The sequence below is a fragment of the Bacillus cereus group sp. Sample62 genome, from assembly GCF_036851315.1.
GTDB lineage: Bacteria > Bacillota > Bacilli > Bacillales > Bacillaceae_G > Bacillus_A > Bacillus_A wiedmannii.
The window spans coordinates 32,501-82,500 of record NZ_JAFLPK010000001.1; the positions used below are offsets into that span (position 1 = coordinate 32,501).

Sequence of the window (50,000 nt, forward strand, 5' to 3'; positions counted from 1 at the left end):
AAGGAGAGGGGTTAGCGTAAGCGAAGCTCTGAACTGAAGCCCCAGTAAACGGCGGCCGTAACTATAACGGTCCTAAGGTAGCGAAATTCCTTGTCGGGTAAGTTCCGACCCGCACGAAAGGTGTAACGATTTGGGCACTGTCTCAACCAGAGACTCGGTGAAATTATAGTACCTGTGAAGATGCAGGTTACCCGCGACAGGACGGAAAGACCCCGTGGAGCTTTACTGTAGCCTGATATTGAATTTTGGTACATTTTGTACAGGATAGGCGGGAGCCATTGAAACCGGAGCGCTAGCTTCGGTGGAGGCGCTGGTGGGATACCGCCCTGAATGTATTGAAATTCTAACCTACGGGTCTTATCGACCCGGGAGACAGTGTCAGGTGGGCAGTTTGACTGGGGCGGTCGCCTCCTAAAGTGTAACGGAGGCGCCCAAAGGTTCCCTCAGAATGGTTGGAAATCATTCGTAGAGTGCAAAGGCATAAGGGAGCTTGACTGCGAGACCTACAAGTCGAGCAGGGACGAAAGTCGGGCTTAGTGATCCGGTGGTTCCGCATGGAAGGGCCATCGCTCAACGGATAAAAGCTACCCCGGGGATAACAGGCTTATCTCCCCCAAGAGTCCACATCGACGGGGAGGTTTGGCACCTCGATGTCGGCTCATCGCATCCTGGGGCTGTAGTCGGTCCCAAGGGTTGGGCTGTTCGCCCATTAAAGCGGTACGCGAGCTGGGTTCAGAACGTCGTGAGACAGTTCGGTCCCTATCCGTCGTGGGCGTAGGAAATTTGAGAGGAGCTGTCCTTAGTACGAGAGGACCGGGATGGACGCACCGCTGGTGTACCAGTTGTTCTGCCAAGGGCATAGCTGGGTAGCTATGTGCGGAAGGGATAAGTGCTGAAAGCATCTAAGCATGAAGCCCCCCTCAAGATGAGATTTCCCATAGCGTAAGCTAGTAAGATCCCTGAAAGATGATCAGGTTGATAGGTTCGAGGTGGAAGCATGGTGACATGTGGAGCTGACGAATACTAATAGATCGAGGACTTAACCATATAATATGTAGCAATGTTATCTAGTTTTGAAGGAATATGCCTTCATAGTTTGGTGATGATGGCAGAGAGGTCACACCCGTTCCCATACCGAACACGGAAGTTAAGCTCTCTAGCGCCGATGGTAGTTGGGACCTTGTCCCTGTGAGAGTAGGACGTCGCCAAGCAATTAAAAACACAAGTCTTTTGACTTGTGTTTTTTTGTGTTTTCAAACAGTACGAAAAAAGAAGTAATGGTAATACAAACACGTTGCCCAAGGGTTAATCATATTATATAAGAGATGGATGTATATTTTTCTGTAAATTGTTAAGGAATAGAAGTATAAAATATGTCCATTTAAATAGGGAGGGAAGGTTATGAAAGTACAAAATGAAGTTTGTATTGTTTGTGAGACAGAAAGAAAAGAAGGGATATATGTTTATAATAATTTAATATGTTATGAATGTGAAAAGGATATGGTGAATACGGAGACAAATGATCCGAAGTATATATATTATTTAAAACAGCTTCGGAAATTAGAAGTATTATATTTTTAAATAGGCATATGCCTATTATTTTTTTTGTTCTGTATAATAGAGGAAGAATGAAATAATAAGGAAGAGATATAGATGAATCAAAATCGCATACCTTTATATGAGGCATTAACAGAGTTTAAAGAAAGAGGGCCGTTATCCTTTCATGTTCCAGGTCATAAAAATGGTTTAAACTTCCCTCAGGAAGCTGTAGGGGAGTTTAAAGATATACTATCTATCGATGTAACTGAGTTGTCAGGGTTAGATGATTTACATAGTCCGTTTGAATGTATAGATGAGGCACAACAGTTATTAGCTGATGTATATGAAGTGAAAAAAAGTTATTTTTTAATTAATGGTTCAACAGTAGGGAACCTAGCAATGATTTTGTCTTGTTGTAGGGAACATGATATTGTTCTTGTACAAAGAAATTGTCATAAATCAATTATTAATGGTTTAAAATTAGCGGGCGCAAATCCAATTTTTTTAGATCCATGGATTGATGAAGCTTATAATGTACCGGTGGGAATTCATGTTGAAATTATTAAGGAAGCAATTGAAAAATATCCAAATGCTAAAGCACTCATTTTAACGCATCCTAATTATTATGGTATGGGGATGGATCTAGAGGCAAGCATTGCTTATGCACATGCACATAAAATCCCCGTTTTAGTAGATGAAGCACATGGAGCCCATTTTTGTTTAGGAGGGGCATTTCCAAAGTCAGCATTAGCATATGGTGCAGATATTGTAGTTCATTCTGCACATAAAACATTACCCGCGATGACAATGGGGTCCTATTTACATATAAATAGTTGCTTAGTGAAAGAAGAGAAAGTTTCTACCTATTTAAGTATGCTACAATCTAGTAGTCCATCGTATCCAATTATGACTTCTCTTGATATTGCACGCTTTACAATAGCACGTATAAAAGAAAATGGACATGATGAAATTGTCGAGTTTTTACGGGGATTTAAAGATGAATTGTGTTCTATTCCGCAAATAGCTATTTTACAGTATCCATTACAAGATGAGTTAAAGGTTACTGTACAGACACGTTGTCAGTTATCAGGATACGAATTACAGTCTGTATTTGAAAAGGTCGGTATATATACAGAAATGGCGGATCCATATAATGTCCTATTTATTTTGCCCTTGCAAGTAAATAAGGAGTATATGAAGGCTATAGAGATGATCCGAGGGGCATTGCAATATTATGAGGTGAAAGACAAGAAGGAATCTATTCGTTATACTTATAAGGGAGAATTCTCTCCTTTACCGTATACATATAAACAACTGGAAGGGTATGAAACAAAAGTAGTATCTGCAGAAGAAGCAGTTGGGATGATAGCGGCAGAAATGGTAATTCCGTACCCACCTGGAATTCCATTGATTATGTATGGGGAAAGAATTACTTCTGAACATAAAGAGCAAATTATGTATTTAGAGCAATCAGGCGCTCGTTTTCAAGGTAGCACGAAATATATGCAAGTGTATGATATAGAAAGTAGGTTTTAGAATGAAGGGATTATTTGTAACAATTGAAGGTCCAGAGGGTTCGGGTAAAACAACGTTAATTAAAAGTTTATTGCCGTACTTTGAACAAAAAGAACAAAAGGTAATGGCGACGAGAGAACCAGGTGGTATTGCAATTTCAGAGGATATTAGAACAATTTTACATAAACAAGAATATACGATGATGGAAGCACGTACAGAGGCGCTTCTGTATGCAGCTGCACGTAGACAACATTTGGTGGAAAAGGTTATGCCGGCACTTAACGAGGACTACCTTGTATTATGTGATCGTTTTATAGATAGCTCTTTAGCGTATCAAGGATATGCAAGAGGGTTAGGTATGGATAAAGTATTTGAAATAAATCGTTTCGCAACAGAGGACTGTATGCCTAGTTTAACGATTTACCTAGACATTGAACCAGAGATTGGTTTAGCTCGCATTGAAAAAGATGCAGGACGTGAAGTGAATCGATTAGATATGGAAGATATCTCTTTCCATAAACGTGTCCGTGAAGGATATTTACAAGTTGTAGAACGTTTCTCAGATCGTATTGTATTGGTAAATGCTGATCAACCAATGGAAAAACTTATAGAAGAAGTTGTTCAGATTATAGAAGATAAATTGTTATAATAGAAGGAAAGAATGAAATAAGTGAGGTATGCATTATGACGAAGACGTGGGAGCAGCTTTCTGCTATACAACCCATCGGTGTAAAAATGTTGATGAATAGCATTGCAAAAGAGCGTATATCCCACGCTTACTTGTTAGAGGGAGGGAAAGGGACTGGAAAGTTTGCAACGGCAATTCAAATGGCAAAGAGTTTCCTCTGTTTTGGGCGGAATGGGGTAGAGCCTTGTCATGTATGTACAAATTGTAAGCGAATTGATTCAGGTAACCACCCTAACTTACATATTGTAAAACCAGACGGATTATCTATTAAGAAGCAGCAAATTCATGATTTACAAGAAGAGTTTTCAAAAACAGGATTAGAAGCAAATAAAAAAGTATATATTATTGAGCACGCAGATCGTATGACAGCAAATGCAGCGAATACACTTTTAAAATTTTTAGAAGAACCAAGTAGTGATACAACAGCTATTCTACTTACTGAACAAAGTCATCAAATTTTAAATACGATTTTATCTCGCTGTCAAGTTGTTACATTTAGACCGTTACCTACGGAATCTTTAATTAGAAGATTACAGGATGAAGGTATTACGGCATCTTTATCGACACTTGCTGCGCAACTCACGAATAGTTTTGATGAAGCTTTAGCTTTATGTAGTGATGAATGGTTTGCACAAGCACGAGCTTTAGTGATAAAATTATGTGAAGCGCTCGAAAAGGATAAATCCTCTATTTTTTTTGTACAAGAAAAATGGGGAAAACACTTTGGAGAGAAAGAACAATTACAGCAAGGTTTAGATATGTTGCTCCTTATTTATAAGGATTTATTATATGTTCAACTTGGAGAAGAAGATCGTCTTGTTTTTCATGAGCAGAAAGAGATGTTTGAATCTTTCTCCTATGCTCAGAAGCGCATTGTATCAGCTCTCTTTAATATATTAGAGGCAAAAAATAGAATCAACGCTAATGTAAATGCGCAGCTTGTGTTCGAACAGTTAGTGTTGCGGTTGCAGGAGGGATGACCGTTTTGTATGATGTAGTAGGTGTTCGCTTTAAGAAGGCCGGAAAGGTGTATTACTTCGATCCGAATCAGTTCGATATCTCTGAAAATGAGTTTGTAATTGTAGAAACAGTAAGAGGTATTGAGTACGGAAAAGTAGTTATTACCAAAAAGCAAGTTGATGAAAACGACGTTGTATTACCGCTAAAAAAGGTTATTCGTATTGCAAATGAAAATGATCGTACCATTGTTGAAGAGAACAAATATGCTGCGAAAGAAGCATATCAAGTTTGTCAGCAAAAGGTAGTAGAGCATAATCTTGATATGAAACTTGTAGATGTAGAGTATACGTTCGATCGCAATAAGATTATTTTCTACTTTACTGCGGATGGTCGGATTGATTTCCGCGAACTAGTGAAGGACTTAGCGGCAATTTTTAGGACAAGAATTGAACTAAGACAAATTGGTGTTCGTGATGAAGCGAAGATGCTTGGTGGTATTGGTCCGTGTGGTCGTATGCTTTGTTGTTCTACTTTTTTAGGAGATTTTGAACCTGTATCCATTAAGATGGCAAAGGATCAAAATTTATCATTAAATCCTGCAAAAATCTCTGGTTTATGTGGTCGCTTAATGTGTTGCTTAAAATATGAGAATGATGAATATGAGGCAGCAAAGGAACAACTTCCTGATTTAGATCAACGTATACAAACCCCGAATGGTACTGGCCGTGTTATCGGATTAAATATTTTAGAAAGATTAATTCAAGTGGAACTAGTAGACAAGGAACGGATAGTAGAATATACGTTAGATGAGTTAGTGAATAAAGGGGTCGTTTCGAGTCAAACCACAGATTAATGAGGTGGGTGCTTGTGGAGAAAAAAGATATTTTTGCATCGGTTTCTAGTATGGAAGAGCAAATTGGACATTTATACAAACAGTTGGGAGAATTAAAACAACATCTTGCAGAGTTGTTGGAAGAGAACCAACATATAAAAATGGAAAATGAAAATTTGCGACACCGCTTTGAAGAAGTGCAGATTAAGGAAAAACAAAAAACTCAAAAACGTAAAGAAGTGAAGCCGAAGACAACTGATATTGGCGAAGGCTATGATAATTTAGCAAGGCTATATCAAGAAGGTTTTCATATTTGTAATCTGCATTATGGAAGTGTACGTAAAGAGGGAGATTGTTTATTCTGCCTGTCATTTTTAAATAAAAAGTGAAATTACCTTTCCAATGATAATTGGAAAGGTAATTTTTTATACATGAGAGTAGAATGAAATATGTTTTTTTATTAGTAGAAGATGAAATAGGGTAGGTTAAGTGTAAGAAAAGGAGTAACATATGAATTTATATGAAGATGAACGTTTAGATTACTTATTAGCGCAAGATATGAAGATTGTACAAAGCCCATCAGTATTCAATTTCTCGTTAGATGCTGTTTTACTTGCAGACTTTGCTTGGGTGCCAATTCAAAAAGGTAATGTACTTGATCTGTGTACAGGTAACGCAGTTGTCCCCCTTTTATTAAGTACAAGAACAAAGGGAAATATTACAGGTGTAGAAATTCAAGAACGTTTATATGATATGGGAATCAGAAGCGTTCAATACAATAAGTTAGAAGAAAGAATTCACTTAATACATGGGGATTTGAAAGATATGCCGGAGAAACTTGGACGTCATCAATATGATGTTGTCACATGTAATCCCCCTTATTTTCAAACACCTGCAACTTCTGAGAAAAATATGAATGAACATTTAGCGATAGCTCGTCATGAAATTATGTGTACATTAGAGGATGTTGTATCTGCAAGTAGTCAGTTAGTAAAGCAAGGTGGGAAAGTAGCATTTGTACATCGTCCAGGTCGTTTACTAGATATTGTTACATTAATGCGTAAATACAAGATTGAACCAAAGCGTGTACGATTTGTTTATCCTAAGGCAGGGAAAGAAGCGAATACATTGTTAATTGAAGGTATTAAGGATGGAAACGCAGATTTGAAAATATTGCCCCCTCTTTTTGTATATGAAGAAAATAATGAATATACAAAGGAGATTCGTTCAATTTTATATGGAGAAGAATAAGCATTGTTTTTATGTAGTAGAGTGCTCTGACGGAAGTTATTATGCTGGATATACAAATCATATAGAGAAGCGGATTCAGACCCATAATAGTGGAAAAGGGGCTAGGTATACGCGTGCTAGACTTCCTGTTGTTTTAAAATACATAGAATTTCATGAAGATAAGCGTACAGCTATGCAAGCAGAGTATTATTTTAAGCAGTTAAATAGAAAACAAAAAGAAGAATACATGCAAAAAGGAGAACGCTATGTGGCAACAAAAAAGCTTTCAACAAAATGAAAAGGGAGTTTTATATTTAGTACCAACTCCTATTGGGAATTTAGAAGATATGACATTTCGTGCAATCCGAATTTTAAAAGAAGCTGATTTAATTGCTGCTGAAGATACGAGACAAACGAAAAAACTTTGTAATTACTTCGAAATTGAAACACCTGTTATGAGTTACCATGAGCATAATAAGGAAGTAAGCGGGAAGAAAATATTAGGGAAGTTAGACGAAGGAAAGACAGTAGCACTTGTTAGTGATGCTGGTATGCCGTGTATTTCCGATCCAGGTTACGATATTGTTGTAGAGGCTGTAGCGGAACAGTATCATGTTATCCCGCTTCCTGGGGCAAATGCGGCCCTTACAGCATTAATTGCATCAGGCCTTGAAACAAAACAGTTTTATTTCTACGGATTTTTACAAAGAAATAAAAAAGAAAGAAAAATGGAGTTAGAGAAGCTTCGTTATGTACAAACTACAATGATGTTTTATGAAGCGCCTCATCGTTTAGATGATACTTTAATCTCAATGCAAGAAGTGTTGGGAAATAGAGAAATTGTATTATGTCGAGAGTTAACGAAAAAATTCGAGGAATTTATTCGAGGAACAATCGAAGAAGCAATTGAGTGGACGAAACAAAATGAAGTTCGTGGCGAGTTTTGTATTTTAGTAGCTGGTTCAACGGAAGAACCTGCCCCAGAAGAACAATGGTGGGAATCTATTTCAGTATATAATCATATTGAACATTATATAAACGAAAAAGGTATGAATTCAAAAGAAGCTATAAAAACAGTCGCTAAAGATCGAGATTTGTCGAAACGCGATGTATATCAAATCTATCATGTCGATAAAAAATAAGCTTCTCATAATTGAGAAGCTTATTTTGCTGTTTCGATATAATTTTGAAGTTCGTTTAAGACTTGCTCAGCGCCTTCTTTACTTAAGATAATTTTACCTTCAGCTAAAGATAGGTTACCATCAGATACTTCACCAGTTACTTGACAAGTCATGTTTGGCTTATATTTTTTTAAGATGATTTTCTCGTCATCAACGTAGATTTCAAGAGCATCCTTTTCTGCAATACCTAAAGTACGGCGTAATTCGATTGGAATTACTACACGACCTAATTCATCAACTTTACGAACGATACCAGTAGATTTCATAATTCTTTTCCTCCTAAAGAAATAGTTTATAAGTTTCGAGTCTATTTTCTAGATTCGTCATTTTTCGACAAAATACCCTATGGACATATGATACCAATCATTTACATTTCCGTCAATTCTTTAATTCTATATTTTTTAAAAAGATTTATAGATTTCTTACTTCTTATATATAATAGAATGAGAGTAATTTCTACTATTATTTCACTTTATTTTCAGAAAAATTTATATATTGTAAGTAAGGATTGTATATTTTCTTGAAATATGAGTAATAGATGATAAAGATACCAGGCATTAATTCGTTTTTTATCCTGCGTTAACAAGCAGTAAGATTCCCACTTCAAAATTTGGCTGGAGCAAAGAAGTTAAGTGGGCGTTGGGCTACTCGTAAAAGCCCGATTGGTGCGGGCTAATAATCCGCGGGAGTGAACAAAACCCTCACAGATTAAAGTTTCACTTTATATATAAGTTTTTGATATACTGTTTATAAATACATATGAGGTTATCCGGGAGGTCCAAAACAATGACAAAGGAAAATAAGTCCTTTTATATTACTACCCCAATTTATTATCCAAGTGGAAAATTACACATTGGACATGCTTATACAACCGTAGCAGGAGATGCGATGGCACGATATAAGCGTATGCAAGGATACAATGTTCATTATTTAACAGGAACTGATGAGCATGGACAGAAGATCCAAAAGAAAGCAGAAGAATTAAATGTTACACCACAAGCATATGTGGATAACATTGTTGCAGGAATTAAAGAGCTTTGGGAGAAGATGGATATCTCTTATGATGATTTTATTCGTACAACTGAAGATCGTCATAAAGATGTCGTTGAAAAAATCTTCAAGCAACTAGTAGATCAAGGTGATATTTATCTTGATGAATATGAAGGTTGGTATTCTGTACAAGATGAGACATTCTATACAGAGCATCAATTAGTAGATCCAATTATGGAAGGCGACAAAGTAGTTGGAGGAAAAAGCCCAGATAGTGGTCATGATGTAGAACTTGTTCGTGAAGAATCGTATTTCTTTAGAATGGGTAAATATGTCGACAGACTATTAAAATTCTATGAAGATAATCCACATTTCATTCAACCAGAGTCTCGTAAGAATGAGATGATTAATAACTTCATTAAACCAGGCTTAGAAGATTTAGCTGTTTCTCGTACTTCATTTGACTGGGGAGTTCGTGTTCCAGGTAACCCGAAACACGTTATTTACGTATGGGTTGACGCATTATCTAACTACATTACAGCATTAGGTTATGGAACAGAAAATGAAGAGATGTATAAAAAATTCTGGCCAGCTGATGTGCATTTAGTTGGAAAAGAAATCGTTCGTTTCCATACAATTTATTGGCCAATCATTTTAATGGCATTAGATTTACCTCTTCCGAAAAAAATCTTTGCTCATGGTTGGATTTTAATGAAGGATGGAAAGATGAGTAAGTCAAAAGGAAACGTAGTAGATCCAGTTACATTAATCGATCGTTACGGATTAGATGCATTACGTTATTACCTACTTCGTGAAGTTCCATTCGGATCTGATGGCGTATTCACACCAGAAGGATTTGTGGAGCGCATTAATTTTGATTTAGCAAATGACTTAGGTAACTTGTTAAATCGTACAGTAGCTATGATTGATAAGTACTTTAACGGAGAAATCCCTGCATTTAAAGCGAATGTAACGGAATTTGATGAAACGTTAGTAACGTTTGCAAAAGATACATTGAAAAAAGTAGAAGAAGCAATGGAGAATATGGAATTCTCTGTAGCGCTAAGCTCAATTTGGCAATTGGTTAGCCGTGCAAATAAATATATTGATGAAACACAACCGTGGGTATTAGCGAAAGATGAGAATGATCGTGAAAAATTAGCTTCTGTAATGGCGCACTTAGCAGAAGTACTTCGTCAAACAGGTATTATGCTTATGCCGTTCCTAACAGTAGCACCAAATAAGATGTTTGCTCAGCTTGGACTTACTGAAGAGGCACATAAATCTTGGGAAAGCCTATCTACAATTGGCTGTATTCCAGCTGGAACAAAAGTAGAAAAAGGAAACCCGATTTTCCCTCGTTTAGAGATGGAAGTAGAAGTAGGGTACATTAAAGAACAAATGAAAAGTTCTGCTCCTAAAGTAGAAGAGAAAAAAGAAGAAGAGCCGAAAGCAGAAGAAATTACAATTGATGATTTCTTTAAAGTAGAATTACGCGTAGCTGAAGTACTATCAGCTGAACCTGTGAAAAAAGCAGATAAGTTGTTAAAAATTCAGCTGGATTTAGGTACAGAAAAGCGTCAAGTTGTTTCAGGAATTGCAAAATTCTATTCGCCGGAAGACCTAAAAGGTAAAAAGGTTATTTGCGTAACAAACTTAAAACCTGTAAAATTACGCGGTGAATTATCACAAGGTATGATTTTAGCGGGTGAAGAGAACGGCGTGTTGTCATTAGCATCAATCGACCAAAATCTACCAAACGGTACGAAAATCAAGTAATTAAGACAAGAAAAGAGATGTTTCACGTGTAACATGTGTGAAGTGTCTTTTTTCTTTTTACATTCTCTATTTTTGCATTAAAATTATAGTATTGTTATCGTTAAGTTATTAAAGAGCTTATTTTTTAGAATAAACTTGATTTCAATATAAAAGGAGTTATGTATTATGTTGTTTGATACACATTCACATTTGAATGCAGAGCAATTTGAAGAAGATTTGCAAGAGGTTATTGCACGAATGAAAGAAGCGGGAGTTACCTATACAGTTGTTGTTGGTTTTGATGAAGTAACGATAAAAAAGGCGATTGAATTAGCTGAAACTTATGATTTTATTTACGCTGCGGTTGGATGGCATCCAGTTGATGCAATCGACATGACAGAAGAACATTTAGCTTGGTTAGAAGAACTTGCTTCTCATCCTAAAGTCGTTGCACTTGGAGAGATGGGATTAGATTATCATTGGGATAAGTCTCCAAAAGAAATACAGAAGGAAGTATTCCGTAAACAAATTGCATTAGCCAAAAAGGTGAAATTGCCGATTATTATACATAACCGCGATGCAACTCAAGATATTGTTGATATTCTAGAAGAAGAGAATGCAGCTGAAGTGGGAGGCATTATGCATTGTTTTAGTGGCAGCGTAGAAGTAGCAGAGCGATGTGTTGATATGAACTTTTTAATTTCGTTAGGCGGCCCAGTTACATTTAAAAATGCTAAGAAACCGAAAGAAGTTGCCACGGAGATTCCATTAGAGAAATTGTTAATAGAGACGGATTGTCCATATTTAACACCACATCCATTTCGAGGAAAACGAAATGAACCGAGTTATGTAAAACTTGTAGCAGAAGAAATTGCGAATTTAAAAGGAATTTCTTATGAGGAAGTAGCAGAAATAACAACAAAAAATGCAAAAGCTTTATTTGGTGTTGAATAAAAAGGAGTGGGAGAACCCATTCTTTTTTATTTTTGTGAAAAAATAAGGGCGAATGAGGAAGTGTTACAATAAGAAGAGAGAACAAAGTTTTGGCCATTCTATTTTTTAAAATGTAAGAATGGGGAAAATAATAATGGAAAAGTCGTCATTTTTTTGTTTTACTAAGTAGAGACGAAACGAGTGTGGAGGCAAGCATGAAAATTAAAGAGATTATCGTTGTAGAAGGTAAAGATGATACAGTTGCGATTAAGCGTGCTGTTGATGCGGATACAATTGAAACGAACGGTTCAGCAATCGGTGATCATGTTATTGAGCAAGTTAAATTAGCGCTGCAAAAACGGGGCGTTATTATTTTCACAGATCCGGATTATCCTGGAGAGCGTATTCGAAAAATTATTTCTGATAAGGTGCCTGGATGTAAGCATGCCTTTTTACCGAAGGAAGAAGCACTTGCCAAAAGGAAAAAGGGTGTCGGAATTGAACATGCTTCTAATGAATCAATTCGCCGTGCTTTAGAGAATATACATGAAGAAATGGAAGCTTACACAAGTGAAATTAGTTGGAGCGATCTAGTCGATGCAGGTTTAGTGGGCGGAGAAATGGCAAAGAGTCGCAGAGAAAGAATGGGTAAGCTATTAAAGATTGGTTATACAAACGCAAAACAGTTACATAAACGATTACAAATGTTTCAAGTTTCAAAAGAAGCATTTGCAGAAGCTTATAAGCAAGTCGTACAGGAGGAAAGAAAATGAAGGATATCGCAACGCCAAATCGTACGAAAGACATTGTTGAAAAGTACGGATTTTCATTCAAAAAAAGTTTAGGACAAAATTTTTTAATTGATACGAACGTATTAAATCGTATTGTTGATCACGCTGAAATTGGTTCAGAAAGTGGTGCAATTGAAATTGGGCCAGGTATCGGTGCGTTAACAGAACAATTAGCGAAGCGTGCTAAAAAAGTAGTAGCTTTTGAAATTGATCAGAGGTTATTACCGATTTTAGATGAGACGCTAGCTCCATATAGCAACGTTACAGTTATAAATAAAGACGTACTAAAGGCAGATGTACATGAGGTGTTTAGTGAGCAATTTGAGGAAGGGCAAGATGTAATGGTAGTAGCGAACTTACCGTACTATATTACAACGCCAATTTTATTTAAATTGTTGGAAGAGAAATTACCGGTTCGTGGATTTGTTGTTATGATGCAAAAAGAAGTTGGAGATCGTTTAGCTGCTAAACCTGGAACGAAAGAGTATGGTTCTTTATCCATTGCTATTCAGTATTATACAGAGGTAGAAACAGTTATGACTGTACCGCGTACAGTGTTTGTGCCACAACCAAATGTTGATTCTGCGATTATTCGTCTCCTAAAGCGCCCGAAACCAGTTGTAGAAGTAACAGATGAGACATTCTTCTTTGAAGTAGTACGAGCAAGTTTTGCACAGCGTCGTAAAACTTTAATGAATAATTTATCAAATAATTTAAATGGTTTCCCGAAAGATAAAGAGCTGTTGGATCGAATTTTAACAGAAGTAGGAATTGATCCAAAACGAAGAGGCGAAACGCTATCTATCGAGGAGTTTGCAACATTAAGTAATGCATTAGTTCTTCATAAATTGTCATAAGAATAGAAAAGGGACAGTTCAACTTGAACTGTCCCTTTTGTCACCTTTCCTCTCTTACATTCATACTTTAAAAACAGGTAAGATGGCCTAACGAGTTTGGAGGTAGGAGAATGGCTTTACATGTTGGAGAATTAGTGGAACGATATTCTCATAATAGGGATATCCTTTTTCGTATTATAGAAATAAAAGGCGAGATAGCTATATTATTTGGAGAGGAAATTAGACTGGTGGCCGATGCGCCACTTGAAGATTTAGTTAGTATAGACCAACGAGAACATAAAAAAAGAGCGAAGCGTGAGAAAGAAACGATGGAGCGTACGTATCGTTTGTTTCAACAAGATTATGTATTAATGAAACAAAGGCATGAACACACTTCAACAGGTGGATATACAAGTGAGGTGAATTATTTTCAAATGCCAGGACGTGTATTGCATATAGATGGAGACCCGTTATATTTGCGCAAGTGCTTAGACTTATATAATAAAATTGGTGTTCCTGTACAAGGTATTCATTGTAAAGAAACAGAGATGCATGAAAAGGTAGTAGATTTAATAGATCATTTTCGTCCGGATATTTTAGTTATTACGGGTCACGATGCATATACCAAATCAAAAGGGGTAAAGGGAGATTTAGCAGCATATAGGCATTCAAGGCATTTTGTACAGGCTGTTAGAGAAGTGAGAAAAAAATATCCATCATTGGATCAACTCGTTATTTTTGCCGGGGCATGCCAATCACACTTTGAAGCATTAATTCGAGCAGGTGCTAATTTTGCTAGTTCACCATCTAGAATTAATATTCACGCACTAGATCCTGTATATGTGGTTGGAAAAATTAGTTTTACGTCATTTATGGAAAGAGTAAATGTATGGGATGTTGTACGTAATACGATTACCGGCGAAAAGGGACTTGGCGGGATTGAGACGAGGGGGATTTTACGAACTGGATTACCCTTTCAACATTATGAAGAATAAGCAAGGTACATATGTATCTTGCTTTTTTGTATGGAAAGGATTTAAATCAGCTTGGATAAAAAGAGACAAGAACGCGCAGACTACATAATGATACTTTTACAATATAGTATTTCTTCTATCTATTTGAACGCATGATGCTTTTATAATGATATTGTCTGTGAGTTGCGGTTAATAATTGGGATAGATATATCGTGTTTTAAGTGTTCAATCTAAATTACAGCGAGGTGTAGCGAAGTATATGTCAAAACGTTTAGATGAAATTAAAAGCGAATTAGATCACCATCTTGGACAGAGACTGATGTTAAAGGCAAATAGTGGGAGAAGAAAAACAGTAGAACAATCAGGTGTACTTGCAGAAACGTACCGTTCTGTTTTTGTTGTACAATTGGATCAGCAAGAAGATGCGTTGCAACGTGTATCGTATAGCTATGCGGATGTTTTAACAGAGACAGTAGAGTTAACATTTTATGGTGAACCTCATAATGAAGTGATTTTATAATTCATGTATCGTTACATATATTCCCACAAATGAAAAGCTATATTATTTTGCATACTAATTATACCGTAGCAAAATAAGGAGGGACTCTGCATTGAGTAGACGAAGAGGTGTCATGTCAAATCAATTTAAAGAAGAGCTTGCAAAAGAGCTAGGCTTTTATGATGTTGTTCAAAAAGAAGGCTGGGGCGGAATTCGTGCGAAAGATGCTGGTAACATGGTGAAACGTGCTATAGAAATTGCAGAACAGCAATTAATGAAACAAAACCAGTAGTTGTAAGATACTTTCTATGCTACGGTAGCCGAGGAGTGATTCCTCGGCTTTTTGTACTCGAAAAGGTGCCATCATTTTACATAAGTAGTTTCATTCTGAATGCTTTTCGTTATAATTAGGGAAGTGTCATCGTCTTACTATAAATTTATGGTAAAATAAACGATAAAAGATTGAGTACATAGAGTGGGTGAATAGATTGAAGCTACTAGTGAAAGCACCAGCAAAGATTAATCTGTCGTTAGATGTACTGGGAAAAAGACAAGACGGATATCATGAAGTGAAAATGATTATGACAACAATTGATTTAGCGGATCGTTTAGAACTAATGGAATTAGCAGAAGACCGTATTGAAATTTTATCCCATAATCGGTATGTCCCAGACGACCAAAGAAATTTAGCTTATCAAGCAGCGAAATTATTAAAAGAGAAGTTTAATGTGAAAAAAGGCGTATCTATTACTATTGAAAAAACGATTCCAGTAGCAGCTGGATTAGCAGGTGGAAGTAGTGATGCAGCAGCGACATTACGTGGCCTTAATAAATTATGGAATTTAGGGCTTACAATTGATCAGTTAGCAGAGCTTGGCGCAAAAATCGGATCAGATGTATCATTTTGTGTATATGGTGGGACAGCAATTGCCACAGGAAGAGGAGAGCAAATTGAGCACATAAAAACTCCGCCTTCTTGTTGGGTTATTTTAGCAAAACCCCATATTGGTGTATCTACTGCTGATGTGTATGGAAATTTAAAGTTAAATCGAGTTACACATCCAAATGTAGATAAAATGGTTAACGTCATAAATGCTGGGGACTACAAAGGGATTTGTGATACTGTTGGTAATGTTTTAGAAGATGTAACGTTTGCGATGCATCCTGAAGTTGCACGTATTAAGGCACAGATGAAGCGATTTGGGGCGGATGCTGTATTAATGAGTGGAAGTGGCCCAACCGTATTTGGTCTTGTGCACCATGATTCGCGAATGCATCGTATATATAACGGATTAAAAGGATTTTGTGAACAAGTATACGCAGTACGTTTATTAGGAGAGCGAGAAACGCTTGAATAAAGACGTATAATACGTTATGATTTGTTTAGAATATTCGTGATTTGAGGTGAGAGTATGAAAATTAGACGAAGTACAAGATTAGTCGATATGACGTATTACTTGTTACAAAACCCTCGTCAGCTAGTTTCTCTCACTTTTTTTGCTGAAAGGTATCAATCAGCTAAGTCTTCCATTAGTGAAGATTTAGTTATTATTAAGCAAACGTTTGAACAACAAGGGGTCGGCACATTGCAAACGGTACCAGGAGCAGCAGGAGGAGTGAAATATATACCATATATAAGTGAGGAAGAGGCAGATCTAATTATTGGTGAGCTTTGTAGCTTATTTGAAAATCCAGGTCGTATTTTGCCTGGTGGTTACTTATATATGACAGATCTTTTAAGTAATCCTCGCCATATTAATGGCGCAGGTCGTTTGTTTGCTTCTGTTTTTGCTAGGCAACCAATTGATGCGGTTATGACGGTGGCAACAAAGGGGATTCCACTTGCTTATGCGGTGGCAAATTACTTAGATGTACCGGTAGTAATTGCAAGGAAAGATAATAAGGTAACAGAAGGCCCAACTGTTAGTATTAACTATGTATCAGGTTCTTCTAAGCGAATTCAAACAATGACGTTAGCAAAGCGTAGCCTTCCAGAGGGATCAAATGTTTTAATTATTGATGACTTCATGAAAGCTGGCGGGACAATTCAAGGTATGATGAGTATGTTAGAAGAGTTTAAGGCTAATGTTGTTGGTATTGGTGTATTAGTAGAATCCACGGATATTGAAGAAAGACTAATTAATAATTTTGTATCATTAATTCGTCTTTCAGAAGTTGATGTGAAAGAAAAAGCGATTCAAGTGGAAAAGGGAAATTATTCACTGGCACCATTTGATGAAGGGCTTGTAGAGGCTGAGTAAAAAGGTAAAGCAGATCGCTTTATCTTTTTTTTTATTGTATTTATAAATTATAAAATAGATGGACAAACTGCTTTTCGTGCACTATTTTTAAAGAGTAAAAATAAATAATAAAAGGGTGAAAAAATATGAAAGTTGTTCAAACAAGCAATGCACCACAAGCAATTGGACCATATTCACAAGGGATTATTGTAAATAATATGTTTTACAGTTCAGGACAAATTCCGTTAACTGCAAGTGGAGAGCTTGTAGCAGGAGACGTGACAGTACAAACAGAGCAAGTATTTCAAAATTTACAAGCAGTATTAGAAGAAGCAGGTGCTTCATTTGATACAGTAGTAAAAACAACAGTATTCTTAAAAGATATGGATGATTTTAATGCTGTTAATGAAGTATACAGCTCTTATTTCTCTACTCATAAGCCAGCTCGTTCTTGTGTACAAGTAGCAAAATTACCGAAAGATGTTTCAGTTGAAATCGAAGTAATTGCCCTAGTTAAGTAATTCTTTGTAAGCGATAACCTCCACTAATCTCTATATTCAATTACATTAAAAATTTTTATCTTAAAAATTTTTAAAAAATTAAAGGGAAAATAGAAATTTTGTGGAATTTATACAAATATATCGCTTATTTAGAAAAGGGTGGTGAACACAAGATGGAAGTGACTGACGTAAGATTACGCCGCGTAAACACAGAAGGCCGCATGAGAGCAATTGCCTCTATTACTCTAGACCATGAATTTGTTGTTCATGATATTCGTGTAATTGATGGTAATAATGGATTATTTGTAGCAATGCCAAGTAAACGTACTCCAGATGGAGAATTCCGTGACATTGCACATCCAATTAATTCTAATACACGCTCTAAAATTCAAGATGCGGTTTTAACAGAGTATCATCGTTTAGGCGAGTTAGAAGAGGTTGAGTTTGAAGAAGCGGGTGCTTCGTAAAATTCGAATGAAAAGGGCTTTTTAAAGAAATCCCTATAATTTTGCAACAAACTCCTGTAAGCATTTACAGGAGTTTGTTTTTTTTGTGGTTTTATCTATTTTTGTACGGAAAATTCTGAATTCATTAAAGTGAAGAGGAAAACTTCTAATTTTTTCAAAATCATTTTAAATAGTATAGCTTATTTCTTAAAAAAGATACTAAAGAGTAAAACATCGTATAAGAATTATGGTAAAATTTAATAGTTAAAATGTGTTTCTTGAAATATATGATGATTTAGGATAATATCGTTAATGGATAAATAGGTTGCGATGGAGGGTCTATATGTCAAACAGATTTGCAGTGATTCTAGCTGCAGGCAAAGGCACACGTATGAAGTCTAAGCTATACAAAGTGCTTCATCCTGTATGTGGAAAACCTATGGTACAACATGTTGTCGATCAAGTAACGCAATTAGGATTGCAGAAACTTGTAACAGTCGTAGGACATGGTGCTGAAATGGTACAAGAACAGCTAGGAAACGTAAGTGAGTTTGCATTACAAGCAGAACAACTTGGTACAGCACATGCTGTAGATCAAGCTGCAAGTGTACTTGCAAACGAAGAAGGAACAACTTTAGTTATTTGTGGTGATACGCCGCTAATAACTGCTGAAACGATGGAAGCGTTGCTTCAGCAACATAAAGAGGCAGGGGCAATGGCAACGGTGCTAACAGCTTACATAGAAGAACCTGCTGGATATGGTCGTATCGTTCGTAATGAGAATGGTCATGTTGAAAAGATTGTTGAGCATAAGGATGCAAATGAGAAAGAATTAGCTATTAAAGAAATCAATACAGGTACGTATTGTTTTGATAATAAAGCTTTATTCGCCTCACTTTCTAAAGTTTCAAATGATAACGTACAAGGTGAATATTACCTGCCAGATGTTATTGAGATTTTAAAAAATGAAGGTCATATCGTATCAGCTTATCAAACAGAGCACTTCGATGAGACGTTAGGTGTTAACGACAGAGTCGCTCTATCGCAAGCGGAAATTATTATGAAAAACCGTATCAACCGAAAGAACATGGTAAATGGTGTTACAATTATTGATCCAAGTAACACGTATATTTCTGCTGATGCAATTATCGGTAGTGATACAGTTCTTCATCCAGGAACAATTATTGAGGGGAATACTGTAATTGGTTCTGATTGTGAAATCGGACCGCATACAGTAATTCGCGATAGTGAAATTGGAGATCGTACGACAATTCGTCAATCTACTGTACATGATAGTAAACTTGGTACAGAAGTATCGGTTGGTCCATTTGCACATATTCGCCCAGATTCAGTTATTGGAGATGAAGTACGCGTTGGAAACTTCGTGGAAATCAAAAAAACTGTTTTCGGTAATAGAAGTAAAGCTTCACACTTAAGTTATATCGGGGATGCACAAGTTGGAGAAGACGTGAATCTTGGTTGTGGTTCAATTACGGTGAACTATGACGGTAAGAATAAATTTAAAACTGTGATTGGTAACGGGGTATTTATTGGATGTAATTCAAACCTTGTTGCTCCTGTAACAGTTGAAGATGGTGCTTATGTGGCAGCAGGCTCTACAATTACAGAGAATGTTCCATCAAAAGCATTATCTGTAGCACGTGCACGTCAAGTTAACAAAGAAGACTATGTTGATCAATTGCTGAATAAGAAAAAATCATAATGTGGAGGGTTAATCTAGATGTCGACTCAATATCTAAATTCTAATTTGAAAGTATTCTCTTTAAACTCTAATAAGGAACTTGCTGAGCAAATTGCAAAGCACATTGGAGTAGGACTAGGAAAATGTTCTGTTGATCGTTTTAGTGATGGAGAAGTTCAAATTAACATTGAAGAAAGTATCCGTGGTTGCGATGTATTCATTATTCAATCTACAAGCTTCCCAGTAAACGAACATATCATGGAATTACTTATTATGATCGATGCATTAAAGCGTGCATCTGCAAAAACAATTAATATTGTTATTCCTTACTATGGTTATGCGCGTCAAGACCGTAAAGCGCGTTCTCGTGAACCAATTACATCGAAACTTGTAGCAAACTTGCTTGAAACAGCAGGTGCAACTCGTGTAATCACTCTAGATTTACATGCTCCACAAATTCAAGGGTTCTTTGATATCCCAATCGACCACCTAATGGGTGTACCGATTCTTTCAGATTACTTTGAAACAAAAGGTCTTAAAGATATCGTAATCGTGTCACCTGACCACGGTGGGGTAACTCGTGCTAGAAAAATGGCAGATCGTCTAAAAGCACCAATCGCTATTATTGATAAGCGTCGCCCTCGTCCGAACGTATCAGAGGTAATGAACATTATCGGTAATATTGAAGGTAAAACAGCAATTTTAATTGATGACATCATTGATACAGCTGGTACAATTACATTAGCAGCAAACGCTCTTGTTGAGAACGGTGCTTCTGAAGTATATGCTTGCTGTACACACCCAGTATTATCTGGTCCAGCAATTGAGCGTATCCAAAACTCAAATATTAAAGAGTTAGTTGTAACAAACTCTATCGTATTACCAGAAGAGAAGAAAATCGACAAAGTACATGAACTTTCAGTTGCTCCACTAATCGGAGAAGCAATCATTCGTGTATACGAAGAAGAATCTGTAAGTGTATTATTCAATTAATTGGATAGAATGAGACGTAACCAAGATTGGTTACGTCTTTTCGTATCGAAAAAAGAAAGTAGTGGTACAAGAATGAAATTGATAGTAGGACTTGGGAACCCGGGTAGAGAATATGAATTAACAAGGCATAATATTGGATTTATGGCGATTGATGAACTTGCAAAGCGTTGGAATATTTCTTTGAATGAACAAAAATTTAAAGGAGTATTTGGTGCAGGATTTGTTAATGGAGAAAAAGTAATCTTATTAAAGCCACTTACATATATGAATTTATCTGGGGAAAGTATTCGACCACTCATGGATTACTATAAAATTGATGTTGAGGACTTCGTTGTTCTGTACGATGATTTAGACATCCCTGTAGGTAAATTACGCCTTCGTATGAAAGGTAGTGCTGGCGGACATAATGGTGTGAAATCAACAATTTCACATTTAGGAACACAAGAGTTTCAACGTATCCGCATGGGAATTGATCGTCCGAAAAATGGCATGAAGGTAGTAGATTACGTATTAGGACGTTTTACATCGGAAGAAATTCCTGATGTGAGTCATTCTATTGAAAAAGCAGCGGATGCATGTGAAGAATGGTTAAATAAACCCTTTCTTCAAATCATGAATACCTTCAATAGTTAAGAGTATGATTGGGAATATTTTGTCTTGTTTTTACCCATACTAGTAGTAATTGGATTTTTAGGAGGCTAGTATGGAAGGGTATTATTATTGCAGACATTGCGGGAGTAATGTAGGCTCCGTTACTGCAGAAAAAGTGTATAGCGACGTTTTATTTCAACTAACAGAGCAAGAAGTAGTAGAGATGATTCATTTTCATGAGAATGGAAATATATATATAAAAACGATTTGTGAATCGTGTCAAGAAACGCTCGCATCTTATCCTGAGTATTATGAATATGAAAAATTTCTGCAATAAAATGTTGTCGCTTTGGCATGTCCAAAGCATTTTTCTGTTTTCTTTTTCCAAAATATTTGCATAAAATATAGTGGCTTGCTCTTTATGTTGAGAGGGGTTTTGAAAATGATAGGTTTATTAGAGCAATTTTATAAAAATGAAGAGATCCAATCGGTTATTAATGGACTAGAAGATGGTTTAAAAGAACAACTTGTATCAGGTATGGCAACCTCTTCTCGTTCGTTATTAATGGCGGCCTTATATAAAAAAACAAAAAAATCACAACTTATTGTGACGCATAATTTATATCAAGCACAAAAAGTGCATGAAGATTTAGTGGCGTTACTTGGTGAAAAAGATGTGTGGTTATACCCAGTAAATGAATTGATAGCATCAGAAATTGGTGTTGCAAGCCCAGAATTGAAGGCGCAACGTATTGAAGTATTGAATCGTTTAGCTGCAGGAGAGAATGGAGTTATTGTAGCACCAGTTGCAGGATTACGCAGATTTTTACCAATGAAAGAATTGTGGAAGAAAAGGCAAATCGAAATCAGTCTAGGGCAAGAGATTGATTTAGATACATTCTTGCATACTTTACATCATATTGGTTATGAGCGTAAGTCAATGGTAGAAGCTCCTGGGGAATTCAGTTTGCGCGGGGGAATATTAGATATTTATCCATTAACTGAAGAGTTACCATTTCGTATTGAATTTTTCGACACAGAAGTTGATTCTATTCGATTATTTGATGTGGATGAACAGCGCTCTCAAGATAAAAAAGAAAGTGTTAGATTTGGTCCAGCAACAGAGTTTTTATTTTCACAGGAAGAATTGAAGTCGGGAATTAAGCATCTTGAGGAAGGCTTGACTAAGACGATGCAAAAACTTTCTGATGATAAATTGAAGACTACAGTGCTTGAGACGGTAAGTCATGAAATTGAGATGTTAAAAAACGGGCAAAGTATAGAACAGATGTTTAAATATTTATCTATTTTCTATAACGAACCTGCTAGTCTGATAGATTATTTACCAGAAGATGGTATTGTTGTTTTAGATGAGATTTCCCGTATTCAAGAAACAGCATCACATCTTGAAACGGAAGAGGCGGAATGGTATATATCACTTCTTGGTGAGGGAACAATTATTCAAGATTTATCTTTCTCACACTCGTTTGAGGAATTTCTTCACCATAAAAAAAGAAGTTTTGTATATTTAACGTTATTCTTACGTCATATAGCACATACACATCCGCAAAACATTGTGAATGTGACATGTAAAACAATGCAAGATTTCCATGGGCAGATGCAGTTGTTGAAAACTGAAATTGATAGATGGAATGAAGGGCATTTTACGACTGTTGTGCTCGGAACTGATGATGAACGTGTAAAAAAACTACAACATATTTTAAGTGATTATGATATTGAGGCTGATATCGTAGAAGGCACAGATATATTATTGCCTGGAAGGTTACAAATTGCTGTAGGTGATTTACATGCAGGGTTTGAAATGCCGATGCAAAAACTTGTTGTCATTACTGAAAAAGAGCTTTTTCATAAGAAAGTTAAAAAATCACAACGTAAGCAAAAGTTATCTAATGCGGAACGTATTAAAAGTTATTCGGAATTAAAAGTTGGAGATTATGTAGTTCATGTAAATCATGGTATAGGTAAATTCTTAGGTATCGAGACATTAGAGATTAATGGTGTTCATAAAGATTACTTGAATATTAAATATCAAGGTAATGATAAGTTATACGTTCCAATTGAACAAATTGATCAAGTGCAAAAATATGTAGGATCTGAAGGTAAGGATCCAAAAGTGTATAAATTGGGCGGGAATGATTGGAAAAAGGTCAAAACGAAAGTTGAAAAATCTGTACAAGACATTGCGGATGACCTAATTAAACTATATGCTGAGCGCGAAGCTTCAAAGGGTTATGCATATACACCAGATACGGCAGAACAACAAGAATTTGAATCTTCTTTCCCATATCAAGAGACAGATGATCAATTACGTTCTATTGAAGAGATTAAGAAAGATATGGAACGTGGACGTCCGATGGATAGGCTTCTTTGTGGTGATGTAGGATATGGAAAGACGGAAGTAGCTATCCGTGCGGCATTTAAGGCAATTATGGATGAAAAACAAGTTGCAATTTTAGTGCCGACAACGATCCTTGCACAACAACACTATGAAACAATTCGAGAGCGTTTTCAAGATTATCCAATCAATATAGGATTATTAAGTAGATTCCGTACGAGAAAACAGCAAAATGAAACAATTAAAGGCTTAAAAGATGGTACGGTAGATATCGTAATCGGAACGCATCGTATTTTATCTAAAGATGTTACTTATAAAGATTTAGGTCTTCTTATTATTGATGAAGAACAAAGGTTTGGTGTAACGCATAAAGAAAAAATTAAACAATTAAAAGCAAATGTTGACGTATTAACATTAACGGCAACTCCGATTCCGCGTACACTGCATATGTCTATGCTTGGTGTGCGTGACTTATCTGTTATTGAGACACCACCAGAAAATCGTTTCCCAGTCCAAACGTATGTAGTAGAGTATAATCCCGCATTAATGCGAGAAGCGATAGAGCGAGAGCTTGCAAGGGGAGGTCAAATTTACTTCTTATATAACCGTGTGGAGGATATTGAAAGAAAAGCAGATGAAATTTCGATGTTAGTTCCAGACGCTCGTGTAACATACGCACACGGGAAAATGAATGAAGGTGAATTAGAGTCTGTTATGCTATCGTTTTTAGAGGGGCAGCATGATGTTCTTGTAAGTACAACAATTATTGAGACGGGTGTAGATATTCCGAATGTAAATACATTAATTGTATTTGATGCAGATCGTATGGGATTATCACAGTTGTATCAGCTTCGTGGTCGTGTTGGACGTTCTAATCGCGTCGCGTATGCATACTTTGCATACAAACGCGATAAAGTGTTATCGGAAGTTGCAGAGAGGCGTCTGCAGGCAATTAAAGAGTTTACAGAGCTTGGATCTGGTTTCAAAATTGCGATGAGAGACTTATCCATTCGTGGTGCAGGTAACTTGTTAGGAGCCGAACAGCATGGATTTATTGATTCTGTCGGATTTGATCTATATTCTCAAATGTTAAAAGATGCAATTGAACAGCGTAGAGGAACAGATGGGGTTGAAAATACAGTTAATGTTGAAATTGATTTAGAAGTAGATGCATATTTACCAGATGCTTATATTTCAGATAGTAAACAAAAAATTATGATGTATAAACAGTTTAGAGGTATTTCTGCAATTGAGGATATTGAAGAGTTGCAGGAAGAGATGATAGATAGATTTGGTGATTACCCGCAAGAAGTTGGTTACTTATTGCAAATTGCAAATATTAAAGTATTGGCAATGAAAGAACAAATTGAGTTAATTAAGCAAAATAAATTTGAAGTAACAATTCTGTTCTCAGAACAAGCAAGTCAAAATATTGATGGCGGAAAATTATTCATGCTTGGAAATAGTTTTGGACGTATGATCGGTCTAGGGATGGAAGGGTCACAATTGAAAATCGTTATGAAAACAAATGGCTTAGAGACATCGAAGTGGTTAACAATTGCTGAAAATTTATTAAAAGGCCTACCAGATGTGAAAAAAGAAGTCATAAATGCCTAATATAAGATAAAAAATACAATTCGGCGTGCATAGAAGAACTAATGTGTAAAATACTATGTCTAACAGTTGGTGATTTTTACATGAACAGGTAAATTCACCACTTTGATCATCAGTAGAAAGTGAGGCAGCATTAGAATGAAAGCAACTGGAATCGTACGTCGAATTGATGATTTAGGTAGGGTAGTAATCCCGAAGGAAATTCGTAGAACTTTACGTATTCGAGAAGGAGACCCACTAGAAATATTTGTTGATCGCGATGGAGAAGTGATTTTGAAAAAATATTCTCCAATTAGTGAACTAGGTAATTTTGCAAAGGAATATACGGAAGCTTTATACGATAGCTTAGGACATAATGTGCTTGTATGCGATCGTGATTCTATTATCGCAGTAGCGGGCGTATCTAAAAAAGAATACTTAAATAAAAGTGTTGGCGATTTAATTGAGAAGACAATGGAAGAGCGTAAGTCTGTAATTATGACAGATGAAAGCGAAATTTCAATTATTGATGGAGTAACAGAAAAAGTGAATTCCTATACAATTGGCCCGATTGTTGCGAATGGGGATCCAATTGGAGCTGTTGTTATCTTCTCTAAAGAGGCTATTATAAGTGAAGTAGAGCATAAGTCAGTAAATACAGCTGCAAGCTTTTTAGCGAAACAAATGGAGCAGTAAGGCTATATCGAATTTTAGAAGTAGCAATCTTTCCTAATTATGATATTTCTTCTTGAGAAATCAATTATTTGGAGATATATGTATATCGAAAAAAGGTAGCGCTTTGCTACCTTTTTTCGTTGAATATTTCTATCATTGCACGAGCGTATTATTACTCGTGTAGGTAAGGAAGCTTGTCCTTTTCTTTATGATATAATACGAGGGGTGAGAATAGAAAAAGGAGTTTTCTTGTATGGAATCGAAGAAGTATCAAGCCTTTTGGCGTGGGGCTATTATATTAACAATCGCAAGTTTTGTTACAAAGGTACTAAGCGCTTTTTACCGTATTCCATATCAAAATATAGCGGGTGATATTGGTTTTTATATTTACCAACAAATTTATCCGTTTTATGGATTTTGTTTAATTTTAGCTACTTATGGGTTCCCCATTATAATTTCAAAAATGGTTGCGGAACGATTAGAGCGAGGGAAACAACAAGAAGCAGAAGAAATTATTTGTGTATCTTTTTGGTTTTTGTTAGTAATTGGTTTCATAGGCTTTTTTACATTGTTTTTTGGTGCCGAAGCAATTGCAACAGCCATGGGCGATATACACTTAGATAAGTTATTACGTGTTATTTCATTTTCATTCATATTGATGCCGTTTTTATCTGTAGCAAGAGGGTATTTTCAGGGGTTCAATAATATGATGCCAACAGCTGTTTCTCAAGTGATAGAACAAACGATTCGTGTTTCTATTATTGTATTTTTATCTCTATTCCTAATTGCTCGCGGATTTGATTTATATACGGTCGGTGCAGGTGCTATGTTAGGTTCAATCGCAGGCGGACTGATTGGGATTATTGTACTTGTAATTTATATGCGTCATGACTTTCGTTCTATATTTTTCAAGAATGTAAAGAGAATTAAGGGGAAAAAGAGAATCATTAAAATTCTGTTTTGGCAGGGATTGGCGATTTGTATTAGTAACTTAGTGCTTATTTTTATACAAATGGCTGATTCTGTTTCCTTCTATTCCTTACTTATTAGGGCAGGAGAGCAAGCTGAAAGTGCAAAGGTATTAAAAGGTGTTTACGACAGAAGTATCCCGCTTATGCAATTAGGTACTGTCGTGACAACTTCTTTCTCGTTGTCACTTATTCCAATTATTACAGCGGCGAAGGAAAGAGGAGATCTTTCCTTTATTCGAGAAAAGGTAAAGTTAGCAATGAAAATAACATTTGTTATTGGATTTGCAGCTGCCATTGGATTAACTTGTATTATTCAGCCTACGAATATTATGTTGTTTGAAAATAGTGATGGATCAGATGTTTTATCCATTTTATCTTTATCTATTTTATTTAGTTCATTGTCGATTACAACTGCTTCTATTTTGCAAGGGTTAGGACAAACATTAAAACCAGCAATATTCGTTATATTTGGGGGTTGTTTAAAGTTAGCTTTAAATTATATGTTAATGCCATATTTTGGTGTGAAGGGAGCTGCAATTGCAACGCTAGTTGCGTTAATTGTAATTTCTGTGCTAAATAGTGCATTACTTATGCAAGCTGTATCCGAAGCTCTTATCGATAAGCGTAATATGCTAGGTGTAGTTATTAGTGGTATCGGTATGGGGTTTGTATTAATAATGTTTATACGTGTGATGCAAATGTCTGGATTAGTAATTGATACAAGGCATAGAGGAATTGCAACAATTGAGGCATTGTTAGGTGTAGTTATCGGTGGATTAACATATGTGTTTTTAATTTTAAAATTACGTGTATTTACAAAAGCGGAAATAGGAACCGTTATGAAAAAAGAGAAAAAAGAAGGTTCATTGAAGAAGAGTGGATAGAGGTGGCAGGTTGTGAGTGGAATCATTACTATTTTAGGATTAGGTGCTGGTGAGTTAGATCAGTTAACGATGGGTGTATATCGAAAAATAAAAGAAGCAGATCACATGTTTGTTAGAACGAAGGAACATCCCGTTATAGAAGAGTTGGAGAAAGAAGGTATACAATATACAGCCTTTGACAGTGTATATGAAGCACATGATACATTTGAAATTGTATATGAAACAATCGCGAATACATTGCTAGAACAAGCTGAAGGCACAGAAATCATCTATGCCGTGCCAGGGCATCCGCTTGTAGCGGAAAGAACGGTTCAGCTACTGTTGGAAAAAGGCGAAGTAGCGAATGTTGAAGTGCGCATTGAAGGTGGACAAAGTTTCCTTGATCCTATGTTTGCGAGTCTAAAGATTGATCCGATTGAAGGATTCCAATTAATTGACGCCACATCATTTGAAAGAGGACAATTAGAATTACGTCAACATTTAATCTTTTGCCAAGTATATGATGCATTCGTTGCGTCTGATGTGAAATTAACATTAATGGAGATGCTATCAGATGATTATGAAGTGTATATCGTAACAGCTGCAGGGACTTCATTTGAACAAGTTAAAAAGGTACCGTTGTACATGTTAGATCATGAAACAGAGTTGAATAATTTAACGAGTGTATATGTACCACCAGTTAAAGAACGTGCGTCCTTGTATCAACAGTTTGATGTGCTTAGAGAAATTATTGCAGACCTTCGTGGACCGAATGGTTGTCCGTGGGATAAAAAGCAAACACATCAATCTTTAAAGAAGTATTTAATTGAGGAAGCTTATGAAGTGTTGGAAGCAATTGATGAAGAGGATGATGATCACTTAGTAGAAGAACTGGGTGATATATTATTACAAGTTATGTTGCATGCTCAAATCGGGGAGGATGAAGGTTGGTTCTCTATAGATGATATTATTCGAACTTTATCTGAGAAAATGGTTCGCCGCCACCCGCATGTATTTGGGAATACGGATGTAAATAATGCCGATGAAGTAATTGCCAATTGGGAAGAAATTAAAAAACAAGAAAAAGGATTCGTGAAAGAATCTGTTTTAAATGGGGTTCCAAAAAGTTTGCCCCAGTTACTACGGGCCTATGAAATCCAGAAAAAAGCTGGCAAAGTTGGTTTCGATTGGGTTGAAGTACAACCGATGATAGAGAAAGCCTTAGAAGAATGGCAAGAGTTCCAACAAGAAGTTACAAATATGGATGAGGCGAAAATGTTAGGTGAATTTGGCGATTTACTATTTGCGTTTGTGAATATAGCTCGTCATTATAAAATAGATCCCGAAGAGGCGTTACGTTCAACGAATGAGAAATTCGTCGGTCGTTTTTTATACATGGAAGCAAAGGTAGCTGAAATGAATAAAGAGATGCAAGATTTATCATTAGAGCAGTTAGATGTTTTATGGGAAGAGGCAAAACAAACAGAGCGTTAATAGGGGGATTTGATATGCGTCTAGATAAGTTTTTAAAAGTATCACGTTTAATTAAAAGAAGAACATTAGCGAAAGAAGTAGCTGATCAAGGAAGAATATCAATTAATGGTCAAGTGGCAAAAGCGAGTTCAGATGTGAAAGTAGCTGATGAATTAACAATTCGTTTTGGTCAAAAAATAGTAACTGTAAAAATAAACGAATTGAAAGAAACGACTAAAAAAGAAGATGCAGCAAATATGTATAGTTTAGTTCGCGAAGAAAAAGTAAAGGCTGAAGAAGGCTTGTTCTAAAATCAATTATCCCTTCATACATTACTATTAGCTAGTATAAATCTATGGGGGGATTTACGTGAATAATGGTTACTCACCTATGTCTTCTAATCAACAAAATATTTCGGTAGAGCATGATATTATTATGCGTGGCAGGCGTGTAATTGATATTACCGGTGTAAAGCAGGTAGAGAGTTTTGATAGCGAGGAGTTTTTACTTGAGACCGTAATGGGTTTTTTAACAATTCGTGGTCAAAATTTGCAAATGAAAAATTTAGATGTAGAAAAAGGTGTTGTATCGATTAAAGGGGAAGTTCATGAGATGCTGTATATTGATGAGAATCAAGGGGAGAAAACTAAAGGATTCTTTAGTAAGTTGTTTAAATGAGTCTAACAATTCAGTTGTATACGATGCTCTCAATGATCGGAATGGGTGCTTGGATTGGAGCGTCTTTAGATACATACCAACGATTTTTAAAGCGGCAAGAACGTAAACGTTGGCTTGTATTTATACATGATATACTATTTTGGATTGTCCAAGCATTATTCGTTTTTTATGTATTGCTTCTTGTAAATGAAGCTGAACTACGTATATATGTATTTTTGGCATTATTATGTGGTTTTGCGGCATATCAAAGCTTATTGAAAGCACTATACATGAAACTGTTAAATTTTCTCATCTATATTTTTATGCAAACAACACATTTTTTTGTTCAAATTATAAAGCTACTCATGATAAAACCTGTTATTATTATAGCGCAGCTATTTATTGCATTTATATTATTCTTATTTCGTATACTGCTTTCAATTGGACATGTGTTATGGAAAATGGTGATTTGGATATTACTTTTCATATGGAAAGTTTTTTTCTGGCCTGTTCGATTTATTGCTTCGCTCATATGGAAACTTCTCCCTAATCGTGTTAAACTTTTTATAATGAAACATGTAGGGTTCCTGCAATATATAGCAAAATTGAAGGGACACATCTTCCAATTATGGGAGCGTATAAAAAAGAAGTTAGGGGGACCTCGGAAATGAGGGAACTGAGACAAAGAACAATCGAAAAACAGAGTCCAAATCCTGTTAAAGAGCATATAATACAAACGGATGAGAACAGGAAGCGACTTTATCGCCGTTTAGCGGTTTTTCTTGTCTTTGCTTTTACAATTATTGCGAGTATTAGTGTAACGTTTTATCAACAAAACAGTTCCATTAGAGCAAAAGAAGCAAAAGTTAAGGACATGAAAAAAGAACTGGATTCATTAACGAATAAAGAAAAAAGTCTAAAAGACGAAGTTCAAAAGTTAAATGATGAAGAGTACGTATTAAAGATTGCTAGAAGGGATTATTTCTTCTCTGGAAAAGGGGAGATAATTTTTCCTGTTTCTAAGTAGAGTATGTCTTATTGACACTATATTTTAGGATTATATATAATAAAGTAAAATTTGACTTTTTAACCACTAAGGAGGAGCATTTTTTTTATGTCAATCGAGGTAGGCAGCAAGTTACAGGGTAAAGTAACAGGTATTACAAATTTTGGGGCTTTTGTGGAGCTGCCAGAAGGCTTAACGGGTCTTGTTCATATTAGTGAAGTTGCTGATAATTATGTGAAAGATATTAACGATCACTTAAAAGTGGGCGACCAAGTAGAAGTAAAAGTTATTAACGTTGAAAAAGATGGTAAGATCGGTCTATCTATTAAAAAAGCGAAAGAGCGTGAAAAAACAGAAGGAGATCGTCCACGTGGTGAATACCAACGCAGTGGCGGTGGCGATCAACAACGTTCTGGACGTCCACAACGTAATCGTTCTTTCAACAGAGATAACCGTGGCGGCGGTAACGAACGAGCTCCAAAAGAAACATTCGAGCAAAAGATGGCACGTTTCTTAAAGGATAGTGAAGATCGTTTAACTTCTTTAAAGCGTAACACAGAATCTAAACGTGGTGGCCGTGGCGCACGTCGCGGATAATAAGAACGTTTAATTCTTAGCATATAGAGAGGTACCCAGGGCGATTGCTCGGGGTGCTTTTTTATATGTGAAAATATATTTTGAAAAAAGTTTTCAAGATGTGTTGACTTTAAAATATATATGAGGTAAGATACTAATTGTCCGTTAAATAAGACGACATGGCGGTGTAGCTCAGCTGGCTAGAGCGTACGGTTCATACCCGTGAGGTCGGGGGTTCGATCCCCTCCGCCGCTATATTTAATTTAACGGCCCGTTGGTCAAGTGGTTAAGACACCGCCCTTTCACGGCGGTAACACGGGTTCGAATCCCGTACGGGTCATCCTAAAAAGATCATGCAAATTTGCATGATCTTTTTTTGTTAAATAAATTAAGACATACAAAACTTCTACAAAATCACCCTATATTTTCTGAATCTTCAATTAAAATAGTTAGAATAAATTACATACCGTGTATATATGTAGAGTTATTTCGAATAAAAAGTCGAAAGATTATAAAAGTGAAAACTGTTGTTTTGACAAAAATCCCAATAATCATCTTTTATAATGACAGTAATTAAACTATGCAGGTGGTGTTAAAAATATGCCTAAAGCAGGAAGGAATACTATGAATACAAGTGCATTGGCAATGAATGAGAGTCAGCTTGGAGCAGTAAAGTGGACGAGTAAGTTGCGAATGAAGTTTGAACAGGTTTTCTTTAGATGGGGATTTATTATTGTTGTTATTGGTTTTCTTTTGGGACGAGCATATATATTAACAAACATTTTACCGTTTGCACTGCCGTTTTTTGCTGCTGTTTATGTTATGAAGCGGGATAAAATGCCGCTCGCGTTCTTGGCTCTTATGGGGGGCGCACTTTCAGTTTCGATAGATAATTTATTCTTTACCTTTGCATCTATTTTTACTTTCTTCATTTATAATATCTTCTTTAGTCGATTTACACGTAAAACTGTTGGACTTGTTCCATTTCAAGTATTTATCTCCGCATTAACCGCACATTTAGTTGTCGTATATTTCGCGCAACAAACTGTCACCATGTACGATTTACTCGTTAGTACGATTGAGGCAGGGCTTAGCTTCGTATTAACTATGATATTTTTACAAAGTGTTCCGCTTTTAGTAGAACGAAAAGGTAAACAACAAGCGCTAGAGACAGAAGAAATTGTTTGTTTAATTATATTACTAGCATCTGTTTTAACAGGTACAACAGATTGGTTTGTATATGATGCTTCTATTCAACATATTTTTACTAGGTATTTAGTGCTCGTGTTTGCATTTATTGCGGGGGCTGCTACAGGATCTACAGTGGGGGTCGTCACTGGATTAATATTAAGTTTAGCCAATGTCTCCAGTTTGTCTCAACTTAGTCTACTTGCTTTTTCTGGGTTGCTTGGTGGTTTGTTAAAAGAAGGGAAGCGTTTAGGTGTTAGTTTAGGTTTATTAATTGGGACGAGCTTGATTACGCTATATGTAGATAAGCAAACAAACATTGTAACAACTTTAATTGAATCTGGTGTGGCGATTGTGTTCTTCTTATTAACACCGAAACTTGTTATGGATCGTATTGCTAAATTCATGCCAGGTACACAGGAACATTCGCAAGATCAACAACAGTATTTAAGAAGGATGCGTGATGTTACAGCGAATAAAATTAATCAATTTGCCAATGTATTTGCTGCTTTATCTAATAGCTTTTCTGTATATGGATATGTGGAGGAGGAAGATAAAGAGACAGAAGCGGATTTGTTCTTAAGTACAATTACTGCAAAAACATGTCAAACATGCTTTAAAAAGGACCAATGCTGGGTAGTTAATTTCGACAAAACGTACGATTATATGAAACAAATAATGAGTGAAACGGAAGAGGGGACGTTGCAGCATAATCGGAAGTTAGTTCGTGAATGGGACAAGCATTGTGTGAGAGGGAAGAAAGTGACGGATTTAGTAGCGGGTGAATTAGATCACTTCTATGAAGGACAAAAATTACGAAAACAAATGAAAGAAAACCGTAGAATAGTAGCGGAGCAACTATTAGGTGTATCAAAAGTTATGGAGGATTTTGCTAAGGAGATCCAAAGAGAACGAGAAAATCATCAAGTGCAGGAAGAACAGATTATGCAAGCATTTCGTGATTTTGGCGTAGAAGTAGAGCATGTTGATATATATTGTTTAGATAGAGGAAGTATTGATATTGAAATGTTGATTCCAGTTGCATCTAATGAACATGGAGAATGTGAAAAGTTAGTTGCGCCGATGCTTTCTGATATTCTAAAGGAAAATATTGTTGTTAAACATGAAGAAAAATCTTCTTATCCGAACGGCCACAGCTTAATATCATTTGGTTCGGCAAAAACGTACTCTCTTGATACTGGGTTGGCCACAGCTGCAAAAGGCGGTGGGTTTGTTTCTGGTGACTCTTATGCGATGATGGATTTAAGTGTTGGTAAATATGCGCTTGCAATTAGTGATGGTATGGGAAATGGGCAAAGAGCTCATATGGAGAGTAAAGAAACGGTAAAATTATTACAAAAAATACTTCAATCAGGCATTGATGAGGAAATAGCGATTAAATCTATCAATTCTATTCTTTCTTTAAGAACAACAGAAGAGATGTTTACGACGTTAGATTTAGCTATGGTGGATTTGCGGGATGCGAGTGCGAAATTTTTAAAGATTGGATCGACACCGAGTTTTGTTAAACGTGCAAATAATATTTTGAAAATTGAGGCAAGTAATTTGCCGATGGGGATTATTGAGGATGTTGAAGTTGATGTAGTAGGTGAACAATTAAAAACGGGCGATATCCTTATTATGATGAGCGATGGGATTTTCGAGGGAGCGCAACATGTAGAAAATCATGAACTATGGATGAAACGAAAAATTAAAGAATTACAAACCGAAGATCCGCAAGAAATTGCTGATATCATTATGGAAGAGGTCATTCGCTCTTGTGATGGTTATATAAATGACGATATGACTATCGTTGTGGCGAAAGTGAAGAAAAATATGCCGAAGTGGGCTACAATTCCAATTGTAGGAATGCAGGCACAATAAATTTTAAGTGTGATGTTTCTTTATCACTGTTTCTTTCTAAAAACCTAGGTGGATGCCTAGGTTTTTTTACTTTAAAAGATAATGTTATTATTTTTGTGAATATGTACGGATGATGTAAGATAAAAATTTAATTTTTGTATATCTTTTTTTTGCACAATGTTTGTAAAAGTTGTACCATTATAAACAAGGTAACTAACGTTGCTGTTCTTGTTTAATGAAAGGTGATTACGAAGTTGAAAGATACATTTGTTGAAAAGGTAGATGACTTTGTAAAGCAGCATGATGTATTAAAGGAACGTTCAACAATTGTTGTAGGGGTTTCTGGTGGTCCTGACTCTTTGGCTCTTCTATATTATTTGTTAGAAAAAAGAGCAGCAAAACAGTTCGAAATTGTAGTGGCACATGTGGACCATATGTTTAGAGGTGATGAATCTCATGAGGACCTACAGTTTGTGCAGGACCTTTGTAAAGGGCTGGGAGTTATTTGCGAAACGATAAGGATTAATGTGTCGCAATATCAACAGCAACACGGAATGAATGCACAGGTTGCTGCTAGAGAATGCAGATATGCATTTTTGGAAAGAATAATGAAGAAATATGATGCGAGATATGTAGCTCTTGGACATCATGGTGATGATCAAGTAGAGACGATTTTAATGCGCCTTGTACGAGGGAGTACTCCGAAAGGATATGCAGGAATTGCAGTGAAGCGTCCTTTTCATAATGGATATTTAATTAGGCCGTTACTTGGAGTAACGAAGGAAGAGATTGTTGATTACTGTAATAAGCTAAAAATAATTCCCCGTATAGATCCAAGTAATAAAAAGGAAGTATATACAAGGAATCGATTACGTAAATATGTTCTTCCTCATTTGAAAGAAGAAAATTCACAAGTGCATGAGAAATTCCAAAAATTTAGCATGCAGATGCAAGAGGATGAGGCGTATTTGCAGGAATTAGCTTTTGAGAAAATGAATAAAGTAATTACAAAAAAAAGTGATAAACAAATTAGCTTATCAATTCCTGCCTTTGAATCCATCTCTATGCCTTTACAAAGAAGAGGGATTCAACTAATATTAAACTATCTTTATGAATATAAGATTCCATCTTCTCTTTCCTCTATACATATTGACAAAGTGATCGAGTTTTTTAAGCGGACACAACCTTCGGGTTCACTTGATTTCCCAGGTGATTTAAAAATTGTTCGTGCATACGAGGAGTGCAGCTTTGGATTTAAACAAGAAATTGTTTCTCCTTTTTTACAAGATTTATCAGTGCCCGGGACAATTACGCTATCGAACGGGGATAAGCTTGTAACAGAGGTGAGCGAAGATATACCAAGTAACATGAATGAAACAGTATTTGTTGCTAAGTATAATGATATATCATATCCACTTCGTATTCGTTCTAGAGAAAATGGAGATCGCATGTCAATACAAGGTATGAATGGCACAAAAAAGATAAAAACTATTTTTATCGAAGCAAAAGTACCAAGAGAAAAAAGAGAAGAATGGCCGGTCGTTTGTGATGCAAGTGGGAATATTATTTGGATACCCTTGTTGAAGCGATCTGCATTTGCTATCTCGAAAGAGACGGCAAAGAAGGATAAATATATGATTATTCACTACAAAAGCAAGGAGTCTTCCGGGAGGATAATGAAATGATGAATCAAGATATCGAAAAAGTATTAATTTCTGAAGAACAGATACAAGAAAAGGTGCGCGAATTAGGTGCGGTTATTGCAGAGGATTATAAAAACACAATACCTCTTGCGATTGGTGTATTAAAGGGCGCAATGCCATTCATGGCAGATTTATTAAAGAGAACAGATACATATCTTGAAATGGATTTTATGGCTGTATCTAGTTACGGTCACTCTACTGTTTCAACAGGCGAAGTGAAAATTTTAAAAGACCTTGATACTTCTGTAGAGGGTCGCGATATTTTAATCGTTGAAGATATTATTGATAGCGGTCTTACGCTAAGTTACTTAGTAGACCTATTCAAATATCGTAAAGCGAAGTCTGTAAAAATTGTTACGTTATTAGATAAGCCGACAGGCCGTAAGGTAGATTTGAAAGCGGATTATGTTGGGTTTACTGTTCCACATGAATTTGTTGTAGGGTATGGATTAGATTATAAAGAGCAGTACCGTAATCTTCCTTATGTAGGAGTATTAAAACCAAGTGTTTACTCAAATTAATTAAATACAGGCGTCACAATTGTATAGGAAAGTTTTTCTATGTTACGATTTACTATAGTGTTTATGCCGTGAGAGGAGGTTAGGAATGAATCGTATCTTCCGTAATACCATCTTTTATTTACTGATATTCCTAGTAGTAATTGGAATCGTGAGCTATTTTAATGGTTCGACACAAAAAACGACATCAGTTAGCTACGATAAATTCATTACTAAACTAGAAAAAGGTGAAGTGCGTAATGTGCAACTTCAACCGAAAAATGGTGTATTTGAGGTAAAAGGACAATTTAACAACTCTAGCCAAGGAGAACAATTTGTTACTTATGCACCAAATACTGAGGAATTACAAAAGAAAATTAATGACAAAGCGCAAGGTGCTGAAGTTAAGTATCAACCAGCAGAAGAAACAAGTGCTTGGGTAACGTTCTTTACTTCTATCATTCCGTTTGTCATTATCTTCATTTTATTCTTCTTCTTATTAAACCAGGCTCAGGGCGGCGGTAGCCGTGTTATGAACTTCGGGAAAAGTAAGGCGAAGTTATATAATGACGAAAAGAAAAAAGTTCGTTTCAGAGATGTTGCTGGAGCGGATGAAGAGAAACAAGAGCTTGTTGAGGTAGTTGAATTCTTGAAAGATCCTCGTAAGTTCGCTGAAGTTGGTGCCCGTATTCCGAAGGGTGTTCTATTAGTAGGACCTCCAGGTACAGGTAAAACTTTACTAGCACGTGCCGTTGCAGGTGAGGCAGGCGTTCCGTTCTTCTCTATCAGTGGTTCTGATTTCGTAGAGATGTTCGTCGGTGTCGGTGCATCACGTGTACGTGATTTATTCGAAAATGCAAAGAAAAATGCTCCTTGTATCATTTTCATTGATGAAATTGATGCAGTAGGACGTCAACGTGGCGCGGGTCTTGGTGGTGGCCATGATGAGCGTGAGCAAACGTTGAACCAATTACTTGTTGAAATGGATGGATTCGGTGCGAACGAAGGTATTATTATCATCGCTGCAACAAACCGTCCTGATATTCTTGATCCAGCGTTATTACGTCCAGGTCGTTTTGACCGTCAAATTACAGTAGATCGTCCAGATGTAAATGGCCGTGAAGCTGTGCTGAAAGTACATGCTCGTAATAAACCGCTTGATGATCATATCAACTTAAGAGCAATTGCAACTCGTACACCAGGATTCTCTGGTGCTGATCTTGAAAACTTATTAAACGAAGCTGCTTTAGTAGCTGCGCGTCAAGATAAGAAGAAAATTGATATGAGTGACATTGATGAAGCAACGGATCGTGTTATTGCAGGTCCGGCTAAGAAAAGTCGTGTTATCTCTGAAAAAGAACGTAATATCGTTGCATTCCATGAAGCTGGCCATACTGTAATTGGTGTTGTCCTTGATGAAGCAGATATCGTTCATAAAGTAACAATTGTCCCTCGTGGTCAAGCTGGTGGATATGCAGTAATGCTTCCGAAAGAAGATCGTTACTTCATGACAAAACCAGAGTTACTTGATAAAATCACTGGTTTACTTGGTGGTCGAGTAGCTGAAGAGATTGTGTTTGGTGAAGCAAGCACAGGTGCTCACAACGACTTCCAACGTGCGACTGGTATTGCAAGACGTATGGTTACGGAATTCGGTATGAGTGATAAGCTTGGACCGATGCAATTCGGTAGCTCACAAGGTGGTCAAGTGTTCTTAGGAAGAGACTTCCATTCAGAACAAAACTATAGTGATGCAATTGCACATGAAATCGATGTGGAAATGCAAACTATTATAAAAGAATGTTATGCTCGCGCGAAACAAATTCTTACTGAAAAACGTGATAAGCTAGATATTATTGCGAAAACGTTACTTGAAGTAGAAACGTTAGATGCAGAGCAAATCAATCATTTATATGATTACGGCAGATTGCCAGAGCGTCCAACATCTTCAGATGATGTGAAAGTAAACATCAATATGAAGAAGGACGATGAAGAATCAGAAGATAAGTAAGAGATGAAGGAGTGACGATGGTCACTCCTTTTTTTATTTGTGGAACGAAATGAAGTAGAAAAAAATTTAAGTAAATCTGGTATTAAAAATTGAAATAGAGCGTAATCTTTTTGTAAAATGATGAGGATAGAAAAGCTGATTATATAAGTATGTGTGATATGATGTTTTTATAAGTTTTATACATACTGCACAAATATAGATTAAATAAGATAAGTGGTGAGAATATGATTTTTGTATTGGATGTAGGGAACACAAATGCTGTGCTAGGCGTGTTTGAAGAGGGGGAACTTCGTCAACATTGGCGCATGGAAACAGATCGTCATAAGACAGAAGATGAATATGGAATGCTTGTAAAGCAATTGCTTGAGCATGAAGGTCTTTCGTTTGAAGATGTGAAAGGTATTATCGTGTCTTCAGTCGTACCACCAATTATGTTTGCTTTAGAGCGCATGTGTGAAAAGTATTTTAAAATTAAACCGCTTGTAGTAGGTCCTGGAATAAAAACGGGGCTAAATATTAAATATGAAAATCCACGTGAAGTAGGCGCGGACCGAATTGTAAATGCAGTAGCAGGAATCCACTTGTATGGAAGTCCGCTTATTATTGTTGATTTCGGTACGGCTACTACATATTGTTATATTAACGAAGAAAAGCATTATATGGGTGGAGTTATTACGCCGGGAATTATGATTTCAGCAGAGGCTTTATATAGTAGAGCGGCAAAACTTCCTCGTATTGAAATTACAAAACCAAGCAGTGTTGTTGGAAAGAATACGGTAAGTGCAATGCAATCTGGTATTCTTTATGGTTATGTTGGACAAGTGGAAGGTATTGTTAAGCGTATGAAAGAGGAAGCTAAACAAGAACCGAAAGTTATTGCAACAGGTGGATTGGCGAAATTAATTTCAGAAGAATCGAATGTAATTGACGTTGTAGATCCATTTTTAACATTAAAGGGTTTGTATATGTTATATGAGCGTAATGCAAATTTACAGCATGAGAAAGGTGAATAAATGAGTATGAAAGATTATTTAGTAAAAGCGTTAGCGTTTGATGGGGAAGTGCGTGCATATAGTGTACGTACTACAAACACAGTAAGTGAGGCGCAAAGACGTCATGATACATGGAGAACAGCTTCAGCGGCACTTGGTCGTTCTTTAACTGCAGGTACAATGATGGGCGCGATGTTAAAAGGTGACCAAAAGTTAACGATTAAGGTAGAAGGTAATGGTCCGATTGGTCCCATCTTAGTAGATGCTCATGCGAATGGGGATGTACGTGGTTATGTAACGAATCCACATGTTGATTTTGAAGGAACGGAACAAGGGAAATTACGTGTATATCAAGCGGTAGGTACTGAAGGATTTGTAACAGTAATTAAAGATATTGGTATGCGTGAGCCGTTTATTGGTCAATCTCCAATTGTTTCAGGAGAATTAGGTGAAGACTTCACGTATTATTTTGCAGTTTCTGAGCAAACACCATCTTCTGTAGGAGTCGGCGTTCTTGTAAATGGAGATGACAGCGTATTAGCAGCAGGTGGATTTATCCTTCAAATTATGCCAGGTGCACAGGAAGAAACAATTTCATTCATTGAAGATCGTTTGCAGAAGATTCCTCCTGTATCAACGTTAATCGAACAAGGGCTTTCTCCAGAAGAGTTACTGTATGCAGTTCTTGGAGAAGATAAAGTAAAAGTATTAGAAGTGATGGATGTTCAATTTAATTGCACATGCTCACGCGAACGTATTGAGAGTGTGTTAATTAGTTTGGGTAAAACAGAGTTAGAGCAAATTCGTGAAGAAGAAGAAGAGACAGAAGTTCATTGTCATTTCTGTAATGAGCGACACAAGTTCTCTAAAGAAGATATTACAAATTTAATTGAGAGTTTGTAATAAGGGAAGTGAGGGAATCCATCCTCTAAATAAATTGACAAACAGGGAATTTTCTGACAAAATCTAAATATAGATAAAACCAATAAAAATACTCGGTGTTAGGAGTGACAGGAATGCGAGTGGCACAATCAGTTTCAGAATTAATCGGGAAAACGCCGATCGTTAAGTTGAACCGCATCGTAGAATCAAACAGCGCAGATATATACTTAAAATTAGAATTTATGAATCCAGGGAGCAGTGTTAAAGATCGTATTGCATTAGCTATGATTGAAGATGCTGAAAAAAAAGGATTATTAAAAGAAGGCGATACAATCATTGAGCCAACAAGTGGTAACACAGGAATTGGTTTAGCGATGGTAGCGGCCGCTAAAGGATATAAGGCAATTTTAGTAATGCCAGAAACAATGAGTATTGAGCGTCGTAATTTATTACGTGCTTACGGTGCAGAATTAGTATTGACTCCAGGGCCTGAAGGAATGGGTGGAGCGATTCGTCAAGCGACTGAATTAGCAAAAGAGCATGGCTACTTTATACCACAACAGTTCAAAAATCAATCGAATCCAGAAATTCATCGTTTAACAACAGGGCCAGAAATTGTTGAACAAATGGGTGAACAATTAGATGCGTTTATTGCAGGTATTGGTACAGGTGGAACGATTACTGGTGCTGGTGAAGTACTGAAGGAAGCGTATAAAGATATTAAAATTTATGCAGTAGAACCTGCGGATTCACCAGTACTATCTGGTGGGAAACCGGGTCCACATAAAATCCAAGGAATTGGGGCGGGATTCATCCCAGAGACATTGGATGTAGAGGTATATGATGAAATTGTTCAAGTAAAAGCAGAGCAAGCATTTGAATATGCAAGAAGAGTGGCTAAAGAGGAAGGTATTTTAGTGGGTATCTCTTCTGGAGCAGTTATTTATGCAGCAACAGAAATTGCGAAAAAGTTAGGTAAAGGGAAAAAGGTACTTGTTATTATCCCAAGTAACGGTGAACGTTATTTAAGTACACCGCTTTATCAATTTGAGTCTTAATTATATGTGATTGAAAAAGCATCCTTGAAAAGGATGCTTTTTCTTTTTGGATTGGAAATAGGAAAAGAGTGAATGACTAGAAAACTTCATGTAAAATAAGAGGTAGTATAATTAATTTATTTTCACTAGCCTTCGAGTATAACCACTTTATATACATAACGAATGTAGTTTGAGGTGGTTAATCTAAGAGGGTGGGATAAAAGAAGACGGGGTGTTGATATGCAACGAAGAAAATCTTTAGCGCTTTCTATTCCATATCAGTTAGATTTCTTTAAGCAGTATAAATTTCTTTCTAAGGATAAACCGCAACATATTTTGTTAGAGAGTGGACGTGGCGGTCGTTATAACATTGTGGGGTTGAACCCAGTGGCGGTAATCCGAGGGAAGGGTGAAACGTTACATATAAGCGAAAGTGGTAAGGAAACAATAAAGCAAGGAAACCCATTAGATTTAATGCAGGAATATATGGAGCGATGGAAAACGGACTATAATCCGGAATATCCTCCATTTCAAGGTGGTGCAATTGGTTACTTTAGTTATGATTGCATCCGTTATATTGAAAAACTCCCTTCCCTTGCGGAGGATGATATTAATATACCTGATATATTCTTTTTATTATTTGATGATGTGTTTGTTTATGATCAAAAAGAAAAAGTATTATGGATTATTACACATTATGTAGATAAGCATGAAGAGGCAAAAGAGCGATTAAATGAATGGAAGATTCTTTGGGCGACAGAAGCGCCAGAAGTGAATATACCTTTTGCGTGCCCTGAAGAGAAAAGTGAAACAGTTGCTTTTACAGAAGAAAGCTTTATGAAGGCGGTTGAATGTATTCAAGAATATATTGGGGCTGGTGATGTGTTCCAAGTAAACTTGTCGACAAGGCAAGAAAGAACGTTACAAACACACCCACTAGAAATCTATACAAGTCTTCGTGAAATTAATCCATCTCCATATATGGGTTACTTGGAGCTCGGGGATTTTCAAATTGTTAGTGGATCGCCAGAGTTGCTAATTAAGAAAGAGGGAACTGAAGTAAGTACAAGACCGATTGCTGGAACGAGATCTAGAGGGGCGAATGAGCAAGAGGATGAAGAATTAGCAAAAGAATTAATTGAGAACGAAAAAGAAAGAGCAGAGCACGTCATGCTTGTGGATTTAGAACGAAATGATTTAGGGCGTGTTTGTAAATATGGCACTGTAGAAGTAGATGAATTTATGGTAATTGAGAAATACTCACATGTTATGCATATTGTTTCTAATGTGCGTGGTGAGGTGGAAGAAGATAAAGATGCTTTTGATTTAGTGAAGGCTGTATTCCCTGGGGGAACAATTACTGGTGCCCCGAAAATACGTACGATGGAAATTATTGAAGAATTAGAACCTGTTCGCCGAGGGATTTATACAGGTTCAATCGGGTGGATCGGTTATTCTGGAGATACAGAATTGAATATTGTAATTAGAACACTGCTTGCTAAAGATGGAAAAGCACATGTACAAGCAGGAGCGGGAATTGTAATTGATTCGAATCCGGAAAATGAATATAAAGAGTCGTTAAAAAAGGCGATTGCTTTATGGCGTGCAAAAGAACGTAGCGAAGAAACGGTTAGGTGAGAGAAATGATATTAATGATTGATAATTATGATTCTTTTACATTTAATTTGGTACAGTTTCTTGGAGAACTTGGACAAGAGCTTGTTGTTAAACGTAACGATGAAGTGACTATTTTAGATATTGAGAATATGAAACCAGACTTTTTAATGATTTCGCCAGGTCCGTGTAGTCCTAATGAAGCAGGTATTAGTATGGAGGTTATTCAATACTTTGCTGGAAAGATTCCGATTTTTGGGGTTTGTCTCGGACATCAATCCATTGCACAAGTGTTTGGTGGAGAGGTTATACGTGCGGAGCGCTTAATGCATGGGAAAACGTCGCTTATGCATCATGACGGAAAGACGATTTTTTCGGACATCCCTAATCCGTTTACTGCGACACGTTATCATTCCCTTATCGTTAGGAAAGAGACGTTACCTGATTGCTTAGAGGTAACATCTTGGACAGAAGAAGGGGAAATTATGGCGCTCCGTCATACAACATTACCGATTGAAGGTGTGCAGTTCCATCCGGAATCAATTATGACTTCCCACGGGAAAGAGTTGTTGCAGAATTTCATTCGTAAATACAGTCCAAGTGTGACATCATGTTAATTTACGTAAATGGTGAGTATGTAGAAACAAGTGAAGCGAGAATTTCTCCTTATGACCATGGTTATTTATATGGTCTTGGAGTTTTTGAGACGTTTCGTATTTATAATGGTCATCCTTTCTTATTGGATGATCATTATGATCGTTTAATAGATGCACTGCATACATTGCACATTAAATGGACAATGACGAAAGATGAAGTACTCCTTATTTTGAAGAATTTACTCGTTAAGAATGAATTAGAGCATGCATATGTACGTTTTAATGTATCAGCGGGTATAGATGAAATTGGATTGCAAACGGAAATGTATGAAGAGCCGTCTGTTATTGTTTTTATAAAACCTTTAGCAGCCCCCGGAGATGTAGTGGAAAAAGAAGGGGTTGTTTTAAAGCAAGTGCGAAATACACCAGAGGGTGCGTCTCGCTTAAAGTCTCATCATTATTTAAATAACATTTTAGGAAAACGTGAAATTGGAAATGTTGTGAATAAGGAAGGTATTTTCCTTACTGAAACAGGTTATGTTGCAGAGGGGATTGTTTCGAATCTCTTTTTCGTGAAGGGTGATATTTTGTATACACCTTCGTTAAAAACAGGGATTTTAAATGGTATCACTCGTGCGTTTATTATAAAGGTTGCTGAAGAGCTGGGCATCGAAGTAAAGGAAGGTTTCTTTACAAAAGATGAATTACTTTCAGCTGATGAAGTTTTCGTAACAAACTCGATTCAAGAAATTGTTCCACTTTATCATATAGAGGGACGGGATTTCCCGGGTAAAGTAGGTATGGTTACAAAAAGGTTTATGAATCTTTACGAAATGCAGAGAGAGAAATTGTGGAGCAGAAATGAATTGTGAAGAGGAGATGTGTAGTTTGAAGTGGGATTATGATTTGCGCTGCGGCGAATATACATTGAACTTAAATGAAAAAACTTTAATTATGGGGATTTTAAATGTAACACCAGATTCGTTTTCCGATGGTGGGAGTTACAACGAGGCAGAGGCTGCGGTGCGCCATGCGAGAGAAATGCGAGATGAAGGTGCCCATATTATTGATATCGGCGGTGAATCTACTCGCCCGGGTTTTGCTAAAGTATCAGTGGAAGAAGAAATCAAGCGAGTTGTTCCGATGATTCAGGCGGTTGCAAAAGAAGTGAAATTGCCTATTTCTATCGACACGTATAAAGCTGAAGTTGCAAAACAAGCAATCGAAGCTGGCGCTCATATTATTAATGACGTTTGGGGAGCGAAGGCGGAACCGAAAATCGCTGAAGTTGCAGCTCATTACGATGTACCTATTATCTTGATGCATAATCGCGATAACATGAATTACCGCAATTTAATGGCTGATATGATTGCTGATTTATATGACAGTATTAAAATTGCTAAAGGTGCTGGTGTGCGAGATGAGAATATCATTTTAGACCCAGGCATCGGTTTTGCTAAAACACCTGAACAAAATTTAGAAGCGATGCGTAATTTAGAACAGTTAAACGTACTGGGTTATCCAGTTCTCTTAGGTACTTCAAGAAAGTCCTTTATTGGACATGTGTTAGATTTACCGGTAGAGGAACGTCTTGAGGGAACAGGAGCTACTGTTTGTCTCGGCATTGAAAAGGGCTGTGAGTTTGTTCGTGTTCATGATGTGAAGGAAATGGCACGTATGGCTAAGATGATGGATGCGATGATTGGTAAGGGGGTAAAGTAATTGGATAAAATTTATGTTCATGATATGGAGTTTTACGGTTATCATGGTGTATTCCCAGAGGAAAATAAATTGGGTCAGAGATTTAAAGTGGACTTAACGGTGGAGTTGGATTTGAAACAGGCAGGAGAAAGTGATGACTTAGAGCATTCTGTCAATTATGGGGAGCTTTTCGAGTTATGTAGAAAAGTTGTTGAAGATAGAACGTATAAGCTTGTAGAGAGTATCGCTGAAAATATTGCTGCAGATATATTGAAACAATATGAGAGTATTTTCCGTTGTACAATTAAAGTAATTAAACCAGATCCGCCGATACCTGGGCATTATCGTGCTGTAGCAGTGGAAATTACGAGAGAACGTCCATGAATAATATAGCTTACATTGCATTAGGTTCAAATATCGGAGAACGTTATACGTATTTAACTGAAGCGATTCAGTTTTTAAACAAAAACCCGTATATCCAAGTTAACGATATTTCATCTGTATATGAAACAGAGCCAGTTGGCTATACTGACCAAAGTTGCTTTTTAAATTTAGTTATAAAAATTTCTACCAATTTATCACCGCAAGAATTATTGAAAATTACACAAAGAGTAGAGAATGATTTAGGAAGAAAAAGGGAAATTAGATGGGGTCCGAGGACCATCGACCTTGACATTTTACTATATAATCAAGAAAATATTGAAGCAGAGAATCTTATTGTTCCGCATCCGCGGATGTTCGAAAGAGCTTTTGTTATCGTTCCGTTGTTAGAGATTAATCAAGATATAAAACAAAACATTTCACGTTCACAAGTAGAAGAAATGAAAAGGCGAGAGGGAGTAACGGTATGGAAGCAGAAAAATGGGGAAGACGCATTCGTGCTTTTCGAAAGCTAAAAGGTTATACACAAGAAGGTTTTGCGAAAGAGTTAGGGGTATCTGTATCTGTTTTAGGTGAAGTTGAGAGAGGGAATCGATCGCCTTCCCAAGATTTTGTAGTGGAAGTTGCTAAGGCATTAAAGGTTTCAGTGGAGGAATTAATGCCGAAGTGACTATGAAGGAAGGAGTAAGTCGAGTGTTAAAGATTGCAAATATTGAGATGAAAAACCCGGTTGTATTAGCACCGATGGCGGGAGTGTGTAACTCTGCATTCCGTTTGACAGTAAAAGAATTTGGTGCAGGTTTAGTTTGTGCTGAAATGGTAAGTGATAAAGCGATATTACTTAATAACAAAAGAACATTAGATATGTTATATATTGATGAAAGAGAAAAGCCATTAAGTTTACAAATTTTTGGTGGAGAGAAAGAAACTCTTGTAGATGCTGCGAAATATGTAGATAAATATACGACAGCAGACATTATTGATATTAATATGGGTTGCCCAGTACCGAAAATCATTAAGTGTGACGCGGGAGCAAAGTGGCTTTTAGACCCAAATAAAATATATGAAATGGTAGCGGCAGTTGTAGATGCTGTTGAAAAGCCGGTTACAGTTAAGATGCGTATCGGTTGGGATGCAGATCATATTTTTGCAATTGAGAATGCAAAAGCTGTTGAGCGTGCTGGCGGACAAGCAGTAGCAGTTCATGGACGTACACGAGTGCAAATGTATGAAGGGAAAGCGGATTGGGATATTATTAAACAAGTAAAGCAAGCTGTAAATATCCCGGTTATCGGAAATGGTGATGTCGAAACGCCGCAAGATGCAAAGCGTATGCTTGATGAAATTGGTGTAGACGGTGTTATGATTGGTCGCGCTGCCCTTGGGGACCCGTGGATGATTTATCGTACGGTAAAGTATTTGGAAACAGGTGAATTAATGCCGGAACCGACAGTGCGTGAGAAAATTGACGTATGTATGTTGCATCTAGATCGTCTTATCGATTTAAAGAATGAAAATGTCGCTGTAAGAGAGATGAGAAAGCATGCAGCTTGGTATTTAAAGGGTGTTCGTGGTAATGCAACTGTACGTAATGGTATCAATGCTTGTAATACGCGTGAGGACCTTGCGAATGTATTAGGTGCATTTGTAGAAGAAGTAGAAGCGAAACAACAAACAATTCACGTTGGTTAATAATAGATAGGGAAGATTGACATTCCTCTATACACTTCCTATAATTACGTGAAAGAAAGAAGAACTGCCAGCTAGTTGCTGGCAGTTTTTCTAGTTGAGTAGAAAATGCTATACTGTATATATTGTAAAAATTAATAGAGCTGGAGTGATATCAATACCATGGATAACATGAACCACGAAGAATTAAACGACCAATTGCTTGTTCGTCGTGAAAAGTTACATAACTTACGTGAACAAGGAATCGATCCGTTCGGTAAACGATTTGAACGTACAAATGCAACAAATGACTTATTAAGCTTATATGGAGAGTTCTCTAAAGAAGAATTAGAAGAGAAAGAAATCTCTGTTTCTATCGCTGGTCGTATTATGACAAAACGCGGTAAAGGAAAAGCTGGATTTGCACATATTCAAGATTTACATGGACAAGTTCAAATTTATGTTCGTAAAGATGCTGTTGGAGATGAAGAGTACGAATTATTTAAAACAGCAGATTTAGGTGATTTAGTAGGTATTGAAGGTAAAGTGTTCAAAACGAACGTTGGAGAACTTTCGGTGAAAGCAACGGGCTTTACACTATTAACGAAATCTCTTCGTCCATTACCGGATAAATATCATGGATTAAAAGATGTTGAACAACGCTACCGTCAACGTTACTTAGACTTAATCACAAGTATGGAAAGTCGTGAAACATTCGTTACTCGCAGTAAAATCATTCGTGAAATGAGAAGATACTTAGATGACAATGGTTATCTTGAAGTGGAAACACCTATGATGCATGCAATTGCAGGTGGAGCTTCTGCACGTCCTTTCATTACGCACCATAATGCGTTAGATATGGAATTATACATGCGTATCGCAATTGAACTACATTTAAAACGCCTTATTGTGGGTGGGTTAGAAAAAGTTTATGAAATCGGTCGTGTATTCCGTAATGAGGGTGTATCAACTCGTCATAATCCAGAGTTTACAATGATTGAATTATATGAAGCGTATGCTGATTATAAAGATATTATGAAACTAACAGAAAATATGGTTGCTCATATTGCGAAGCAAGTACTAGGTACAACAACAATCCAATATGGTGATTATGAAATTAATCTAGAACCAGAATGGACACGTCTTCATATGGTAGATGCAATCAAGGAACATTCAGGAGCAGATTTCTGGAATCCAATGAGTGTAGAAGAAGCGCGTGAACTTGCAAAAGAACATAATGTAGGTATTAAGGATACGATGGAAGTTGGTCATATTATAAACGAATTCTTCGAACAAAAAGTAGAAGATAAATTAATCCAACCAACATTTATTTACGGTCATCCGGTAGAAATTTCGCCACTTGCGAAAAAGAATGACGAAGATCCACGATTCACAGATCGTTTCGAATTATTTATCGTTGCGCGTGAACATGCAAATGCATTCACTGAGCTAAATGATCCGATTGATCAAAAAGAACGTTTTGAGGCGCAATTAAAAGAGCGCGAACAAGGTAATGATGAAGCTCACATGATGGATGATGATTATATTGAAGCTCTTGAGTACGGTATGCCTCCTACAGGTGGACTAGGAATTGGTATTGATCGTCTTGTTATGTTGTTAACGAATGCACCATCTATTCGTGATGTATTATTATTCCCTGCTATGCGTCATAAACAAGACTAAGCTTTGGAGATTTCTCCAAAGCTTTTTTTATTTGAGTATGAGCTACGTGGGGATAGTAGCCCTTGATGGTGCGAGAAATTATATTTATATAGAAGAAATGTGCTGTTTTTATACTTTTTAACTAAGTTAAAAATTTTATTAGAAAAACTATTGCATTTTAATAATCAAACTGGTATATTTATATTCGTTGCCACGAAAGGTAACAAGCAAAACAAACGAAAAACAACTTATTAAAAAAAGTTGTTGACGAAAACATAACGAAATGTTATATTGATAAAGTCGCTTCTGAGCGGCAGACGAGTTCTTTGAAAACTGAACGAAACAAACAACGTGAAACGTCAATTTTTATTTTTAGATGCTAGACAAACTAACTTTATTGGAGAGTTTGATCCTGGCTCAGGATGAACGCTGGCGGCGTGCCTAATACATGCAAGTCGAGCGAATGGATTGAGAGCTTGCTCTCAAGAAGTTAGCGGCGGACGGGTGAGTAACACGTGGGTAACCTGCCCATAAGACTGGGATAACTCCGGGAAACCGGGGCTAATACCGGATAATATTTTGAACTGCATGGTTCGAAATTGAAAGGCGGCTTCGGCTGTCACTTATGGATGGACCCGCGTCGCATTAGCTAGTTGGTGAGGTAACGGCTCACCAAGGCAACGATGCGTAGCCGACCTGAGAGGGTGATCGGCCACACTGGGACTGAGACACGGCCCAGACTCCTACGGGAGGCAGCAGTAGGGAATCTTCCGCAATGGACGAAAGTCTGACGGAGCAACGCCGCGTGAGTGATGAAGGCTTTCGGGTCGTAAAACT

General features: G+C 36.7%; 50 protein-coding genes, 2 tRNA genes and 3 rRNA genes (2 of these 55 running past the window's edge). 54 read left to right on the forward strand and 1 reads right to left on the reverse strand.

Annotation, left to right across the window (positions count from 1 at the left end; genetic code table 11):
- From J0835_RS00165 to rsmI, 11 genes are all read left to right on the forward strand, one after another.
- Positions 1–1,047, forward strand: a 23S ribosomal RNA gene (locus J0835_RS00165) (it extends 1,875 nt beyond the left edge of the window).
- A 48-nt stretch (positions 1,048–1,095) separates the two neighbouring features.
- Positions 1,096–1,211: ribosomal RNA gene (rrf, locus tag J0835_RS00170) — 5S ribosomal RNA — on the forward strand.
- 190 nt (positions 1,212–1,401) lie between these two features.
- On the forward strand, positions 1,402–1,581 hold the full coding sequence (locus J0835_RS00175) for a sigma factor G inhibitor Gin (protein WP_087979094.1): 180 nt from the start codon (positions 1,402–1,404) through the stop codon (positions 1,579–1,581).
- A gap of 72 nt (positions 1,582–1,653) precedes the next feature.
- Positions 1,654–3,075 carry an aminotransferase class I/II-fold pyridoxal phosphate-dependent enzyme gene (locus J0835_RS00180; RefSeq protein ID WP_087979095.1) on the forward strand — a complete coding sequence of 474 codons (1,422 nt, stop codon included), beginning with the start codon at positions 1,654–1,656 and terminating at the stop codon, positions 3,073–3,075.
- 1 nt (position 3,076) lies between these two features.
- The gene (gene tmk / locus J0835_RS00185) at positions 3,077–3,703 is read left to right on the forward strand and encodes a dTMP kinase (protein WP_000677225.1); all 627 of its coding nucleotides are present in this window, start codon (positions 3,077–3,079) and stop codon (positions 3,701–3,703) included.
- A gap of 35 nt (positions 3,704–3,738) precedes the next feature.
- Complete coding sequence (gene holB / locus J0835_RS00190) at positions 3,739–4,722, forward strand: DNA polymerase III subunit delta' (protein WP_087979096.1); 984 nt, start codon at positions 3,739–3,741, stop codon at positions 4,720–4,722.
- A 5-nt stretch (positions 4,723–4,727) separates the two neighbouring features.
- Positions 4,728–5,555, forward strand: coding sequence for a PSP1 domain-containing protein (locus J0835_RS00195; RefSeq protein ID WP_140386631.1), 828 nt, complete (start codon positions 4,728–4,730; stop codon positions 5,553–5,555).
- Between the two features lie 14 nt (positions 5,556–5,569).
- The gene (yabA, locus tag J0835_RS00200; protein ID WP_000412057.1) at positions 5,570–5,923 is read left to right on the forward strand and encodes a DNA replication initiation control protein YabA; all 354 of its coding nucleotides are present in this window, start codon (positions 5,570–5,572) and stop codon (positions 5,921–5,923) included.
- Positions 5,924–6,044: 121 nt separating this feature from the next.
- Positions 6,045–6,785: a tRNA1(Val) (adenine(37)-N6)-methyltransferase gene (locus J0835_RS00205; RefSeq protein WP_060486369.1), complete on the forward strand. Its 741-nt coding sequence runs from the start codon at positions 6,045–6,047 to the stop codon at positions 6,783–6,785.
- Entirely contained in the window at positions 6,772–7,062 is a 291-nt protein-coding gene (locus tag J0835_RS00210; protein WP_000414343.1) for a GIY-YIG nuclease family protein, read from the forward strand. The genes J0835_RS00205 and J0835_RS00210 overlap by 14 nt, the downstream gene beginning before the upstream one ends.
- On the forward strand, positions 7,031–7,906 hold the full coding sequence (rsmI, locus tag J0835_RS00215; protein ID WP_076542778.1) for a 16S rRNA (cytidine(1402)-2'-O)-methyltransferase: 876 nt from the start codon (positions 7,031–7,033) through the stop codon (positions 7,904–7,906). Before J0835_RS00210 ends, rsmI begins: the two co-directional genes overlap by 32 nt.
- Positions 7,907–7,926: 20 nt before the next feature.
- On the opposite strand, the gene J0835_RS00220 is transcribed toward rsmI, so the two are convergent.
- Complete coding sequence (locus J0835_RS00220; RefSeq protein WP_087979098.1) at positions 7,927–8,211, reverse strand: AbrB/MazE/SpoVT family DNA-binding domain-containing protein; 285 nt, start codon at positions 8,209–8,211, stop codon at positions 7,927–7,929.
- Positions 8,212–8,731: 520 nt separating this feature from the next.
- On the opposite strand from J0835_RS00220, the gene metG reads away from it, so the two are divergent.
- The 43 genes from metG to J0835_RS00435 form a co-directional block, all read left to right on the forward strand.
- Positions 8,732–10,714 (forward strand): methionine--tRNA ligase, encoded by a 1,983-nt coding sequence (metG, locus tag J0835_RS00225; RefSeq protein ID WP_087979099.1) that lies wholly within the window; start codon positions 8,732–8,734, stop codon positions 10,712–10,714.
- 165 nt (positions 10,715–10,879) lie between these two features.
- The gene (locus J0835_RS00230) at positions 10,880–11,647 is read left to right on the forward strand and encodes a TatD family hydrolase (RefSeq protein WP_087979100.1); all 768 of its coding nucleotides are present in this window, start codon (positions 10,880–10,882) and stop codon (positions 11,645–11,647) included.
- A gap of 194 nt (positions 11,648–11,841) precedes the next feature.
- Positions 11,842–12,399 carry a ribonuclease M5 gene (gene rnmV, locus J0835_RS00235; RefSeq protein WP_087979101.1) on the forward strand — a complete coding sequence of 186 codons (558 nt, stop codon included), beginning with the start codon at positions 11,842–11,844 and terminating at the stop codon, positions 12,397–12,399.
- Positions 12,396–13,274, forward strand: a complete 879-nt coding sequence (gene rsmA / locus J0835_RS00240) for a 16S rRNA (adenine(1518)-N(6)/adenine(1519)-N(6))-dimethyltransferase RsmA (RefSeq protein ID WP_000651555.1) — start codon at positions 12,396–12,398, stop codon at positions 13,272–13,274. The genes rnmV and rsmA overlap by 4 nt, the downstream gene beginning before the upstream one ends.
- Before the next feature lie 110 nt (positions 13,275–13,384).
- The gene (gene yabG / locus J0835_RS00245; RefSeq protein WP_087979102.1) at positions 13,385–14,248 is read left to right on the forward strand and encodes a sporulation peptidase YabG; all 864 of its coding nucleotides are present in this window, start codon (positions 13,385–13,387) and stop codon (positions 14,246–14,248) included.
- Between the two features lie 238 nt (positions 14,249–14,486).
- Positions 14,487–14,747: a biofilm formation stimulator Veg gene (gene veg, locus J0835_RS00250; protein ID WP_000044349.1), complete on the forward strand. Its 261-nt coding sequence runs from the start codon at positions 14,487–14,489 to the stop codon at positions 14,745–14,747.
- Positions 14,748–14,838: 91 nt separating this feature from the next.
- Positions 14,839–15,018: an acid-soluble spore protein SspF gene (gene sspF / locus J0835_RS00255; protein WP_001985066.1), complete on the forward strand. Its 180-nt coding sequence runs from the start codon at positions 14,839–14,841 to the stop codon at positions 15,016–15,018.
- 196 nt (positions 15,019–15,214) lie between these two features.
- A complete protein-coding gene (gene ispE / locus J0835_RS00260) occupies positions 15,215–16,084 on the forward strand; it encodes a 4-(cytidine 5'-diphospho)-2-C-methyl-D-erythritol kinase (RefSeq protein ID WP_000772096.1) in 870 nt (289 codons plus the stop codon).
- Between the two features lie 54 nt (positions 16,085–16,138).
- Positions 16,139–16,987, forward strand: coding sequence for a pur operon repressor (gene purR / locus J0835_RS00265; RefSeq protein WP_087979103.1), 849 nt, complete (start codon positions 16,139–16,141; stop codon positions 16,985–16,987).
- Between the two features lie 125 nt (positions 16,988–17,112).
- On the forward strand, positions 17,113–17,487 hold the full coding sequence (locus J0835_RS00270; RefSeq protein WP_048562634.1) for a RidA family protein: 375 nt from the start codon (positions 17,113–17,115) through the stop codon (positions 17,485–17,487).
- A 152-nt stretch (positions 17,488–17,639) separates the two neighbouring features.
- Entirely contained in the window at positions 17,640–17,933 is a 294-nt protein-coding gene (gene spoVG / locus J0835_RS00275) for a septation regulator SpoVG (RefSeq protein WP_000454042.1), read from the forward strand.
- Between the two features lie 322 nt (positions 17,934–18,255).
- Positions 18,256–19,635: a bifunctional UDP-N-acetylglucosamine diphosphorylase/glucosamine-1-phosphate N-acetyltransferase GlmU gene (gene glmU / locus J0835_RS00280; RefSeq protein ID WP_000071045.1), complete on the forward strand. Its 1,380-nt coding sequence runs from the start codon at positions 18,256–18,258 to the stop codon at positions 19,633–19,635.
- Positions 19,636–19,653: 18 nt separating this feature from the next.
- On the forward strand, positions 19,654–20,607 hold the full coding sequence (locus tag J0835_RS00285) for a ribose-phosphate diphosphokinase (protein ID WP_000107420.1): 954 nt from the start codon (positions 19,654–19,656) through the stop codon (positions 20,605–20,607).
- Between the two features lie 72 nt (positions 20,608–20,679).
- Positions 20,680–21,240 carry an aminoacyl-tRNA hydrolase gene (gene pth / locus J0835_RS00290; RefSeq protein WP_080377450.1) on the forward strand — a complete coding sequence of 187 codons (561 nt, stop codon included), beginning with the start codon at positions 20,680–20,682 and terminating at the stop codon, positions 21,238–21,240.
- A gap of 70 nt (positions 21,241–21,310) precedes the next feature.
- Complete coding sequence (locus J0835_RS00295; protein ID WP_000399441.1) at positions 21,311–21,535, forward strand: anti-sigma-F factor Fin family protein; 225 nt, start codon at positions 21,311–21,313, stop codon at positions 21,533–21,535.
- 105 nt (positions 21,536–21,640) lie between these two features.
- The gene (mfd, locus tag J0835_RS00300) at positions 21,641–25,171 is read left to right on the forward strand and encodes a transcription-repair coupling factor (RefSeq protein ID WP_087979104.1); all 3,531 of its coding nucleotides are present in this window, start codon (positions 21,641–21,643) and stop codon (positions 25,169–25,171) included.
- A gap of 135 nt (positions 25,172–25,306) precedes the next feature.
- A complete protein-coding gene (gene spoVT / locus J0835_RS00305; protein WP_087979105.1) occupies positions 25,307–25,843 on the forward strand; it encodes a stage V sporulation protein T in 537 nt (178 codons plus the stop codon).
- A 232-nt stretch (positions 25,844–26,075) separates the two neighbouring features.
- A complete protein-coding gene (locus J0835_RS00310; protein ID WP_087979106.1) occupies positions 26,076–27,677 on the forward strand; it encodes a putative polysaccharide biosynthesis protein in 1,602 nt (533 codons plus the stop codon).
- A 12-nt stretch (positions 27,678–27,689) separates the two neighbouring features.
- Positions 27,690–29,150, forward strand: coding sequence for a nucleoside triphosphate pyrophosphohydrolase (gene mazG / locus J0835_RS00315; RefSeq protein WP_087979107.1), 1,461 nt, complete (start codon positions 27,690–27,692; stop codon positions 29,148–29,150).
- Between the two features lie 14 nt (positions 29,151–29,164).
- Positions 29,165–29,440: an RNA-binding S4 domain-containing protein gene (locus J0835_RS00320; RefSeq protein ID WP_001234876.1), complete on the forward strand. Its 276-nt coding sequence runs from the start codon at positions 29,165–29,167 to the stop codon at positions 29,438–29,440.
- Between the two features lie 58 nt (positions 29,441–29,498).
- Positions 29,499–29,807 carry a sporulation protein YabP gene (gene yabP, locus J0835_RS00325; protein WP_333728053.1) on the forward strand — a complete coding sequence of 103 codons (309 nt, stop codon included), beginning with the start codon at positions 29,499–29,501 and terminating at the stop codon, positions 29,805–29,807.
- Positions 29,804–30,457: a spore cortex biosynthesis protein YabQ gene (yabQ, locus tag J0835_RS00330; RefSeq protein WP_016085301.1), complete on the forward strand. Its 654-nt coding sequence runs from the start codon at positions 29,804–29,806 to the stop codon at positions 30,455–30,457. Before yabP ends, yabQ begins: the two co-directional genes overlap by 4 nt.
- Positions 30,454–30,813 (forward strand): cell division protein DivIC, encoded by a 360-nt coding sequence (gene divIC / locus J0835_RS00335; protein WP_001208737.1) that lies wholly within the window; start codon positions 30,454–30,456, stop codon positions 30,811–30,813. Before yabQ ends, divIC begins: the two co-directional genes overlap by 4 nt.
- Before the next feature lie 87 nt (positions 30,814–30,900).
- On the forward strand, positions 30,901–31,389 hold the full coding sequence (locus J0835_RS00340) for a S1 domain-containing RNA-binding protein (protein ID WP_087979108.1): 489 nt from the start codon (positions 30,901–30,903) through the stop codon (positions 31,387–31,389).
- Positions 31,390–31,549: 160 nt separating this feature from the next.
- A tRNA-Met gene (locus J0835_RS00345) sits at positions 31,550–31,623 on the forward strand.
- 13 nt (positions 31,624–31,636) lie between these two features.
- A tRNA-Glu gene (locus J0835_RS00350) sits at positions 31,637–31,708 on the forward strand.
- A gap of 260 nt (positions 31,709–31,968) precedes the next feature.
- Positions 31,969–34,440, forward strand: coding sequence for a stage II sporulation protein E (gene spoIIE, locus J0835_RS00355; protein ID WP_064475159.1), 2,472 nt, complete (start codon positions 31,969–31,971; stop codon positions 34,438–34,440).
- Positions 34,441–34,673: 233 nt separating this feature from the next.
- Positions 34,674–36,104 carry a tRNA lysidine(34) synthetase TilS gene (tilS, locus tag J0835_RS00360; RefSeq protein WP_087979109.1) on the forward strand — a complete coding sequence of 477 codons (1,431 nt, stop codon included), beginning with the start codon at positions 34,674–34,676 and terminating at the stop codon, positions 36,102–36,104.
- Complete coding sequence (gene hpt / locus J0835_RS00365; RefSeq protein ID WP_000981845.1) at positions 36,101–36,643, forward strand: hypoxanthine phosphoribosyltransferase; 543 nt, start codon at positions 36,101–36,103, stop codon at positions 36,641–36,643. Before tilS ends, hpt begins: the two co-directional genes overlap by 4 nt.
- An 85-nt stretch (positions 36,644–36,728) precedes the next feature.
- On the forward strand, positions 36,729–38,630 hold the full coding sequence (ftsH, locus tag J0835_RS00370) for an ATP-dependent zinc metalloprotease FtsH (RefSeq protein ID WP_001079657.1): 1,902 nt from the start codon (positions 36,729–36,731) through the stop codon (positions 38,628–38,630).
- Between the two features lie 224 nt (positions 38,631–38,854).
- Positions 38,855–39,643 (forward strand): type III pantothenate kinase, encoded by a 789-nt coding sequence (locus tag J0835_RS00375; protein ID WP_000578367.1) that lies wholly within the window; start codon positions 38,855–38,857, stop codon positions 39,641–39,643.
- A gap of 6 nt (positions 39,644–39,649) precedes the next feature.
- Complete coding sequence (gene hslO, locus J0835_RS00380) at positions 39,650–40,525, forward strand: redox-regulated molecular chaperone HslO (protein WP_087979113.1); 876 nt, start codon at positions 39,650–39,652, stop codon at positions 40,523–40,525.
- A gap of 113 nt (positions 40,526–40,638) precedes the next feature.
- Entirely contained in the window at positions 40,639–41,562 is a 924-nt protein-coding gene (cysK, locus tag J0835_RS00385; protein WP_064475161.1) for a cysteine synthase A, read from the forward strand.
- Between the two features lie 219 nt (positions 41,563–41,781).
- Entirely contained in the window at positions 41,782–43,179 is a 1,398-nt protein-coding gene (pabB, locus tag J0835_RS00390) for an aminodeoxychorismate synthase component I (RefSeq protein ID WP_087979110.1), read from the forward strand.
- Positions 43,180–43,184: 5 nt separating this feature from the next.
- On the forward strand, positions 43,185–43,772 hold the full coding sequence (pabA, locus tag J0835_RS00395) for an aminodeoxychorismate/anthranilate synthase component II (RefSeq protein WP_087979111.1): 588 nt from the start codon (positions 43,185–43,187) through the stop codon (positions 43,770–43,772).
- On the forward strand, positions 43,766–44,623 hold the full coding sequence (gene pabC / locus J0835_RS00400) for an aminodeoxychorismate lyase (RefSeq protein WP_087979112.1): 858 nt from the start codon (positions 43,766–43,768) through the stop codon (positions 44,621–44,623). Before pabA ends, pabC begins: the two co-directional genes overlap by 7 nt.
- The gene (gene folP, locus J0835_RS00405; RefSeq protein ID WP_140386632.1) at positions 44,613–45,473 is read left to right on the forward strand and encodes a dihydropteroate synthase; all 861 of its coding nucleotides are present in this window, start codon (positions 44,613–44,615) and stop codon (positions 45,471–45,473) included. Before pabC ends, folP begins: the two co-directional genes overlap by 11 nt.
- Positions 45,474–45,836 carry a dihydroneopterin aldolase gene (folB, locus tag J0835_RS00410; RefSeq protein WP_000358076.1) on the forward strand — a complete coding sequence of 121 codons (363 nt, stop codon included), beginning with the start codon at positions 45,474–45,476 and terminating at the stop codon, positions 45,834–45,836.
- Positions 45,833–46,348, forward strand: a complete 516-nt coding sequence (gene folK, locus J0835_RS00415; protein WP_001059453.1) for a 2-amino-4-hydroxy-6-hydroxymethyldihydropteridine diphosphokinase — start codon at positions 45,833–45,835, stop codon at positions 46,346–46,348. Before folB ends, folK begins: the two co-directional genes overlap by 4 nt.
- Positions 46,300–46,503, forward strand: coding sequence for a helix-turn-helix domain-containing protein (locus J0835_RS00420; protein ID WP_000387029.1), 204 nt, complete (start codon positions 46,300–46,302; stop codon positions 46,501–46,503). Before folK ends, J0835_RS00420 begins: the two co-directional genes overlap by 49 nt.
- A 23-nt stretch (positions 46,504–46,526) precedes the next feature.
- The gene (gene dusB, locus J0835_RS00425) at positions 46,527–47,525 is read left to right on the forward strand and encodes a tRNA dihydrouridine synthase DusB (RefSeq protein WP_000912237.1); all 999 of its coding nucleotides are present in this window, start codon (positions 46,527–46,529) and stop codon (positions 47,523–47,525) included.
- A gap of 159 nt (positions 47,526–47,684) precedes the next feature.
- Complete coding sequence (lysS, locus tag J0835_RS00430) at positions 47,685–49,184, forward strand: lysine--tRNA ligase (protein ID WP_000369672.1); 1,500 nt, start codon at positions 47,685–47,687, stop codon at positions 49,182–49,184.
- A gap of 373 nt (positions 49,185–49,557) precedes the next feature.
- Positions 49,558–50,000 (forward strand): 16S ribosomal RNA (locus tag J0835_RS00435) (it continues 1,109 nt past the right edge of the window).

What these genes read in the sequence shown, in the direction of transcription:
- J0835_RS00175 (WP_087979094.1), top strand. Translation starts at nt 1,402, where the DNA reads ATGAAAGTACAAAATGAAGTTTGTATTGTTTGTGAGACAGAAAGAAAA.
- J0835_RS00180 (WP_087979095.1), top strand. Translation starts at nt 1,654, where the DNA reads ATGAATCAAAATCGCATACCTTTATATGAGGCATTAACAGAGTTTAAA.
- tmk (WP_000677225.1), top strand. Translation starts at nt 3,077, where the DNA reads ATGAAGGGATTATTTGTAACAATTGAAGGTCCAGAGGGTTCGGGTAAA.
- holB (WP_087979096.1), top strand. Translation starts at nt 3,739, where the DNA reads ATGACGAAGACGTGGGAGCAGCTTTCTGCTATACAACCCATCGGTGTA.
- J0835_RS00205 (WP_060486369.1), top strand. Translation starts at nt 6,045, where the DNA reads ATGAATTTATATGAAGATGAACGTTTAGATTACTTATTAGCGCAAGAT.
- J0835_RS00210 (WP_000414343.1), top strand. Translation starts at nt 6,772, where the DNA reads ATGGAGAAGAATAAGCATTGTTTTTATGTAGTAGAGTGCTCTGACGGA.
- rsmI (WP_076542778.1), top strand. Translation starts at nt 7,031, where the DNA reads ATGTGGCAACAAAAAAGCTTTCAACAAAATGAAAAGGGAGTTTTATAT.
- J0835_RS00220 (WP_087979098.1), bottom strand. Translation starts at nt 8,211, where the DNA reads ATGAAATCTACTGGTATCGTTCGTAAAGTTGATGAATTAGGTCGTGTA.
- metG (WP_087979099.1), top strand. Translation starts at nt 8,732, where the DNA reads ATGACAAAGGAAAATAAGTCCTTTTATATTACTACCCCAATTTATTAT.
- J0835_RS00230 (WP_087979100.1), top strand. Translation starts at nt 10,880, where the DNA reads ATGTTGTTTGATACACATTCACATTTGAATGCAGAGCAATTTGAAGAA.
- rnmV (WP_087979101.1), top strand. Translation starts at nt 11,842, where the DNA reads ATGAAAATTAAAGAGATTATCGTTGTAGAAGGTAAAGATGATACAGTT.
- rsmA (WP_000651555.1), top strand. Translation starts at nt 12,396, where the DNA reads ATGAAGGATATCGCAACGCCAAATCGTACGAAAGACATTGTTGAAAAG.
- yabG (WP_087979102.1), top strand. Translation starts at nt 13,385, where the DNA reads ATGGCTTTACATGTTGGAGAATTAGTGGAACGATATTCTCATAATAGG.
- veg (WP_000044349.1), top strand. Translation starts at nt 14,487, where the DNA reads ATGTCAAAACGTTTAGATGAAATTAAAAGCGAATTAGATCACCATCTT.
- purR (WP_087979103.1), top strand. Translation starts at nt 16,139, where the DNA reads ATGAAAATTAGACGAAGTACAAGATTAGTCGATATGACGTATTACTTG.
- J0835_RS00270 (WP_048562634.1), top strand. Translation starts at nt 17,113, where the DNA reads ATGAAAGTTGTTCAAACAAGCAATGCACCACAAGCAATTGGACCATAT.
- spoVG (WP_000454042.1), top strand. Translation starts at nt 17,640, where the DNA reads ATGGAAGTGACTGACGTAAGATTACGCCGCGTAAACACAGAAGGCCGC.
- glmU (WP_000071045.1), top strand. Translation starts at nt 18,256, where the DNA reads ATGTCAAACAGATTTGCAGTGATTCTAGCTGCAGGCAAAGGCACACGT.
- J0835_RS00285 (WP_000107420.1), top strand. Translation starts at nt 19,654, where the DNA reads ATGTCGACTCAATATCTAAATTCTAATTTGAAAGTATTCTCTTTAAAC.
- pth (WP_080377450.1), top strand. Translation starts at nt 20,680, where the DNA reads ATGAAATTGATAGTAGGACTTGGGAACCCGGGTAGAGAATATGAATTA.
- J0835_RS00295 (WP_000399441.1), top strand. Translation starts at nt 21,311, where the DNA reads ATGGAAGGGTATTATTATTGCAGACATTGCGGGAGTAATGTAGGCTCC.
- mfd (WP_087979104.1), top strand. Translation starts at nt 21,641, where the DNA reads ATGATAGGTTTATTAGAGCAATTTTATAAAAATGAAGAGATCCAATCG.
- spoVT (WP_087979105.1), top strand. Translation starts at nt 25,307, where the DNA reads ATGAAAGCAACTGGAATCGTACGTCGAATTGATGATTTAGGTAGGGTA.
- J0835_RS00310 (WP_087979106.1), top strand. Translation starts at nt 26,076, where the DNA reads ATGGAATCGAAGAAGTATCAAGCCTTTTGGCGTGGGGCTATTATATTA.
- J0835_RS00320 (WP_001234876.1), top strand. Translation starts at nt 29,165, where the DNA reads ATGCGTCTAGATAAGTTTTTAAAAGTATCACGTTTAATTAAAAGAAGA.
- yabQ (WP_016085301.1), top strand. Translation starts at nt 29,804, where the DNA reads ATGAGTCTAACAATTCAGTTGTATACGATGCTCTCAATGATCGGAATG.
- divIC (WP_001208737.1), top strand. Translation starts at nt 30,454, where the DNA reads ATGAGGGAACTGAGACAAAGAACAATCGAAAAACAGAGTCCAAATCCT.
- J0835_RS00340 (WP_087979108.1), top strand. Translation starts at nt 30,901, where the DNA reads ATGTCAATCGAGGTAGGCAGCAAGTTACAGGGTAAAGTAACAGGTATT.
- spoIIE (WP_064475159.1), top strand. Translation starts at nt 31,969, where the DNA reads ATGCCTAAAGCAGGAAGGAATACTATGAATACAAGTGCATTGGCAATG.
- hpt (WP_000981845.1), top strand. Translation starts at nt 36,101, where the DNA reads ATGATGAATCAAGATATCGAAAAAGTATTAATTTCTGAAGAACAGATA.
- ftsH (WP_001079657.1), top strand. Translation starts at nt 36,729, where the DNA reads ATGAATCGTATCTTCCGTAATACCATCTTTTATTTACTGATATTCCTA.
- J0835_RS00375 (WP_000578367.1), top strand. Translation starts at nt 38,855, where the DNA reads ATGATTTTTGTATTGGATGTAGGGAACACAAATGCTGTGCTAGGCGTG.
- hslO (WP_087979113.1), top strand. Translation starts at nt 39,650, where the DNA reads ATGAAAGATTATTTAGTAAAAGCGTTAGCGTTTGATGGGGAAGTGCGT.
- cysK (WP_064475161.1), top strand. Translation starts at nt 40,639, where the DNA reads ATGCGAGTGGCACAATCAGTTTCAGAATTAATCGGGAAAACGCCGATC.
- pabB (WP_087979110.1), top strand. Translation starts at nt 41,782, where the DNA reads ATGCAACGAAGAAAATCTTTAGCGCTTTCTATTCCATATCAGTTAGAT.
- pabA (WP_087979111.1), top strand. Translation starts at nt 43,185, where the DNA reads ATGATATTAATGATTGATAATTATGATTCTTTTACATTTAATTTGGTA.
- pabC (WP_087979112.1), top strand. Translation starts at nt 43,766, where the DNA reads ATGTTAATTTACGTAAATGGTGAGTATGTAGAAACAAGTGAAGCGAGA.
- folP (WP_140386632.1), top strand. Translation starts at nt 44,613, where the DNA reads ATGAATTGTGAAGAGGAGATGTGTAGTTTGAAGTGGGATTATGATTTG.
- folK (WP_001059453.1), top strand. Translation starts at nt 45,833, where the DNA reads ATGAATAATATAGCTTACATTGCATTAGGTTCAAATATCGGAGAACGT.
- J0835_RS00420 (WP_000387029.1), top strand. Translation starts at nt 46,300, where the DNA reads ATGGAAGCAGAAAAATGGGGAAGACGCATTCGTGCTTTTCGAAAGCTA.
- lysS (WP_000369672.1), top strand. Translation starts at nt 47,685, where the DNA reads ATGGATAACATGAACCACGAAGAATTAAACGACCAATTGCTTGTTCGT.